This is a genomic window from Cryobacterium lyxosi (assembly GCF_004403345.1).
In the GTDB taxonomy this organism is placed as follows: Bacteria; Actinomycetota; Actinomycetes; order Actinomycetales; family Microbacteriaceae; genus Cryobacterium; species Cryobacterium lyxosi.
The window spans coordinates 57672-113862 of record NZ_SOGT01000016.1 but is presented as its reverse complement, the minus strand read 5'-3'; the positions used below and the strand labels follow the sequence as shown (position 1 = coordinate 113862).

Here is a 56191-nt window from a genome sequence, read left to right as displayed (position 1 = left end):
GGGCAGTGGGAGCCGAATAAGTACGGTGGCAACGAGAACCTCGAGGCGATCAGCCTGCTGCAGGAGATCACCGCCACGGCGTACAAGCGCAATCCGGGCACGATCATGATCGCCGAAGAATCCACGAACTGGGGCGGGGTGACCGCGCAGACCAGCGGCGGCGGGCTCGGCTTCGGTTTCAAGTGGAACATGGGCTGGATGCACGACTCGCTCGAATATATGCAGGTCGACCCGATGTACCGCTCGTACCACCACAATGACATCACGTTCTCGTTCATCTACGCCTTCAGCGAGAATTTTCTGCTGCCGATCAGCCACGACGAGGTCGTGCACGGCAAGGGCGCCCTGGTCTCGAAGATGCCCGGTGATTCCTGGCAGCAGCTCGCCAACGTGCGCGCCTACCTTGCTTTCATGTGGGCGCACCCAGGCAAGCAACTTTTGTTCATGGGAAGCGAGTTCGGTCAGCGCTCGGAGTGGAGCGAGGACCGCGGACTGGACTGGTGGATGCTCGACCAGCCGGCGCACCGCGGCCTGTTCAACCTCGTTGCCCAGCTCAACCGGGTTTACCGAGATAATGCCAGCCTGTGGAGCCGAGACAACGACCCGGGCGGCTTCGAGCTACTCGACGGCGGGGCCGCGGGCCAGAACGTCGTGTCGTTTCTGCGCTGGGACAACCACGGCGTTCCCGTCGCCTGCTTCTTCAACTTTGCCGGGCATCCGCATACCGACTACCGAGTCGGCCTGCCGTTCGCCGGGCAGTGGGAAGAGATTCTCAACACGGATGCCGGCGACTTCGGTGGGTCCGGCGTGGGAAACCAGGGCGCCGTCGAGGCTTACAACGAGCCGTGGGCCGGTCGCCCGGCATCGGCAACCCTGACCCTGCCGCCCCTCGCTGGCTTATGGTTGCGTCTCCGCCGTTAGGCGCATTCCGCTCGAGCGCGCCTGGTCTGTGCTACTGAGTCAGCCGGCCACTAGGCGCACTCGCGCGCACTCGGGAAATCAGTACAGGAGGGCGGTCAGACGCGAACGGGTGGGGGGAACCCGTGGGTCGTCTTGACCGACGACCTCGAACAGCTCGAGAAGGCGCTCGCGGATCGCGTTGCGGCCGGCTGCGGGCTGTGCCGGAAAGAGTCCCAGCAGGCGATCGAAGGCGTCCTCGATGTGACCTCCGGATAAGTCGAGGTCGGCCACCAACAATTGCGCGTCGAGATCGTCGGGGGCGGATGCCGCGCCATTGCGAATCTGATCGATGGTCTTACCCTGCAGCCGGGCGAGAAGACTCACCTGCGCCAGACCGGCAACGGCCATCGTGTCGTTCGGGTTCTGTGCCAGTGCGGTGCGGTACTCACTCTGGGCGGTGGCGTAGTCGCCAGCCTCGATGGCCGTGTACGCCTCCAGGTGGTGCGGCGGCAGAGGCTCCGGGGTGGCGGCAACCGGTTCGGCGTCCGCGTCTGCATCTGAGGCCTGGGCCTGGGCCGTGCCTGTCACACCCTGCTGCGCCGCGAGCTCCAGAACGCGACCGAGCACCTCGGTGATCTGCTCCTCACCGAGTGGACCGTTGAAAAGCTGTACCGGCTGACCGGTGATGACGGCGGCGACCGTAGGCACGGACTGGGCTTGGAATGCCTGTGCGAGCTGCGGATTCGAGTCGATATCCACGCGGGCCAGTACGAACTTGCCGGCGAAGCCCTGAACGATCTTCTCCAACACGACCATGAGCTGTGTCGAGGGTTCGCTTCGGGATGCCCACAGCCCGACGACCACGGGAACGCGGGAAGACAAGTCGAGCAGTTCGCCAAAATTGGCGTCGGTACCCTCGAGAACAAGGCTCGGAAGGGTGACGGTACCGGAGGGTGCCGCAGCGCCGCCGGCGATGGATGCGCCAGTGTCGGCCGCCGGGGTCGTTCCCGCCGGGGCACGGTTCACGAGCGAGGAGAGGTCGACCGCTCCGCGCAGGTTCGATCCGAAAGGGGGCATATTCGTCATGGAAGCTCCGCCGATGTGATGAGGCCCTGGGCAAAGCCCAGAAGCACGATTTTGTCGCTAGAACCAGCCGTGGGTACGTAGAACAGCAGTTGGTCGCGGTAGGTGTTTTGAAAGCCCTTGGCCGTAGTGGTGATGCCCGATAGTGCCTTCGTGGCGAGGGCATCGGCGGCCGGGCCCACCGTAGCCCCGGCATCGACCGGTTTGACCGTTTCAGTCTCCGTCATACTGACCGCCACGATGCTGCCAGAGTCGTTGGTCGCGAGGGCTACGGCCTCGTCGGTGCCCGCAGAAGCCGCGAAGTCGATCGAAGCGGTCGACGGCAGGGCAGCGACCTTGGCCGCGTTCAGGTCAGCGACCTGAACGCGAAAATTATCCCCCTCGATCTCGAACAGCCCGAATGAGGGGCTCGCCTCGCCCTGCAGCAGGATATCGGCATAGGCGGCGGCCAGTTCGTTCGGCGGCAACAACAACAACTTGTTGTCGGGGGCGATGGCGGGAGCGCCGACGATGGCGGGCGCCACCTTCGGAACATGCGCCGACTGCTCCAGCGCGAACAGATACTGCACGTGATAATTTGTGCGGGGCGATTCCTGCTTGAGGATGACCGCCATGGTCGGTATGCTCGGATTGTTTTCGTCCTGGATTACGGTCATGACAACACGAGGCCAGGAGTTCGTCTGCTGCGGCAGCGTGAACGTGAGCGGCGCACCCGCCAGGGCAACCAGCGGGGCTACTGCCGGATCGACGGCACGGATCTTGTAGTTGGCCAGTCGTTGTTCCAGGGCCGGGCCGGTGAATCGCGTCGCAATAGTCTCTGTATTCAGGGTCGTATCGGCGTCCGCGCTGAGCAGCGAAATCTCGCTCATGATCGTTTCCAACTGGGAGACAGTGACGGCGGGCGGCGGCAACTCGGCGGCAGCTTCGACAGAATCGGTGGGCTGAGGCGTCGGCGTTGGCGTCGCTGTGGCTGTGCTGGTCGTGCTGAAATCAGGCCACAGATCGGCCGAACAGCCACTCAGCGCCAGGCCGGAGACCACGATCATGGGAAGGATGGCCACCCGGCGGGCGATTCCCCGCCGCGAAGTCGTGATCTGACTGGCTTTGATCGCCTTCGGACGCGGTGCGCGCGGCAAACGCGGCATTCGGGGACCGCGGGGCACATTGCGACGCGGCCTGCGAGAGCGACGCAGATGCAGCAGGGCCAGTACGTACAACACCAGTCCGGCCAACAGAAGCACGGCACCACCAGCGAGCAGCGGGCCGGCCCACGGGGTCGAATTATCGGACGCCCACGACAAACGGATGCTGGACGGTGCCGGTGCGATCCCGTCCGACGCGACGAGCACGGAGATACCCTCCGGCAGGGTCAGCGTGGTTGTCACGGACTTCGTGCCGGTGTACTCCTCGAGCCACAAGTCCGACCCGGCTGGATTCACGATCGCGGCGGCGACATCCGCTGTGGCGGCGTCACCCGACGTGCCCTCGGCATTGTCGGCGGTGACGGCGTCGGTGACGGTGGAGGTGAGTTCGCCCGATTTCTCGCTGAGGCCGACAGTGGCGTACGCGTCGTCCGCAATCCACGCGGCGACGTCTTCCGAACGGCCGTACGCGAGGAAGATAGCGCCATCTCCGCGCACGTTGATGGTCTGGCTGCCCGTCGACGCTGACAGCGCGCTCGGATCTATCACGGTGTACTTCGTGTCGCCCGTGACGGAAGAGGCGAGGGAAGTGAAAGCGGGCTCAAGAAAGATTGTTCGCTGTGCGATGCCGAGAACGATCATCACGGCAGCAAGCACGAAGGCCACGATGGCAAGAACAAATCGCACGGATCACCCTTCAGCTTGTGTGCTGGTTGGTATTATTCAGTCACTTTGGCTGACTCCTGCGCCTGAAGGTGCTCAGACACAGACCTTCTACGATACTGCCTTCTTCTGAAAGGTGCCTAATAGCGCCGGCGCCCCACCGTCGACGGGCGGGTACTCGCGGCGGCGCCAGCACACTAAAATTGGGGGTGTTCCCCGTCATGCATGATCCATCTAGGGCCGGGGCCCCATGTGCAAGGAGTAAAAAGTGTCTGACGACGAAGCTGATTTCACCCAGGTATTTCGCGGCTACGACAAGGATGAGGTCGCCAAGGCCATCCAGTCTCTACGTCGCGAACTGATTCAGGCCAACACTCAAAACGCCGAGGCCGGCCGCGAAGTCAAACGGTTGGCGGCGCGCATTGACGATCTCAACGCTGAAATCGAAGAGGTGGGCAGCCCCACCTTTTCCGGCCTCGGAACCAAACTGGAGAATACCCTTCGCGTCGCCGAGGAGCAGTCCACCCGAGTCATCGCCCAGGCCGATATCGACGCCGAAAAGCTGCGCGCCGCGACGGCCGACGAGGTGCAGCTGCTCCGCCACAATGCTCTCGAGCAAGCCGAACGCACCCTGTCCGATGCCGCAGTGAAGGCACGTCGGGTTCTCGATGACGTGCGGGTTGAAGCTGATGACGTGCGCGCCCGCGCCCAGGACGACCAGGCACAGGTTGTCCAGGATGCCGTTCGCGATGCCTCCCTGATTCGGGGCGCTGTCGCCACCGAGGCCGCCGAAGCGCGTGCAACGGTCAAGCGTGAGGTATCGGCCATCCGCTCTGAAGCCGATCGGGAAGCAGCAGAAGTGCGCGTAGTGGCCCAGCGGGAAGCTACCGAGGCTCGTGAGATCGCGGCTGGCCTTACCCACGAAACCGAACTCACCCGCGCCGAAGTGGCCTTGGAACTCGACCAGCAGCGCGCTGACCTGCAACGCGAAACCGAACAGGCCCGCGTCGATCTGACCGCCGAGACGGAGCAAGCCCGGGTCGATCTGGCCAAGGATTCCGAGCAGGCGCGGCTGGACGGTGCACACGAGGCAGATCAGGCCCGCACCCTGCTCGCCGCCGAGGTCGAGCAAGGGCGAATCGATCTAGCCCGCGAGATCGAACAGGCACACGCGGTGACGGAGGTCGAACGCGAGCAGGCCCAGACCGATCTCGCTCGAGAGCTCGATCGCAAACGCGCCGGTTTGGCCCGTGAGATCGAGCAAGGCCGCGCAGCCCTCGTCGCCGAGGTTGAGCAGGCCGCCGCCGACCTGGCCCGGGAGAACCAGCAAGCCGGAATCGACGCCGAGGCCGAAGCCGAGCAGGCCCGCATCGATTTGGAGAACCAGCTCACCGCCACGCGCAAGAAGGGCGAGCACGAGGCGAGCCGCCTGGCCCGGGAGATCGATCAGGCACGAGCCGACTTCGATGTCGAGCTGAAAGCCCGCCGTGACGAGGCCGAGCAGGAGCACCTCGCCCGGCATCAGGAGGCCGTGGCGCAGACTCAGAAGTTTCAGGCGGATGCCGCCAGGCAGCTTACCGAGACGAGTGAGCGCACGGCCGAGCTGCGCACCCTCAACGAGCAACTCGATGCCGGCGCGCGCGAAGAAGCCAAGGCGAACAAGGAACTCGCCGAAGAGAACGCCGCGGGCATTCTCAGGGACGCGCACGCCGCTGCGACCACTCTCGTGACCGACGCCACAACACGCTCACGCACCCTCGTGGCGGACGCCGAAGACCGGCTGTCCCAGATTAGAATTGAGCGCGACGCCGTGGCCGGGTACTTTGAAAGTCTGCGCAGCGTTTTGACGCAGGCAGAACGGGTCGCAGCCGAGTAATTCCCATCCCTGGAGTCGACTACGTGAAAATACAAAATGCCTTCCGGTTCGGACTCGTCGGAACGTTGGGCGTTGGGCTGGGCTTACTGATCATCACCTCGGTGATCACCCTGCAGACGATCATTATCTACGTCGGGGCGGCGCTGTTCATCGCGCTCGGCCTCGACCCGGCCGTCTCCTGGCTGGAGAAGAAGAAGTTCCCCCGCTGGGCTGCGATTCTGACCGTGGTCGCAGCGGTGCTCGGTGTTCTGACCGGCGTCGTATTCGCAATCGTGCCGATCATCGTCGACCAGGTGTCCAAACTTTCCAGAATCTTTCCCGAATTGGTGCGGGGCGTGAACTCGTCGACCTTCCTGGCCGATCTCCAACAACAGTTCCCCGGGCTGGACGTGTCGAGAATCACCAAGACGATCACTGATTTTCTGGGCGGTAATCTATCGAATATCACCACGACGATCGTCCAGTCCGGTCTGGCGTTTGTGAGCGGATTGTTTGGTGCGCTGATCATCTTGATCCTCACGCTGTATTTCACGGCCTCATTGAACGCCATGAAGCGAGCCACCTACCAGCTGGTTCCCGCATCCAAGCGAGCACGCTTCACCGACCTGAGCGAGCAGATCACTACGGCCGTCGGTCGGTACATCGTGGGCCAGGCCGCGTTAGCCTCCGTGAACGGTGTGCTGAGCTTCATCTTTTTGTCGATCATCGGGGCGCCATTTCCGGCGCTCCTCGCCTTCATCGCCTTCCTGCTGTCCTTGATCCCGCTGGTCGGTACTATCTCCGGCTCCATCATCATCGTGCTGACCTGCCTGATTCCTGAAATCGGCAGTTCACCCCAGACGGCTCTGGCCGCGGCGATCTACTACCTCATCTATATGCAGGTCGAGGCATACATCCTCAGCCCGAACATCATGAGTCGGGCCGTCTCCGTGCCGGGTGCTGTCGTCGTGATCGCTGCCCTGGCCGGAGGAAGTCTGCTCGGTATCCTCGGTGCCCTGATCGCCATTCCGGTCGCGGCGTCCGTCATTATGATCGTCAAACAGGTCGTCATCCCCCGCCAGAACGAACTCTGAGGCTTTGGTCGACAGCGCGCTCACGACGCGTCGGGTAGCCCGGTGGTCCACTCAGTCGGCAGGGGCAGGGCGCCCGGGTTGACTGTAGCGACGATCTCGCTGAGAACACGGCGGGTCAGGGTCTCGCCAACCCACAAGTGTTTGCCGCCTTCAACGGCGACCAAACGCAGGCCGGGTACAGTGGCAAACCGCGAGCGGGCGGCATCCGGCCTGAGGTAGTCGTCGAATTCGGGGATCACAGCGACCAATTCACGTTCGTTCCCGGCCCACGCCGCCAACTCTTCGCTGGTCGTGCGGTGCAGCGGGGGTGACAGCAGGATGGCGCCACGAATCGGGTGCTCCAGGCCGTACTTCAGGGCGAGTTCAGTGCCGAATGACCAGCCGACCAGCCACGGGTTGGGCAGGTGGCGTTTAGCGACGAAAGCCATCGCCGCGGCTACATCGGCTCGTTCGGTCAGTCCGTGACCGAAATTTCCGTCACTTGTACCGCGCGGCGATGACGTACCGCGGGTGTTGAACCGCAGCACGGCCAGATCAGCCAGGGCGGGCAGCCGGTTCGCCGCCTTGCGGAGAATATGCGAGTCCATGAAACCGCCGGCGGTGGGCAGCGGATGCAGCGTGACGAGTGTGGCCACCGGTGCCCTGCCGACCGGGGTGGCCAGTTCGCCCACCAGGGTTAGACCGTCGCTCGTGTGCAGCTCGACGCGTTCGATGGTGGCCGGCAGTTCGATGCCGCCACGAATGTCAACCGGCACGGTCGCTGCTCCTTCTGGGCTCTCGGGGCCGTTGGTCACTTGATCTTCCAACAGTGAGTGTGCCAGTGCCGCCGGTTGGCGAGGTCGGCATCGTCACCGAGTACCCCGTCGCCGCGCCACGTGACGATATGAGCGGTACCGGGGGCGATGCTCTGGGTGCAACCGGGACACAGGTATGCTTTGGCCGCCTGTTTGGCGGGAACCGGCTGAACGTGCCAGAGGCCGTCACGCCGGACTTCGCTGCGACGCCATCCCGCGAGCAGATGATTCAGGCCAACGTCTGCGTCGTCGTCGCTCGACTGCTGGGCCTTGCGGCCTCGGGGTCGATTGCTGCGCGCCATGATCCCAGTCTAAAGTGCGGGCTTGGTGCCGAACACCAGCGGGCCCGGCGCACCAGTTTGCGCCTAGTACCAGCCCGAAGCCTGGGACTTACCCCAGGCACCACACGGAGTGCCGTAGCGGCCCGTGATATACCCGAGACCCCACTCAATTTGGGTACCAGCGTTCGTGGCCCAGTCGTTGCCGGCCGACGCCATCTTGGAGCCGGGGAGCGATTGTGGGATTCCGTAGGCGCCGCTCGACCCGTTCTGGGCGTTGACGCGCCAACCCGACTCTTTCTGCCAGAGCGAGACCAGACAGTTGTATTGGTCTTCGCCCCAGCCGCGACCGGCAACGGCGTCGTAGGCATAAGCCTTCGCCGAGCCCGGATCGGGTACGGCAGCCGGCGGAGCGGTGAAGCTCTGGGCCTTTTTTTCAACCGCCACCACGATGGGCACCGGTTTGGGCTTTTCGGTGACAGCATAGCCGTCACGCGTAATGGTATTGGTGTAGCTGCCGGCAACGAGAACAGCTTGGGCAGGCCCGTCATCGGTCGTACTGCCAGCTATTTGAAAGTATGGTGACGCCGTAGCGCCCGAGTAGGGATCAACCACGGTGACGAGCACGAACGCGCAGGCGGCGGTGAACCCGAACAGAAAGTGCGCCGGCTTGACCCGGGGCCGCGTTCGACGAACGATCGGCTTGGCCGCAGCCGGAACGGTGTCGATTACTTTCAGATGCCTACCCATTACTAGACGACCCTAGCCGACAATTTTGATAACAGCCAAGTAACGGTGACCAAATCAGCGCACCGCGAGCATGACGTCCACGACGCTGTCCAACACCACATCCACCTGCGCTTCCCGGTATCCTCCCCGTTCGGGGCGAAAAACGGCCGTTCGCACCTCCGCGACCGTCAGCTCACGACCGTCGCGAAAATATTTCACCAATTTGTTGGCCAGACGGTCGACGTCCACTCGTTTGTAGCCGACCGCCAAAACGCTCGTGCGCGTGAAGCGGGCGCCGGGGGGGCGGCTGAGCCGGCCGACGATCACCTCGACGGCGGCCTCGGCTTCAGCCATCCACGCCTGTTCTCCCCCGGCCCGGGTCGCCTCATCGCGTTCTCGAGCGGCGAAAGCGTCTTCAAGTCGTTCCAGTGCCGCATCGACCTGGTCGGGTGAGTATCCGCCTTTGTGCATTGCGAAGGCCGTGTGGCGGATCCCCTCGGCCGTCAACCTGATACCGGTGCCGGTCTCGTTTTCCTCGGGCTGTTTCACGATCAGCGTGTGCGTGGCCTCGGCTCCGTTGGCGGCGCCCGGATCGTCGTCCGTGGTCGCCGGCAGCGTGGTCGCCGGCAGCGTGGTCGCCGGCAGCGTGGTCGCCGACAGGCTCGTCGCCGGCATCGTGGTCCCAGTCTCGGTACCGGCGGCGATCTCGTCAACGGATTCCAGAGCACCGGTATCAGCATCGAGTTCGTCGTCGTGCAGGTCAGGCTGGTCGTATGCGCGCCGGGCCGCAGCCAGAAACGCATCGACCTGGGTGACGTTGTAGCCGAGAGACTTCTTGTCCACTCGCGAAAATATGGTGCTCATACCCTCATTGTCTCGTACCAGGTTCGCGGGAGAAAAATCGGTCGCGCTCACGCAAAGACCAGATAGAGGGCGTAGGCAGCAGCGGCCGATGGCAGAATCGAGTCAAGCCGGTCCAGAAAGCCGCCGTGGCCGGGGAGCCACGAACTCATGTCCTTGATGCCGAGGTCGCGTTTGATCAGCGATTCGGCCAGGTCACCAAAGGTCGCAGTCAGCAGGATGACCGCTCCGAAGACCAATCCGAACCACCACGGCTGGTCGAGCATGAAGATCGAGAGCAGCACACCAGCGATCATGCAGATCAATCCGGCGCCAACAAAGCCCTCCCACGTTTTCTTCGGACTGATCGAGGGCGCCATCGGATGCTTGCCGAAGTTCAGGCCGCTGACGTACGCACCGGTGTCGGCGGAAATGACCAAAATCAGGAAGGCGAGCGTCCACCACTGTCCGTGGTCCTGGGCGACAAGCAGCACTGCAAAACTCGCGAGAAAGACGACGTAGACCTGAATCAGGATGCCACCGCCCACGTCGCCGAGGACGGAACGGGCAGTGGCGCGGTGCGACGCCATCACGAGTAAGGCCAGGCGCCACAACCCGATTAATACGATGCCGCCGAGCATGACGAACCATTGGCCGGTTGCCCCACCGTAGAACGCAGCCGGAACGATGGCGACCGCAGAGATAATCACGGGGATGCGCGGCACGTTACGTCCGGCACGCCGCAGGGCCTGTGCCAGTTCGAACGCGCAGAAGCCGACAATGACGACCGCGAAGATCATGAAGAGCTGTTTGATGATGATGAGACTGACCAACATTAAGCCGCCGAGCACAAGTCCAATCAGGATGGCCAGAATGAGGTTGCGCCCGGTGCGCGCTGCGATACGTTCGTTGGTCGCATCGAGTTGCGCCCGCGTGGCCTGCACCTGACGTTCGAAATCGGCCTTGGTCGTCTGCACCTGACGTTCGAAATCAGCTCGCGTCGTTTTCACCTGCGCCCGGAACTCGGCGCGACTGACACCGTTACCGCGTCTGTGCGGCTGGCCGTTCTCCGGTTTCTCGGTCATCTGAACGCTTCCTAGATCTCGAGAAGTTCGGCTTCCTTGCGCTTGAAGGCGTCGTCAATGCCGTCCACGTGGCTCTTGGTCATCAGCTCGAGCTCTTTCTCGGCGCGGGCGACCTCGTCGTCGCCGACCTCACTCTTGAGCGCATCGAGCTCGTCTTTGGCCTTGCGGCGAATGTTCCGCACTGAAATGCGGGCATCCTCTGCCTTGGCCTTGACGATCTTCACGAATTCCTTGCGGCGTTCCGTAGTGAGTTCGGGCAGCGTAGCCCGAATGGTGGTTCCGTCGTTGCCGACGTTGGCGCCCAGATTCGGAGTGTCGCGGATGGCGATCTCAATGTCGCGCAGCGCCGCTTTGTCGTAGGGACCGATCAGCATCGTGCGCGCTTCCTGGTTTTGCAGCGACGCGAGTTGTTCCAGCGGTGTCAGAGTGCCGTAGTAACTCACCAGAATTTTCGCGAACATTTGCGGGTTGGCGCGCCCGGTACGCACGGTGCCGAAGTCGTCTTTGGCGGCCTCGAGGGCCCGGTTCATGCGCGCAGTGGCATCGGAAAGAACATCCGCGATCACGGTGACTCCTTTATTGGTGGTGGAATAATTCTAGTTGGAGACGCGAGTGCCCAGATCGGCGCCCAGAATGGCCGCGGTGACGTTGCCTTCTGGTGCCATGCCGAAGACCTGCATGGGCATGTGGTTGTCCATGCACAGGCTGAACGCGGTGGAGTCGACCACTTTGAGGCCGCGCTGGAGCGCTTCTTGATAGGTGATGTGGTGGATCTTCTGGGCGTCGGGATTCGTACGGGGGTCGTCGGAATAGACGCCGTCCACGCCGTTCTTGGCCAAGAGCACAACGTCGGCGTCAATTTCGAGGGCGCGCTGCGCGGCTACGGTATCGGTCGAGAAGTACGGCAGTCCGGCTCCGGCACCGAAGATGACGACGCGGCCCTTTTCCAGGTGCCGTTCGGCGCGCCGTGGAATGTACTGCTCGGCGACCTGAGTCATCGAGATGGCGGACTGCACGCGGGTTTCCGCCCCGGCCTGCTCGAGAAAGTCCTGAAGGGCGAGGGCGTTCATGACGGTACCGAGCATTCCCATGTAGTCGGCGCGTCCGCGGTCCATGCCGCGCTGGGACAGCTCGGCGCCACGAAAGAAGTTTCCGCCGCCGACGACGATGGCCACTTCGACCTGCTGGGCGGCCTCAGCGATCTCCCTGGCCAGCGAGCTGACCACATCGGGGTTTACCCCCACGGCGCCGCCGCCGAAGGCCTCACCGGACAGTTTGAGGAGCACCCGTCGCTTCTTCACGACCGTGGTGGGATGCAGCGGGCTGGTCTGGGTCATGGGTGTGCTGGCCGTGTCAGTCATGTCGTGCGGGGCCTTTCCGAGAGGGGGTGCAATCAAACTACCAAGTGCGGGCGCGTACCCCACACGGGGCACACAAAACGGAGGCCGGATTGCTTTCGCAATCCGACCTCCGTTATTTTTTGTTAGGCGCCGACCTTGAACCGGGCGAAGCCCGACACGGTCAGTTTTGCATCGTCAAGAACCTTGGCGACGGACAACTTGTTGTCCTTGGCATAGTCCTGTTCGAGCAGTGCGACCTGCTTGAGATATGCCTTGACGCGTCCCTCAACGATCTTGGGCAGCGCCGCTTCCGGCTTGCCTTCGTTCTTCGAGATCTCGGTGACGATCTTGCGCTCGGTCTCCACCAGGTCAGCAGGGACATCGCTCGCCGCGAGGTACTCGGGGTTGGCGAACGAAATGTGCTGGGCGACGCTACGAGCGGTCTCCACGTCTGCACCGGAGAAGCCGAGAACAACGCCGACCTGCGGGGGCAGGTCTTTGCTGGTCTTGTGCAGGTAGATCGAGAACGACTCGCCGGTGACGGCGGCGACGCGGCGAAGTTCGAACTTCTCGCCGATGATTGCCGCTTCGCCGTCAATGAGCTCGGCAACGGTCTGCGTGCCGGCCGTAGCGGCCAGTCCAGCCTCGACCGTGGTCGCGCCGGCGGCGGCGATCGCGTCAAGAACCTTATCGGCCAGAACGACGAACTTGTCGCCCTTGGCGACGAAGTCGGTTTCGCAGGCAAGTTCGATCATGTACGCGGTCGTGCCGATTTCCTTGGCAGCGACGAGTCCCTCAGAGGTGGAACGGTCAGCGCGCTTGGCGTTACCTTTAGCACCCTTGAGACGCAGGATCTCGATGGCCTTGTCCATGTCGCCGTCGGCTTCAACGAGGGCGTTCTTGGTGTCGACCATTCCGGTGCCGAGGTTCTCGCGAAGAGCCTTGACGTTTTCTAGTGTGAAGTTTGCCATACCGGGTTCCCTACTTGGTTTCGTCGGCGGCAGCAGCCAGTACGGCCGCAACGTCGCTGTCAGCGACAGCGTCAGCGATGGTGGGCTCTGCAACGACGGCCTCGTCGGCGACGACGGTTGCGTCGGCGACCTTCTCGGTCTCGGCAGAGGACTGCGCGGGGGTGGTCTCGGCGTCTGACGCCTGGAGCAGTTCAGCTTCCCACGCGGCGAGGGGCTCAACTTCGGCCTCCGGCTTGGCGTGGCGCTGGATGAGGCCCTCGGCTGCGGCGTCCGCGATGATGCGGGTCAGCAGGCCAACGGAGCGAATGGCGTCGTCGTTGCCCGGGATCGGGTACTGCACGTCATCGGGGTCGCAGTTGGTGTCGAGGATAGCGATGACAGGGATGCCGAGCTTGCGCGCCTCATCAATGGCGAGGTGCTCCTTGTTGGTGTCAACAACCCACAGTGCAGACGGGGTCTTCGTGAGGTTGCGGATTCCGCCGAGGCTCTTGTGCAGCTTGACGAGCTCGCGCTTCTTGATGAGCATTTCCTTCTTCGTGAAACCGCTCTTGGCGGTGTCTTCGAAGTCGAGCTCTTCGAGTTCTTTCATGCGAGCCAGGCGCTTGGAAACGGTCTGGAAGTTGGTGAGGAGGCCACCGAGCCAGCGCTGGTTGACATAGGGCTGACCTACGCGCTGCGCCTGCTCGGAGATGGATTCCTGAGCCTGCTTCTTGGTGCCGACGAAGAGGATGGTGCCGCCGTGGGCAACCGTCTCCTTGACGAAGTCATAGGCCTTATCAACGAACCCGAGCGACTGCTGCAGGTCGATGATGTAGATGCCGGAACGCTCGGTGAAGATGAAGCGCTTCATCTTCGGGTTCCAACGGCGGGTCTGGTGCCCGAAGTGCACGCCGCTGTCAAGCAGCTGGCGGATGGTTACGACGGCCATGTGCCGACTCCTGTTCTGGTGCGGGTTCAAAAAGCCGCACCAATCGGTTTGTGCGATGATCGGACGATCATCGCTCCTGGTGCCCGGCACACGTCCGCCCTGCTCGCGAATGTTCTCGTGAGACGGGACCGATTGGACATGGCGGCCAAATGGGCACGCGTAGTCAGCGCAGAAAGCGCTGCTGGGATTAGCGTATCACTGCCGGGCGTACTACTGCGACCGACTCCTGCACAGGAACGATAACGATGCATACCGACACGGATGTGCCCGATGCCCTGGCGGGTTCGACGCCGAGCGGCAGGATAGGGGCATGCAGAACCTACGCGCACTGGCTGCATCCGCTCTCATCTTCGTGCTCGTGCTCGTGGTCGCTGGATCGGGTGCCGCGTTGGAGCGGACGGTGGGTACAGCGCCGACGGAGGCAGCTGCCTGGGTGTGGCCGGTCGCGGCGCCGCACCGAGTGACCCGGGCGTTCGAAGCGCCGGAGTCTTTATATTCGGGCGGTCATCGCGGCATCGACCTGGCTGCGCAGACGAATGACGCGGTGTTTGCGCCGCACGACGGGGTGGTGTCGTTTGCGGGTCGTGTCGTTGACCGGCCTGTGCTGTCGATCACGCAGCCGGGTGATCTGATCTCGACGGTCGAGCCCGTGATCGCCACTGTCGCGGCGGGAGACCGGGTGCGCGCCGGACAGGTGATCGGCGCAGTGGCGAGCGGCGGTCATTGCCCTGTCGGCTGTGTGCATTTGGGCGTGCGACTGCACGGGCTTTACATATCGCCCCTACTCTTTCTCGGGACCGTGCCGCGCGCGATTTTGTTACCGGCATTACCGTGATGAGGCCGTGAACCCTGCACGAAACGCGATCTTTCTCGACCGGGTCAAGCGCGGGGGTGGGCGAGCCCGTAGCTGGTTTTCAGGCGTTCCGCCGACACATGGGTATAGATCTGGGTGGTACCGAGACTGACATGCCCGAGAAGTTCCTGCACGGCGCGCAGGTCGGCTCCCCCGTCGAGCAAATGGGTGGCCGCGGTGTGGCGCAGGGCGTGCGGTCCGGCCGGACCTGTGCCGGGGATCGCGGCGAGCAACGCGGCTACGAGGCGGTAGACGCCGCGCACGCCAAGGCGCCGACCCCGGCGGCCGAGGAACAGCGCCGTGGTGTCGTTCGACGCGTTGGTGACTGGCGCTGCGAGGGCGGGCGCTGCGAGGTTGGGCACTGCGAGGTTGGGCACTGCGAGGTTGGGCACTGCGAAGTTCGATCGAGCTGCCGGCGCTGGCCCGGTTTTCACGGCGTCTGGCGAGACAGCGGCGCCTAGGTTCCGCCCCTGACGCAGGTAGTCGACGAGGGCGCGCTTGGCCGGAACGCCGAACGGAACCACGCGTTCCTTCGCACCCTTACCGGTGACCCGCACGGTCAACCGTTCCAGGTCTACGTCGGCGAGATCAAGGCCGACGAGCTCGGAGACTCGCAGCGCCGCGGCGTAGAGCATCTCGACGATGGCGAGATCACGCAGCGCGAGTGCCTCTCCCCCGGCGGCGCGGGCCGCCAGCAGTTCGAGCAGTTCGCTCATCTGGGTCTGGGCGATCACGCGCGGCAACGTTCGCCCCGGTTTCGGCGAGCGCAAGCGGGCCGCCGGGTCCGTGACGAAATCGTCGCTGCGCGCGAGCCACGCAGTGAAGCTGCGCGCCGCCGCCGACCGGCGGGCCAGCGTGGCCCGGGCCAGGCCAGCCTGGGTTGCGACCCAGAGCCATTCCCGCAGGAGTTCGAGGCTCAACTCAGCCGATGCCGTCACCCCCCGGTCGCCAGCAAAGCCGGCCAGTTGGTTCAGGTCGGTGCGATAGGCACGCACCGTGTGTGCGGAATAGCCACGCTCGGCGCTGAGGTAACGCAGAAATTCGTCGATGTCGTCGCTCACATGCATGGGTTCAGTTGCTCTCGCTCATGGTGTCGCAGTTCTTGCTCATGGTGTCGCAGTTCTTGCTCATGGTGTCGCAGTTCTTGCTCATGTTTCGCGCCGCCGTTGTCATGACTGCCGCGAAAAGGCGAGCCTGCGGTCTTCGGGTGAGAGGGCAGCCAGTTCACCGACATAGTCGGCGAAAAACTGCGTGACAGCGGTGTAATCGCCGATCGGCAGCTGAGAATGCGTGATCTGGTCGGCATAGACGTGCACAAGGTTTAGTGTCTGACCACCGTTCACCCCGGTCATTTCACGGTCGGGGGCACTCAAATCCATCGTGTAACAGGTAGCCGCCGCGACCGACACGGGGATGCCGGCGAATACGCCCTGGGTGGAATAGTGCAGGTGCCCGGCGAGAATTGCCCGCACATCACTGCCGGCCAGAACGGCAGCCAGTCGCGGCTGGTCCTGCAGCTCGAGCACGCTCATCAGCGGCAGCGGTGTGGGAATCGGTGGGTGGTGCAGTGCCAGGATCGACCCGCGCCGCGCGGGCGTGCTCAGAACCTGGCGCAGCCACTCCAGCTGGGCATCGGCCACCTCACCGTGGTGATAGCCGGGAACACTCGTGTCGAGCGCAATGATTCGCAGGCCGTCGAGGTCGTGCAGCTGGTCGACGGGGTTCTGGTCGACAGGGTTCTGGTCGACGCTCTGTTGATCGTCGGGTGCCTCGCCGAGGAGTTCGGAACGAAACGATTTGCGCTGGTCGTGGTTGCCCATCACCCAGATTATGGCGGCATCCCACTGGGCGGCGGCGGCCTCCACGATGCCGCGAATGCGGCGGTAGGCATCCGCTTCGCCCCGATCGGCCACATCGCCGGTGAGAATGAGGGCATCGGGCCGGATCCCTGAGCGGTGCAGCTGCTCGAGGGCGCGGTGCACGGTCTGGTCGGTCTCGACCGCACCATAGAGCGCCGCGCCATCCGCTAGAAAATGGGTGTCACTCAAGTGCACCAAAATCTGCTCGGCGGGCGCGTACTGGCCCAGCTGCACGACTGCCATGGATCACCTCTCGTCGGGTCTTCAGACTACGGGCACCCACCGACACCGTGCCGTCGTTGGAATTGGCGATACCCACCTTGCTGCCGTCCGGCGTGATGGCGAGACTCGACGGGGTACGCCCGAGTGGTATGCGACTGAGTACTCGGTTGGTAACCGTACTGACCGTCGCAATGGTGTTGTTCTCGGTATTGCTCAGATAGACCTTCTTTCGGTCAGCACTGGGGGTGAGTTCACCGACCGGGGCACCGGTGAAGATCGGTTCGGCGAGGGAACGGGTCGCGATCGTGGCTACCGTGATGTCGAACAGTGTGGGTGAACCACCGATGTACAGGGACTTGCCGTCGGGAGTGGCTACCAGATCACCGCAAGCGCCAACAGTGAAAGAGTAGGCGACCGTGTTGGAGGCGATGTTCAGCGCATAGATCTTTTTATCGCTGCAGGTGCTGTGGATGCCGCGGATGCCGCGACACCGGATACCGGATACCGACACACCATTCGCCGCCCAGCGGTAAGACAGCACCACCGGCACCGGTTTTCAGGTACCCGACACTGCCGTCAGTCGCCGGCCCGCCTGTGGCACGCCGGTGGTCGTCGGAACCGGGGTTGCGGTGAATGTGCTCGCGGTGGGCTGAATCGCATTTCGTTCCGTCACTGCAGGCTGACTCACATTCGCAGCGCTCAGAGCCCTCGCCGCGAGCGCCGCTGGAGCTCCAGTCAAGTACGACCGCTCCGACGGTGAGAACGGTGAGTGCGGGGCCGAGGCTTCTGCGGTGGCCGGTTACTGGTGCGCTCATGACATCCACTTCTCTGGAAATTCAAACAATTGAGGGGGGAGGGCACTTGTCGATACTGCGGGTCACCGTAGCCCTGCCACTCACCAGCGACAAAGGCAGACCGGCGGGCTATCATGGCGCCATGTCTGCCCAGCCGGACGCCTACACCGAGGCTCTTCACCGTGCACTGCTGCACGCCCATGCTTGGCTTGCGTCACTACCCTCTCGCCCAATCGGCCCTCGTGTCGACGCCGATACCCTCGCCGCCCTCTCGGCCGGCCCGTTACCCCCGTCGTCGTGCGCTGCGGCCGACGTGATCGATGAACTCGCCGCCTTCGCCGAACCGGGACTAATGGCGATGCCCTCCGGCCGGTTCTTCGGGTGGGTCATTGGGGGAACTCTGCCCGCCGCCCTCGCCGCCGACTGGCTGGTGACCGCGTGGGACCAGAACGCCGGAATGCGCTTCGCCACTCCCGCGGCCGCCGTGCTCGAGGAGATTGCCGCCGGCTGGCTTCTCGATCTGCTGGGGCTGCCGCCGGGAGCGGATGTCGGATTCACCACCGGCGCGACGATGGCCAATTTTGTCGGCCTCGCCGCGGGACGGCAGTGGGTTCTGGACCGGGCCGGATGGGACCTGGACCGGGACGGCCTGGCCGGGTCGCCGCGCGTGCGGGTTTTCGTGGGGGCGGAGCGTCACGACGTCATCGATCTCGTATTGCGCTACCTCGGCCTCGGCGCACCCATCGTCGTCGACGTCGACCAGCAAGGACGATTGCGGCCAGCCTCTCTGGCCGAATCACTGTGCGCCGGTTCCGGCCCGGCCATCGTCTGCCTGCAGGCTGGCAATCTGCATTCCGGAGCATCGGACCCGATGGGTATGGCGATCGACGTGGCGCACCGGCATGGAGCCTGGGTGCATGTCGATGGAGCGTTCGGCCTCTGGGCGGCAGCCAGCCCGCGCTTCCGTGACCAGGTGACCGGCCTGGACAGCGCTGATTTCTGGGCGACGGACGCCCATAAGACACTCAATGTGCCCTACGACTGCGGTGTGTCGATCGTGTCCCGGCCCGAGGTCGTGCGCAAGGTATTCGGCGTGCACACGAGCTATCTGATGGCGGCCGACGGTACTCCCGGCAACCTGGGTCCCGGTGACCCATTCGAGAAGGTGCCCGAGCTGTCTCGCCGGGCCAGGGGGGTTCCGGTCTGGGCGGCGCTCCGATCGCTCGGCCGTGTCGGCACGATCGCGCTGGTGGACGGTCTCGCAGCGAATGCGCGGAACCTCGCCGACGGCCTGCGTTTATTGCCGGGGGTTGAAGTGCTCAACGAGGTGGTGTTCACCCAGGTGTGCGTGAGTTTCGGCAGCGATGAACGCACCCGGCGGGTGACACAGCAGCTCATCACCGACGGTTCAGCCTGGATGTCGGGGTCGCGCTGGCACGACCGGGATATTCTGCGCATCTCGGTGAGCAACTGGTCGACGGATGCCGCCGATGTCGCGCTCTCCCTCGCCGCGGTGGCGCGGGCCTGCGCTGTCGTTGATGCTGGCAATCTCGAAGTCGAAGATGTACGCCGTGCGGCCACACCCCGGCACCCTGACCGCGTGACCCACGATCGAGACTGACCCCACCCCGTGATTTACAGCCGGCGCACCCACCCGGCCTCCCGCTCCTGGGCTGCCCCATCGAGATCGAGGCCGCCGAGGGCGCCGCGCACGGCCGACGTCGAGAGCCCGGCACGGCGTGACAAATCAGCAACCGTGCGGGGCGAGCGACCGCTCAGGGCGTCGAACACGCGCACCTGATCGCTCGTGCGGGGTATCGGGCCCGGGCCAGCATCAGTGTCGGAAAAATCCAGGGGCACCTGGATCGACCGCTCACCAACCAGCTCGGCCATCTCGGTCGGGTTGGTTACGCACACCGCGGCGAATTCGCGAATGAGGCGATGGCAGCCAGCCGAGGTGGGGCTCGTGATCGGCCCGGGCACGGCGCCGAGCGGCCGACCCAGCGCCGACGCATGCCCGGCTGTGTTGAGCGAGCCCGACCGCCAGCCGGCTTCCAACACGATCGTTGCTGCACTCGCCGCGGCGATCAATCTGTTTCTTTGCAGGAAACTCTAATAGATGCATCTACGGAGGGCGTGTAAACGGGCAGACTGTTGACCGAATCACCGCTAAGCACGACTCGCTCGCGAACAGCGCCTATGCGGGCGCCCTAAATCGGTCTTCTCCGGAAGAGGTGGGCGACTATCTCGGGAGACGCCGCCAAGACCTTGATGTTGAGCCCGTGTTCGGTGAGGGCGCCCGGCGACCCCCCGGCGAGCGAGATCGCGTGCAATGGTGCGCCTGAGTCGATGACCTTGGCCATTCCGGCGGCCATCGCCTTATTGAAGTAGCCGCACTGTTCGTCGGCCTCCGCCGCGTACACGGCGACTGCGTTCTTGTCATACTCGTTCCCAGGTTCCCGCAGTAGGCGGACGGGGGCCCCAGGCTGGAATGCACCTCGCCGAACGGCCGCCTCGTGATAGTTGACGCCGCGGACCTTCACCGTCCAGATGCCCATACGGCGAAGACGCCTGTTTCCCACGTTGACGAGAAGACCTGTCGTGGCCTCGGTTAGCCACAGCTCGTCGCTGTGCCGTTGGAGATACAGATTGGGCATTCCTTGATCGTCAGGCACCAGCAGTTCATCCCACTTGTCGCTGTGGAGATAGATCGACGGGTCTATCGACGCTTTTTCAGGGGTCGCTCGCGCCGAGCGCTGCGGAGGCAGGTGGGCGAGGTTCTTTCTGACGTACCCAGCGCCCCCGCCGTTACTAGGCGCAGACCTTTTCGGAGGCGCGCTCGGCTGAGTAGGAGGTCGGGGCTTCGTGCCCTTGGGCGTACCCGTAAATAAGAAGTAGAGGAAGACTACCAAGAAGACGACCAACAGCACGAAAAATACTTCCATCAATTTACCCCCCGGTTGTGCAGGCTTTCAGCGTACGGGCCTCTCTTGGTCAGCAATAGACCGTGTTCGGGCGGAGTAGGCCATGCCTATGGGCATCCTGGCGCGCTCGCCGAGGTAATGCGCTGAAATGCCTCAGTCTCGCGCTAACAGTCTGGCGCTATGCCTTGTCGGCATTCTGCGAGGGGCACCCTAGGAGTCCCTCCCCACCCTTGTCAGCCCGCCGGGCCGAGGCCAGCGCGGGAGGAGCCTGTTAGGCAGCGGCGGGTGCGCGGTTTGCCGGACTGTTCAGCGTCTGCCCGACGGTGGATGGATGCCACTTGCCACCTGCCACCGTCGCTACGCCCTCGACGGTAAGAGTGTTGGCGATGGCTTGCAGGCTCAGCCCCTCAACGCGGAGGGCGAGGATGCGGGCGACAGTGGCCGCCGGAAGCGCCGAACGCCGCCCCTCGTCCTTGCCCCACACAACGCCCCGGTCTCGGCGTGCCTCGTGCTGGCGCTTGACGCGCTGCGAGATCATGCCGGATTCATATTGCGCGAACGCGGCGACCATCGTAAAGAACATCATGCCCGCGTGGGTGTCCGTATCGGCGTCGGTTGAGGTGACCACAAGCCGCCAACCTTGCTTTTTCGACTCGGCGGCGATTTCAAGCAGGTGCTGAGTGCTGCGGGCGAGCCGGTCGATGTCGACGGCGTATAGGGCGCTCGCGGCGCCCGATTTGAGTCGCGCCATAGCCGCGGCGAGCGCCGGGCGCGCAGTATTGCGGCCTGAGCCCGTCTCGCTAATGACCTCGACGGCGTAACCGGCCTTCTCGGCGGCGGCGCGCAGGATTGCGGGCTGCGAGTCCACGCTGTGACCCGTCTTGGCCTGTCGACCAGTGGAAACGCGCACGTAGAGGAGCGCGAGCGGCTGAGCGATGGGGGTTTTTGGCATGTCCCAACCGTAAGGCATCTATATTTGTCTGCAAACATGTATGGGACAGCGCTCGCAGGGCAAGATAGGAAATCGGAGTGGCCAGGTGTGGCGAAGCTGCTCAGGATTGCCCGAAATTAGTTACCGGTGACGAAGTGACGAAACTAAGGCATATTTACAGTTCTTTTTAAAGAGAGAGAAAAGCTATAAAGGTAATGGGGAATGGGGTAACTTCCGTCACTTCGTCACCTTTTCGATCCCAGCAGCCACTCCGGCGCACAGAAAAGGCCCCCGCCTCGCCTTTTCGGCGTGCGAGAGCCCCCTCGGTTGTTGCGACGGCGCTCGCCGAACGCACGGACGTCTTCGTGCTATCAGGAAGTGACCGCCGACGGTTTTAGCTGGTCGCCTCGTGGTGGCTGCCAAGAGACCAGCCAGAGACGTCGGCCAGGCTGCCGCGCCAATACCCTGAATTGAACTGGACGCCGGGGGCGTACACCCGAGCGTCTTTCAGATGAATGAAGCGCCGGGTCAGTCCAAGGAGTTCAGCGCTTCGACGACTTTCCGAGAACTCGTGAAGCCTTTCCGCTTCATTGCCCAAGACGTTTTCGAGACCCTGGGCCATAGGCTCAGCGTCGTTGTTCCTGAAGATATCGACGGTGCCTTTCCGCCAATTCTGCTCGCCGATGAGAGTGCCACTGACGAAAGAACCATTGAGACTCAGGGCGATACCGATGACGCCGCCCCCTTCATCATTAGAACCGACGACGAAGTCCATGAGACTGTCAAGCGCCGAATCTTTCGGGCGCACGTCCGACGCGGTCAAGCCATCCGGATCGTTACTTACCTGCCCCCAAGGCTTTTTCTCCGAAATCGCGTCGCTGTTATCGACGGTTATGGTCTCTTCACTCATGTCATCCCCTTGTTTGCTAGTGACCTCGAACGATACACGCGACGTCAGGCGTTTCGGTCAGTTGTGCCCCATATGCGGAGAGAGCGTAGCGAGCATCGAGCGGGGACAGGAACCCACAGGAGGCCCTGTGCGGCCATTGAGCAGCCTAAGGGCCGAAATGCGCACGTATGCGGCTGGAGCACCTAAGGCGCCCTAATCCTTATCAGGGGCCGTAGAGACCCCAATGGGGCCATCTCGGCGTCAATCGCCCGACTCGGCGTGCGGATTCAGCATGTCGGCGACTCTGTGCCAGACCTGGACACGCTCACGTCCGCGCCCCTTGAACAGTGAAATCTCAAGTAGCGCACGAGCCGTGGAGCGCTGCCGGTCGAGATCGAGCGCCTCGAAACGGGCTGTGACTGTGTCGAGCATGGGACCGAAAAACTCACCGAAAGACACCTCGCGGGCGTCGTCGCCGAGCACTTCGCGGGCGACCTCGGCGAGCGATGACGACGCTGAACGGTCGTTGCGCGCTCGTTCGAGCCTGGACTCAATATCTAGCCGTTCGTCACGTAGCTGCATTAGCTTCGCGCGAGCAACAGGCGCCGACAATAGTCCCTCATCGCGGTCGTCGCTTGCGGACCGCGCGATCTCGTCATTCCTGTGCAGGGCGGCTATCAAGGGGGCTACAGCGCCGGATCGGGCATCGGCGAATAGGTCGCGGCCGGTAGACAGGAACGCGAGCGCCACCTCGCGACGAATGCGTGCGTCGAGCAGGTGCCGCTTGATATAGACGTGCGCCGTGTTCTCCCGGCACATGTAGCCCCCGGAACGGTTTACCAGGGCCGCGCCACACCCCTGAACGCCACACGTCGCCATAGAGGAGCCGAGGTAGCGCGGCGTGGGGCCGGGCGTGGTTCGCCGCGCATCGTCGGCGAGGATCGCCCGGACCTCCTCGGCGAGCGCCGCCGCGACAATCGGCGTCAGCGTCGCCGAGGGCAGCGACTCGCCGAGGTGGCGAACCTGCCCGCCATAGCTTGGATTTTTGAGGATATAGCGGACGCGGCCCGGCCCCCATTGCTTGCCCGGCGCCGGGTCGACACCTTCGGCCTTCAGTGCCTGAGACATGGAACGGAGTGTGCCGCCGGACGCGACGTGCTCGAACATGCGCCGGACGTGCGTGGCCTCCGACTCGCGGGGCGTGAGCCCGTCTGACTCGTAGCCGTAGCGGCGCCGTCCGGGCGCAGGCTTCCCCATCTTCAGGCGTTGCTCGTTGGCCCGTTTCTGCCGGGCACCCTTGCGTTCGATCTCGGCGCGCGCCACCGACGCCTTGATGCGGGCGAACAAGCGCCCGTCATCCGTTGCGAGGTCCGCCTCGCCGTTCGCCGTAACGAGAATCAGGCCGCGTCCCTCGGCGGCTTCGATCCAGTCCTCTAGCTGGCGCGGCTGGCGCGTCAGGCGGTCGAGGTCCCAGCAGACCAATGCGTCGAACTCTCCCGCTTCGAACGCCGCGCTCATGCTCTCGTAAGCCGGGCGGCGGGTCGTGCGCTTAGAAGCACTCACGGCATTATCAACGTATGGTTCGCCGACCAGAGACCAGCCGCGCTCTGTGACGATGCGTAGGCAGTCCTCGCGCTGGCGCTCGACGGCGAGACCGGTGGCAAGGTCATCGCGACTAATGCGCAGATAGACGGCGGCGCGAGTGCGTGTAAACATATACCTATTGTAAGTTGCGTTGCAGAAAGCGCCATTTCGTGGGGGCCGCGCCGCAGGGCAGCTCGGAGAGAACGGCCCCGGCAGCCACGATGCGGGTGAGCAGGGAGTCGTGGCCACTCGGGTAGAACCGGTCGACTCCCCCGGCAAGAAAGGCCACGGTAATGCCGTCACTGGCCAGTGCCGCGCGGTGGGCCATTCCGTCGATGCCGTAGGCGGCCCCGGACACCACGGCGAAACCACGGTCGACGAGCCCGGCCGAGGCCTCCATGGCGATGTGCTCGCCATAGCCGGTGGCTGCCCGGGCCCCGACCAGAGCGATCGAGTTGGGCAGCGCGGCCAGCGCGCCGGGCACCCCGCGCCACCACAGCGCCAGTGGCGCATGCTGCTCCAGGTCATCGATCGCCGCGGGCCAGAGGGTGTCCGTGGCCAGCAGTAGCCGGGCGTCGATACGGGCCGCCTGCTGCAGCGAACGGATGACATCCCCCGAGTTGAGCCGCGGCCGCCAGCGTTGGAGCCCGGCGTCGAGGGCCTGTTCCAGCTCGGCGCTCGTGTCGGCATCCACTTCGGAGGTATCGGAGCTGGGACTGGTGGCGAAGACGACATCAGGCGCGCCCGGCTCATCGGCCAGCACGTCGCGCACGAGCGCACCGATGCGCACGGGGCTCCAGGCCTCGAGGATGGCTGTCAAGGCCACACTCGCGCCGAGGCTGGCCACGAGCAGGCCGGCCGTGCCATCACCAGGTTCGGCGATGCCCGACCAGGCAGCGCGGGCGAATACCTCGCCGGGCGTTGCTGCGGTGTCGACCGAAATGCCACCGCGCACGCCTGCGGTGAGCTCGCTTACCCGGATCTCGTCGAGGCCGAACAGCGTCATGATGTCATTCCTTTGCGTAGGTAGAGGGCGTGGCCAATTTGGTCGGGGCCGGGAATGGTGAGGCCGTCGTAGTCGGCCAGGGTCCAGGCGACGCGCAGAACCCGGTCGTAGCCGCGCATGGTGATTCCGCCGCGTTCGAGCGCCCGGTCGAGGCCCGCGGTGGTGCTCGCAGCCAGTCGAGTCGATGCGCCGCGCAGCCACGGGCCCGGAACCTGGGAGTTCAGGGTCCAGGGGGTGCTGCCGAGCCGTTCGGCCGCCGCCGCACGGGCGGCGACCACACGCTTTCGGGCGGTGACGCTCGTCATCCGCTGCGTACCGGTGGCGACGCGCAGCTGTGCGGCGGTGATGCGCTTGACATTGAGCTGAATGTCGATGCGGTCCAGCAGTGGCCCGGAGATGCGAGCAAGGTAACGGCGGCGTGTGTTGGGCGGGCACGTGCAACTGAGGTCTCCCGCGCCGTACTGCCCGCAGGGGCAGGGGTTTGCTGCCATCACCAGTTGAAACCGGGCCGGAAAATGCGCGACGGCGTTGGCGCGGTGAATGCTGATCCAGCCGGATTCGAGGGGCTGGCGCAGGGCGTCGAGCACCGGGGAAGCGAATTCGGGGGCCTCGTCGAGAAAGAGAACGCCGTGCGAGGCCTGCGACGCGGCACCTGGCCGAATCTGTCCATTGCCACCGCCGACCATGGCCGCAGCGGTCGCCGTGTGATGTGGCGCCTCCCACGGCGGTCGGGTGATCAGGGCTCCGCCCAATCCGAGGCCGCTGAGCGAGCGGAGGGAACTGACCTCGAGGGAGCTCGCTGGGTCGAGGTCGGGTAGCAGGCCGGGTAGCCGGGCCGCGAGCATGGTTTTTCCGGCTCCGGGCGGGCCGAGCAGAAACACGTGGTGCCCGCCCGCAGCGGCTATCTGCAGGGCCAGAATGGCGTCGTCGTTGCCGATCACGTCTGCCAGATCGGGTTCGGCGGCCAGGCTGGCCGGCACGGTCGCTGCCAGGATGGGCTCAACCGGTATGGGCGGCAATGTGGCGCCGTGGAAGATCGCCGCGTCACGCAATGATGCGACACCGATGACGTGAATATTGGGCACGAGTCGTGCTTCAGCCTCGTTGCCGATCGGCACCATCACCGTTGTGTGACCGAGGCGAGCCGCGGTCATCACACCCGGAAGAATGCCCAGCGTCGGCCGGAGCCTACCGTCGAGGGCGAGCTCGCCGAAGTGCACGACCTGACCGACCGATTTTGCGGAAACGGTGCTGTCGGCGGCGAGGCAAGCCAGGGCAATCGCGAGGTCGAAGCCGGCGCCATGCTTGGGCAACGCGGCAGGCGACAGATTGATGGTGAGGCGGTGAACGGTGAGCGGGCATCCGCTGTTGGTGGCCGCAGCACGCACCCGCTGGGTAGCCTGTGCGAGTGCCGCATCGGGCAGGCCGATCAAGATCATGCCGGGCAGTTGCGCCGAGATGTCGGCCTCGACCTCGATGAGCGCCCCGGTCAGTCCAAGCAGCGCTACGGCGTGGGTGCGGGCGATGCCCATCAGAACACGCCCTCGAGGTGTTCGATGACCGGTTCGCGGCCGACCGGGGCGATCACCGCGATGACGTCGAGCCGGATCTGGCGCGGCCAGCGCTCGGCCTGTACGCACCAAGCGGCGGCAAGGCGGCGCATCCGGGCCAGTTTTTTGACAGTGATGGCCTCAAACGGATGTCCGAAGCTCACGCTGCTGCGCGTCTTCACCTCGACGAACACAACGGCAGCGCCCTGTTGCACGACGAGGTCGATCTCCCCCTCTGAGCAGCGCCAATTGCGGGTCAGGATCGTGTAGCCGGCGCCCTGCAGAAAGCGTGCGGCCTGATCTTCGCCGAGTTTGCCGAGTTCGTCTTTGCGCGCCACGAGTGCCTCCGAGAACCAGAGTGGCCGGTCGGCCACGCCCCGGCCGGACCGTCGCCGCATTGGTGGACAAGGGCGCGCCCCCGGCGGCTGTGGAGGACGCTGTAAGGAACTCTGCGGAGGACGCTACTCGGCGTGCATGACGAACAGGCGACGCACGACCTCGCCGGCCACGAGGGCGTCGAGGCTCTCATTGAGGTCGCTGAGCGGTCGGGTGTCGGTGTGCAGCAGCTCGACGGGCAGCCGGCCGTCGCGCCACAGCTGCAGGTAGGCCGGAATATCGCGGCTTGGAACCGAGTCACCCATGTAGGAGCCGAGCAGCCGCCGGCCCATCCCAGCGAACTGCAGCGCTGGCGTGGTGAGGGTCTGTTCGGGGTGTGGCAGACCGACCGAGACGAGGGCGCCGCCCCGGGTGAGCAGGGCGAGGCTTGCCTCCATCACCCGGGCGCTGCCGACCGCTTCGATGGCGAGGTCGACGCCGTCGCCCGCGTGTTGGCGCACGAGCTCGGCCGCCTGGTCGGGCGACCCGGCGTGGTGGGCACCGCAGCGGAGGGCCAGCGCCCGTTTATCGGGCAGCGGATCGATCGCAATGACGGTGGTGCCAGCCATCTGGGCGGCGGCCATGACGGCCATCAGGCCAACCGCGCCGAGTCCGAACACGATCACCGACTGGCCGGGAGCGAGGGCGCCGGTGTTGAGCACGGCGCCGATACCGGTAAGGGCCGCGCAGCCGAACATGGCGGCGATGTCGAAGGGAACATCCGAGTCGATGGCGACGACGGATTCGCGGGCCACGACGGCGTACTGGGAGAAAGCGGAGACGCCGAGGTGGTGGTTGATCCGCTCCCCGTCGCCGCTCGCCAGCACGGCCGAGCCGTGCAGCAGGTCGCCGCTTCCGTTGGCCTCGGCGCCGCGGTGACAGAGTGCGGGACGTCCAGCCAGACAGGCTCGGCAGTTGCCGCAGCTCGGCACGAAGACGAGCACGACCCGGTCGCCGACGGCCAGATCATCGACGCCGTCACCGAGGGCGCTCACTGTGCCGGCAGCCTCGTGTCCGAGCGCCATCGGCAGGGGCCGAACGCGTGAGCCGTCAACGACCGAGAGGTCGGAGTGGCAAAGACTGGCCCGCTCGATGCGCACCAGCACCTCACCGGCGCGCGGAGCAGGCACCGGAATCTGCTCGAGCGTGAGCGGGCGGCTGTCGGCGTAGGGGCGCGTAGAACCGGATTCGCGAAGGATCGCGCTGAGCATCGTTGCTGGAATCATTCTTCCAACCTAACGCCCACCAAGGCATACGCTGGGCGTATGACTATGCGCGACCGGGTGACCGACTTCGGCATGCGAACGATGAACGGTGTGCACCGCATGGTGCTGGGCCTGTCGGGCGGACGCCTCGGCTGGACCATCGGCACCATGCAGACGGTCGAACTGCACACGACCGGCCGAAGTAGCGGGCAGCGTCGGTCGACGCTGCTGACGGCGCCCGTGCACGAGGACGGAAAGTACGTGCTCGTCGCGTCGAAGGGCGGTGACCACCGGCATCCGTTCTGGTACCTCAACCTCGTCGCCGAGCCCGCCGTGGACCTGACCATTCGGGGCGTGACGCGCCCGTTTCGGGCGCGCACCGCGTCATCCGCTGAGAAAGCCGAGCTGTGGCCGCGCATCGTGGCGGCCTACCCCGGTTACGGTGCCTACCAAGGAAAAACCGACCGTGATATCCCCGTGGTCATCTGCGAACCGCGCGTTTAATCGCGGACGGGGCCCGGGCCCGGAACGCGGGCCCAGTTTATAGACTGGGCCCGTGGACGGGGCCCCGTCCAGATCACACCGGTTCGGCGACCGGCTCGAGGGTTTCGGCGGCGAGGATGGCTGGGAAGGCGGGCGCGTGCACGCCGGACATCTCTTCGAGCACTCGGATGACCTGGCAGCTGTAGCCGTATTCGTTGTCGTACCAGACGTAGAGCACGGCCTTCTGGTCGGTGACGATGGTGGCCAGCCCGTCGACGATCCCGGCGCGACGCGAGCCGAGGAAGTCGCTCGAGACCACTTCGGGCGAGTCGATGTAGTCGATCTGGCGGTGCAGCGAGGAGTGCAGCGACATGGTGCGGAGGTACGAGTTGAGCTCGTCCTTATCCGTCGCGAGGGTGAGGTTGAGGTTGAGGATGGCCATCGACACGTCGGGGGTGGGTACGCGGATAGCGTTGCCGGTGAGTTTACCGGCGAGTTCGGGCAGGGCCTTGGCAACGGCCTTGGCCGCTCCGGTCTCGGTGATGACCATATTGAGCGCGGCGGAGCGGCCGCGGCGATCGCCGGAGTGGAAATTATCGATGAGGTTCTGATCGTTGGTGAACGAGTGCACCGTTTCGACGTGACCGTCGATGATGCCGTAGCGGTCGTTGATGGCTTTGAGCACCGGGGTGATCGCGTTCGTGGTGCAGGACGCTGCGGTGATAATTCGGTCGCTGGCCAGAATGTCTGTGTGGTTGATGCCGTGCACGATGTTCTTCAGCGCGCCCTTGCCCGGCGCGGTCAAGAGAACCCGGGCAATGCCGGGGCACGTGAGGTGCTGCGACAGGCCTTCTTCGTCGCGCCATTTGCCCGTGTTGTCGACAACGATGGCGTCGTGGATGCCGTAACGCGTGTAATCGACACTGGCCGGGTCAGCGGAGTAGATCACCTGGATGAGCGTGCCATTGGCGAGGATGGTGTCATTCTCCTCATCGATGGTGATCGTGCCCTCGAACGGGCCGTGCACCGAGTCGCGGCGCAGCAGACTGGCACGTTTCACCAGGTCGTTGGCGGAACCACGGCGCACGACGATCGCACGCAGGCGCAGTCCCTGGCCGCCGCCGCCATGTTCGATCAGGATGCGGGCCAGCAGCCGGCCGATGCGACCGAAGCCGTAGAGCACGACGTCGGTACTGGTGCGATCGTCGAGTCCGTGCTGGCCGACAACGTCGGCGAGTTCACCGCGCAGGTATTCCTCCAGGGTGACGCGCCCATTTTGGTGCCGAAAGCCGAGGGCGAGCCGGGCGAGGTCGATCGACGCTGCTCCGAGGTTGAGGCCGTCGATAGTCTGCAGAATCGGCAGGGTCTCTTCGAGCGGAAGCTCGACATCCGCTATATGGCGGGCGAACCGGTGTGCTTTGAGCAGGCCCACGACCGACTTGTTGACCAGGCCGCGACCGTAGACGCTCGTCACGACGGTGTGGTCCCGGTAGAGGCGCCCGATCAGGGGGATCATCGCCTCAGCGAGAGCCTCGCGATTACTCCACGTTGCACGGGCACGATCAGCGTCCTGGATCACAGGGTTGCCTTCCTAAACCATCGTTGGTTAGTTAGTCCGGCCACCCGAGGCCCCGGAGTCATTGCTTATTCGTCGAGTGCAAGTTCCTTGGGAAGTTCAAAGTCTTTCGACGCGAGTTCTTCCACGTTGACGTCTTTGAAAGTCAGCACACGCACCGATTTCACGAATCGGTCCGAGCGGTAGACGTCCCAGACCCAGACATCCTTCATGGTCAGTTCGAAGTAGAAATCGTGTTCCGTGTCCCGGCGAACCAAGTCGACCTCGTTGGCGAGATAGAAGCGGCGTTCGGTTTCGACGACGTACTGGAATTGGCCAACCACGTCGCGATATTCCCGGTACAGGGCCAACTCGACCTCGCGGTCGTAGTCCTCGATTTCGTCTTCTTCCATGGTGACCTCATCTTACGCTGAGATTTTGAGCCACGATTTGCGGTGTAAGGGGCTCGGCCCGAGCATCTCGATCGCGCTCATGTGCGCGGCGCTGCCATAACCTTTGTTCGAGGCCCAGCCGTACCCGGGCGCGTCGTCATGCGCGGCGATCATGAGGCGGTCGCGGTGCACCTTGGCGATAACGGATGCCGCCGCCACCGACCCGCAGTCCCGGTCGGCTTTGATCCGCGTCACGACGCTCAACGGGGTGGCCAGCGCCTTGTTCAGCCAGTCATCGCTGCCGTCGAGCAAGACGATACTGCCGGCCACATCGACACCCTGCGCATATAGCTCGGCCAACGCACGCTTACCGGCCAGCCCGAGGCAAGCGATGATTCCCAACTCATCGACCTCGGCCGCCGAGGCGAGCCCCACGGCCGAGTATGTCGCCCAGGCAACGGCGAGCGGTGCGAGCAGTTCCCGGCGCGGTTCACTGAGCATCTTCGAGTCGCGAAGTCCCGCGGGCATGGTCAAAACGGATGCGTTCACCGCGGCGAATCCGACAGCCACCGGTCCGGCGAGGGCGCCGCGACCCACTTCGTCACAGCCGATCACAAAGTGTGCGCCGGTGCGCAGCAGGTCGAACTCCACCTCGAGGGTGGGGTCGGACACTGCCACTACTCGGAGCCTTTGTCGGCTTGCTCCACGTCGCGGAACACGTCGGGGTAGTCGTCGAGCCACGCCCAGTGCGCCAACGGCCAGCTCACGACGAGCGCGCGACCGACGACGTTGTCGACCGGGACGTACCCCTTACCGACCGTGTCACCGTTGTAGCGGGAGTCTTTGGAGTTGTAACGGTTGTCGCCCATCATCCAGAGTGAGCCGCCCGGGATCGTGACATCGAAGTCATCCTTGGAGACCTTGGTTTCACCGGCCGGCAACAGCACATAGGCGGATTCGTCCAGCGGAACATCGTTGATGCTCATCTGGCCGAGGGCGTTGCAGCAGACGACGTGGTCGCCGGGTAGTCCGATCACCCGTTTGATCAGGTGGTCGTTGCTGTCGGGCGCGGACAGGCCCACGACAGACAGGAGCCAGTCAGCGCCGGCGACGATCGGATTTTGCACGATCTCCGCCTGCGGGAGCAGCCATCCGCCCGGGTCTTTGAACACGATGACGTCGCCGTGGGAGATCGGGATCAACTCGGGTTCGAGCTGATTCACGATGATGCGATCGTCGACCTGCAGCGTGTTCATCATCGACCCGGAGGGGATGTAGAACGACCGGATCAGAAATGTCTTGATCAAAAACGAGATGAGCAATGCCACCACGAAAATGATGAGGAGGTCGCGGATGAACAGCAAGACGCTGCGCTTTTTGCTGGGCGCCGTCGTGCTTCGAGATTTCTTCGACCCTGATACCCGACGATCGGACCTGGAGGCGAGCACTTCATCTGTCATTTAACCGCCTGAGCTCCCCATCAGTTTAGGTGATGGGGAGCTCAGAAGAATCCGCGTGGATCGTGGGGAAGCGCGAAAGTTAGCGCTTTTCCTTGATCTTGGCCTTCTTGCCACGCAGGTCGCGCAGGTAGTACAGCTTGGCGCGACGGACATCGCCGCGGGTCACGATCTCGATGTGGTCGATGACCGGGGAGTGTACCGGGAAGGTACGCTCGACACCGATCTGAAAGCTGACCTTGCGAACGCAGAACGTTTCGCGCACGCCTTCGCCGGAGCGGCCGATGACGACTCCCTGGAAGACCTGGATACGAGAGCGGGTTCCCTCAATGATGTTGACGTGAACCTTGACGGTGTCGCCGGCACGGAAGTCAGGAAGATCCTTCTTCAGCGATGGGGCGTCTACCGCGTCGAGAATATGCATGTTGTTTCGCTCTCTGTACCCGCCACAGGTCGACTACGCTAGGTGCTTCAATCGAAGCAATCAGTATGAGGATGTGCGCCGCAACGAGCAGGTTCCCCTGTGGCAGAGTCCTGCAGCGGCACGAGGACTTATTCTGCCATGAAGTGGCACCCGTTGCAAAGCGGGCCCCGACGAGTCAGGTTCGATCGCGCTTTTCTTCGATGACGATGACCTCTGGCTTGGCGCTTCGGCCAAAGGTCGGTGCTGTTTTAGTCTCGTGGGGGCGTGGCCTGTTCGGCAGCGGGTGCGGGGCCGTGGACGAGGACGAGGACGGGGCAGATTGCCCGTTCGCCTGCTGCTCCACCAGGTCGACCATCGCCAGGACCCGGCGTCGGGCTGCGTCGAACAGCTCCCAGACAACAAACCAGAATACGCCGAGGCCCCCGATGATGACGAGTACGCTCAGCCAGCCGGCGGCATCCGTTGAAAAAGGAATGGCGATGATGAGCGCGTGCCAGAGGGTCAGCACGCCGACGTCGGCGTAGGAGAGCGCCCGGGTTTCGCGCACGTCTTTACGCGCGTAGATGACGAGAGCGACGAGCAACAGCCCGAGGCCGATAAGAACAGCTCCGAAGAAGATGCCCAGCACCGCCCACGCGCCCGATCCAAAAATCGCAGACCCGACGAGAAGCCAGAGCGGCAGGGCTCCGGCGGCAATGAATTGCCAGTGGTAGAAGGCGCGGCGGATGATCACAGGATCAGCCTAGCGATGGGGGCTGACACTGGCCTTGGCGTTCGCTGGAGGCTGAAGTTACGAGAGTGTGCGCGGCAGAAGGTCGGGCCGTACCCGTTCGGTGCGTTCGATTTGCTGCTGGTGGCGCCAGGTACTGATGGCGCCATGGTTGCCGCTTCGTAACACCGGCGGAACGTCGAGGCCGCGCCAGCTGGCGGGCTTGGTGTAGCTGGGGTATTCGAGCAGGCCGTCTTCGTGGGATTCTTCGACGAGGCTTTCCGGGTTGCCGACAACGCCGGGAATGAGCCGGCCGATCGCTTCGATCATGGCCATGACGGCGACCTCTCCCCCGTTGAGCACATAGTCGCCGAGACTCACAAGCCGTACCCGGCCGCGCTGCGAGTAGTGATCGACGACACGCTGGTCGATGCCCTCGTAGCGACCGCATCCGAACACGAGGTGTTGCTCGAGCGAGAGCTCACGGGCCATCCGCTGGGTGAATTGATCCCCCGCCGGCGAGGGAAAGATGACGATGGGGCCGTCGTCGACTGGTGCAGGGTCAGTGCCGAGGATGGCATCGAGGGCGTCGCCCCAGGGCTCCGGCTTCATGACCATGCCGGCGCCGCCACCATACGGGGTGTCGTCGACGGAATGGTGCCGGTCGTGGGTGTGGTCGCGCAGGTTGTGCACGCCCAACTCGATCAAGCCGCTTTGGCGGGCCTTGCCGAGTAGCGACAGATCGAGCACATCGAAGAATTCGGGAAAAATGGTGACGATATCGATGCGCATGGTCAAATTCTAGAAGATCTGGGCCTGCTCTTTCGCCTCGCGGTACCGGTCGACGACCACGTCAACCAGAGCAGCGGGGGCCGTTTCGCCCGGCAGCAGCAGCGGAGCCGTCACCAGTTCGGCGCCCACGCTCTGGACGCGCGTCAAGTCGAAGAAGAATCCGGGCGCCATGAGATAGGTACTCACGGTCACGTGTTCGCTGCGCAGTCTGGCACCGGTGACGGCACAGGCCAGCCGGGGCGTGGCCGCAGAGAGAAAGCCGACGGTGACGCGAACACCGAGGCGCTCTTCCAGCAGGGCGCCGACCGTGCGGCAGTCGTGCACCGCGCGGGCGTCGCTCGAGCCGGCGGCGGCGAGCACGATCTCCTGCCCGGGGACCCGTGTGTCGAACCCGTCGGCACGCAGACGATGTTCGAGAACGTCGATGAGTCGGTCGTCCGGCCCGAGCGCCCGTGACACGGTCGTCACGCGGTCATGCGCGCTGGTCTCTCGTTGCAGGTCGACGTGCACGTGGTAACCGGCAGAGAGCAACAGGGGCACCACGACCGCGGCGGAATCCGGGGGCACCGCACCGAGGCTCGCCGCGACATCCGGCTGTTGCACGTCGACGAAACCGCCACTGACGGCAAGTTCGGGATGAGCGAGGGCAACGGCGTCGACGAGGGCAGCGATGGCGGCCTGGCCGTCAGCCGAGTTGGTGCCGTGCGAGATGGCGACGAGCGCGGCGGGTGCCGGCGTTGCGCGCTCGTCACCGCTCCGCTCGGTACCGCTCCGCTCGGTACCGCTCCGCTCGGCACCCCTCCCAGAGGCGCGGTGCCACTCGATGCTGTGCTGTGCTGCACGAGCCCGTTCGCCGAGTAAGGTCATGCCGCCTCGCGCAGTCCAGACTCGACCGCGACCTCGATATAGCCGCCGACAACGCGGGTTTCGTAGGTGTTCAGCACGAGTGTCGGGTTGGTGAAGCATTCCCCGGTACCGAGGTCGTAGACCTCTTTGTGCAGTGGCGAGGCGATGGTCGGGCGGTCGCCCTTGGAACCGACGATGCCGCGGGCCATGACGTTGGCCTCGGTGTGCGGGTCACGGTGATCGACGGCGTAGATCTCGGTGGGTGAGAGCAGGAACAGTGCGATCTGTTTCATGCGAATGAGCGCGGCTTCACCCCAGCTGGGTTCCAGATCGGCTACGGCACAGGCACGCTCCCAGACCAGGGCGGGGCGGGTCACTGCAGCGGTACGGCGGGTGTCGGCCAGTGTCATCGTCATCGTGCGCTCCCAGGGGTTTGGTTTTTGGGGTTGTCGCGTTTGTGCGTCGATCCCACGGTAGGCGAGCCATATTTCAACCGATCGCCCGCCATGTTTCCCCCGGGTGAAACCCGCCTCACACGAGGTGCGCTTCGCTGTGGGGCTTTCGACCAGTCCGGGACACACGAGCGACACGAGGGGGAAACTGCCCCGAACTACGCTCACAATTGCCCCGCTTTGAAAGGATGCTGATGCCAGCTTCTCGTGAAACCGCCTCCGCGTATTCTGTCCCAGACACCTCCGCATCCGCTAGGGACGCGACACACGCCGTCACAACAGTGAGCCCGGCGGATGCCGCCATTGTCGAATCGGAGACTATGCGCCGCGTCATCGTGATCGGTGGCGGTCCCGCCGCACACCGCCTCACCGATGCCCTGCACTCCCGCGATACTGAGCACGCCCTCTCGATCGTCGTGCTGGCCGAGGAGAACCACCGGCCATACGACCGGGTTGCGCTGAGCCAGCGACTCACCGGAATGACCGACCTCACCCTTGCGCCCACGGCACCGTGGGATAGTGAGCGCATCGCGCTGCGCATCAACGAACGGGCCACCAGCATCGATCGGGTTGCACACACCGTCACTACGTCGACCGGGGCCGTGCTCGACTACGACGACCTCGTGCTCGCCACCGGATCCAGTGCTCCTGTACCCGAGGTGCCGGGTCGCGAACACATTCGGGTCTACCGCACCCTCGACGATGTCGACGCCCTCGTCGCTGAACTCGCCGCCCTCACCGTCTCCCTCGGCCGCACCCCCAAGGTCGTCGTGGCCGGCGGCGGTCTGCTCGGCCTCGAAGCGGCCGGCGGACTGCACAAGCTCGGCGCGGAATCCGCCATCGTGCATTCCGGCGGCTGGCTCATGTCGGCTCAGCTCGACGAGGGTGGTGGACAGGCACTCGGTCGGCTCATCCTCGCTCAAGGCATCGAGCTTCACCTCGGCACTAGGGCCCGAACCATCCTCTGCGACGACGACAACGCGGTGACCGGCCTGCAGCTCGGCAACGGCCGCGACATTGCCGCCGACATGGTCGTCTACGCAATCGGCATCTCACCGCGTGACGAGCTGGCGCGCGCCGCCGGACTGACCGTTGGTGCGCGCGGCGGCATCACGATCGGAAACGACTGCCGAACGAGCGACCCCAGCATCTGGGCGATCGGCGAGGTTGCCAGCTGGAATGACCGCTGTGTCGGCCTCGTCGCACCGGCCAACGCTATGGCCGAGGTCGTCGCCGACCGTCTGCTCGGCGGCAGCGCCGAGTTCACGACCATCGACGACGCCACCAAGCTCAAACTCTCCGGTGTCGACGTAGCCAGCTTCGGTGACGCCCTCGCCAGCACGCCGGGCTCGCTCGAAATCGTCTACGCCGACCCGGCCCGCGGGCTGTACCAGAAGCTCGTCATGACCGACGACGCCAAAACCCTGCTCGGCGGCATCTTCGTCGGCGACGCCACGCCTTACTCGGCCCTGCGACCGATGGTCGGCCGCGAACTCAGCAGCGAGCCCGCCGCGTACCTCTCCGCAGCCGGTGCCGAGGTTCCCGGTGGCGACGAACTACCCGACGACGCCCTGGTCTGCTCGTGCAACATGGTCTCGGCCGGTGCTGTGCGAAGCGCCGTGCTCGGCGACGAGCACACCGATGCCTGCACCGAACTCGGCTCTCTCAAGGTCTGCACGCGGGCCGGAACCCAGTGCGGTTCGTGCGTGCCACTGGTCAAGAAGATCCTTGAGGCCGAGTTGACGGCATCAGGTCAAACGATCTCTCACGCCCTGTGCGAGCACTTCGAGCTGAGCCGGCAGGAACTGTTCGATTCGGTGCGGATGCTCGGGCTCGTATCGAGCGACGAGATCTTTTCCCGTTTCGGCACCGGCCGCGGCTGCGATGTCTGCAAGCCCGCTGTCGGCTCGATCCTGGCCAGCCAGAACACCTCCTACATTCTCGATGCCGGCCGCGGCACTCTCCAGGACACCAACGACCGGGCCATGGCCAACATGCAAAAGGACGGCACCTATTCGGTCGTTCCGCGCATTCCGGGCGGTGAGATCACGCCCACCAAACTCGCCGTCATCGCGCAGGTCGCGCTGGACTTCGACCTGTATACCAAGATCACCGGCGGGCAACGGATCGACCTGTTCGGAGCCCGGCTGGAGCAGCTGCCCGACATCTGGCGCATCCTGGTCGACGCCGGCTTCGAGTCCGGCCAGGCCTACGGCAAGTCGTTGCGCAACGTGAAGTCCTGTGTCGGGTCCACCTGGTGCCGGTTCGGGGTGCAGGATGCCGTGGGGCTCGCGATTCGGCTGGAATTGCGCTATCGCGGCCTGCGCGCCCCGCACAAATTCAAGTTCGGGGTGTCAGGCTGCGCGCGCGAGTGCGCCGAAGCACGCGCCAAAGACGTGGGCATCATCGCCAGCGATAACGGCTGGAACATGTACGTTGGCGGCAACGGTGGTTTTCAGCCCGCGCACGGGCAGCTGCTGGCAACCGACCTCGACGAGGAAACCCTGATCAAGTACATCGACCGCTACATGATGTACTACATTCGAACGGCCGATCGCATGCAGCGCACGGCGCGCTGGATGGAAGATCTGGGCGGCGGACTCGAGCATGTGCGCGACGTCGTCATCAACGACTCACTCGGACTGGCCGAGGAACTCGAGCAGGCCATGCTCGCCCACGTCGACAATTATGAAGACGAGTGGGCAGCCACGCTCGCCGACCCCGAGCGCCTACGCCGATTCCGATCCTTCGTGAACGCGCCCACCGAGCCAGACCCGAGCATCGCTCTCGTTACGGAGCGTGACCAAATCCGACCCGCTACCCCGGCCGAGCGAGCCTCGTCGAGTACTGTTCTACTAAGTGGAAGCCGCATTCCCGTTCGAAAAGAGTAAGAAGATGACAGCCCGGAATTTCGGTACGACTGGGTCGGTCAGCGCCGAGCAGGTCACGGCAGGGCAAGTCACCCTGGTCGGCGGCGGACCCGGCGCCGCGGGGTTGCTGACCGTCGCCGCAGTGACGGCTCTGGCCCAAGCGGATGTCGTGTTGTTCGACCGTCTCGCCCCCAACGACGAACTAGCCCTGCTCGCACCCCGCGCGACCCTCGTCGACGTCGGCAAACGCGCCGGCAGCCATCCGGTCTCACAGGCGGGGATCGAAGACCTGATGGTCGAGCATGCCCTCGCGGGCAAACGCGTGGTGCGGCTGAAGGGCGGCGACCCTTATGTGTTCGGGCGCGGAAGCGAAGAAGTGCTCGCCTGCCACCGCAACGGCATTGCCGTCACGGTTATTTCCGGTGTCACGAGTGCGATCGCCGTGCCGGCGGCGGCGGGAATCCCGCTGACGCACCGCGGGATCAGCCACGCATTCACCGTGATCAGCGGCCACGCACCGCTCACCGACAACGAACTCGAGGGCCTCACGCTGCTCGGAAGTACCATTGTCGTGCTGATGGGCGTTGGCACGTTGCCGACCCTGAGCCAGGGTCTGTTGCGCCACGGCATGCCAGCCAACCTGCCAGTGGCCATTATCGAGCGCGGCTTCAGCGCCACCCAGCGCACCACGGTGAGCACGCTGGCCGCCGTGCTATCGGATGCCGCAGCCGCCGGCGTGCGCAGCCCCGCCGTGCTCGTCATCGGTGAGGTTGTACGCCTCGCTTTCAGTGGCGACACGGCCGCGAACGACCTCGTGGCCCGGGCCGCCGAGTTCACGGTGACCGCCTGATGAACAGCGGGAGCGAACCGGTTTCGAACGGCGAGCGGGGAGCATCCGCTGCGCAGCTGCCCGGGCAGCACGAGCCGATGCCGGGCGCGACCGAGCCGATCGAGGTGGCGGCCCCTGTTTTGAGGCCGAACCAACTGGACGGGTTTCGCATCGGCGTGACCAGCGATCGCCGCTCGAGCGACCTGATCGACGCCTTCGAACGGCGCGGTGCCAAAGTGATGCACGCGCCGACACTGCGCATCGCCCACTCCCAGCAGGACGGCCCACTGCTCGATGACACCAGAACCCTGATCATCGCGCGACCCGATATTCTGCTCGCGACCACCGGCTACGGCGTGCGACGCTGGTTTGAAGTGGCAGAGGCCGACGGCATCGGGTCCGACCTCACCGATGCATTCGCCGACACCACGATTCTGGTACGCGGACCGAAAGCACGCGGCGGCATTCGCGCCACCGGGCTGAACGACTCGGGCATGAGCGAATCAGAGACGACCGCCTCGCTCGTCGACAAGGTATTGGCCGAGTATCCTCCGGGACTCGTTGTCGGTATTCAGGTTCATGGCGCAACCGACGAGGTGCAACTCGACCGGTTGCGCGCGGTGCACCAGCAAGTGCTCGTCGTTGCGCCCTACCGCTGGATCGCCGTCGATGACAGCGACGAACGGGTCTACAAGCTCGTCGAAGCGATTTGTTCCCGTCAGCTGGACTGCGTGACCTTCACGAGCGCCCCGGCCGTGCACGCCCTCTTCACCGCGGCGGAAGGCATGGAGGTCTACCCGGAACTCATCGCGGCGCTGCAGACGCAGGTGTGCGCCGCCGCTGTCGGACCGGTGACGAGTGCCCCGCTGATCGCGGCCGGGATCGCCCCGATCCAGCCGTCTCGGTTTCGGATGGGCGCGCTGATACGGCTGGTCTGCGAGCATCTGGAACAGAACATGATCGAACGGGTCGAGACGCAGAACGGACTCGTGCAGCTACGCGGTTCGATCGTGCAGGTCGGCGCGGAACGCACCCAGCTGCCGCCGACAGCCCTCGCTATCCTGCGGGCGCTCGTTCGGGCACGCGGTGCGGTTGTCTCCCGCGAAGACCTCACGCTCTCCCTGGCCGGCGACTCCGACGATCACGCTATGGAGGTTTCGCTCAGCCGACTCCGTCAGACGCTCGGCACTCCCGGGTTGGTCGCGACCGTGGTCAAGCGCGGCTATCGCCTCAACGTGTAGCCGCCCAGTACACACATGCCGGTGCGCACCCTCCGGTCGTTGTTCGACCAGTTGAGTGCGCACCGGCAACGGTACGGTTGAGCGTTACGGTTCGTCGCTTGTATGAGCGGATGCCGCAGCATCCGGTTCAGAGTCGCCTTCTGAATCCGTTTCCGGGACAGCGCCAGCGGCGGCACCATCGGCCGCGTCCTCTGGCAACTCTTCGAGAAGGCCGGGCGGCGGCGTGATCGTGACCAGGCCGTTTTTCACGTCGACGGTCGGCACGATGGCCTTGACGAACGGGATCATGACGTCGCCGGTGGGCGTCTTCACGATCAACAGGTCTTGGGCCGGCATGTGCTCGAGGCGACCGATGGTGCCGATGCGTACCCCATCGCGCATGACGGCGAGACCGACCAGCTGGTGGTCGTACCAGGCGTCTTCTTCATCTGATTGTTCCGCGACGTCCGCGTCGATCCAGAGGATCGCCTTCGCGAGCGTTTCTGCCGCGCTGCGGTCGACAACATCCTTGAAAAAACCGACAGCGTGCTGGTTGTACCAGCGCAGCTCGACGAGTTCGATCGTCTTGCCGTGCCAAGCCGAACCGGTCGGAACCTGCAGCGTGAACACGGCACCCGGGACGAAACGTCGTCCCGGGTCATCCGTGAACAGTTCGAGCTTGATTGCTCCCTTGAGGCCGTGAGCCTTGGTCAGGCGCCCCACCCGTAATTGCTGGGTGCGGTCCTTCTCACTATCGTCCACTGTCGCGTCGTTCACTGAACTAGAAATCAGTGTCGACGACGTCGACGCGAACGCGTCGACCATCGGCCAGAGCTGCAACGAGGGTGCGCAGTGCTTTCGCGGTGCGACCAGCACGGCCAATGACCCGGCCGAGATCCTCGGGGTTCACCCGAACCTCGAGCACATCGCCTCTTGCAGAGTTCTTTTCTGCAACGTGCACATCGTCCGGGTGATCAACGATCCCCTTGACGAGGTGTTCGAGCGCGGGAGCAAGCAACAGTTACGCCTCTTCGGTTGCTTCGACAGCAACCTCTTCTACCTTGGCGACCGGCTTGTCGGCCTTGGGCTTGAGAACCGGCTTCTTCTTCTCGTCAGCGACGAAAGCAGCCTTCGGTTCCTTCACCTTGACGGTGCTCTTGGCGTTCTTGTCGCCCTTGAAGATTCCCCAGTCGCCGGTGAGCTTGAGGAGTGCAGCAACCTGCTCGGTCGGCTGAGCGCCGACGCTGAGCCAGTACTGCGCACGCTCAGACTTGACCTCGATGACCGAGGGCTCCTCCGTGGGGTGGTAGATGCCGATTTCTTCGATGACACGACCGTCGCGCTTGGTGCGCGCGTCGGCAACGACGATGCGGTAGTACGGTGCACGGATCTTGCCCATGCGCTTCAGACGGATTTTGACAGCCACAATTCTCCAGTGTTGATTCGGTGTTTGGCGAACCTTGGGCCGTGAGCGTGGGGGCACACTCGGCATAAGCTCTATAGGATCACGTTGCACCGAGATAGAGGGTCGGGCACAACGGATCGCGACTAATCATTCTGTCAGAGATTGCTCACATTGTGATAATCGAACCTCAACGGCTTTCACCAGCCCACCCAAGGAGCACCCGTGCCACTTGAATTCGCCCGCTCCGCCCGCTCCACCGTGGGCATCGAGTGGGAGGTCGCCCTCGTCGACCGCAACACCGGCGATCTGGTGCCGATCGCCGATGAGGTACTCGACGCCCTCTGCGGCCCGGACGGCTCGGCGCACCCGACGATCACCGGCGAGCTCCTGCTCAATACGGTCGAGCTGGTTTCCGGCGTACACGACACCGTCCGCCACGCCGTAGCGGATGTCGCCGGCCAGCTCCGCGAAGTGCGTCGCGCTCTCGACGGCCGCGAGGTTGACGTGATCTGTAGCGGATCGCATCCGTTTGCGCAGTGGTTCGATCAGACCATCACCGACAAGGCGCGCTACCACAAGCTCATCGACCGCACCCAGTGGTGGGGGCGCAACATGATGATCTGGGGCATCCACGTGCACGTGGGCATCGACGACAAGGCCAAGGTCATTCCGATCATGAACGGCCTGCTGACGTATGTTCCGCACCTGCAGGCGCTGAGCGCGTCGAGCCCGTTTTGGGCTGGCGTCGACACGGGCTATGCCAGCAACCGTTCGCTCATGTTCCAGCAACTACCGACGGCCGGCCTGCCCTGGGACCTGCCCGACTGGGAGGCTTGGGAACGCTATGTCGACGACATGGCGGTGACCGGTACTATCGACGACGTGACCGAGGTGCGCTGGGACATTCGCCCGTCACCGCGCTGGGGCACGATCGAGATTCGCGTCTGCGACGGCGTCTCCACCACCGAGGAGCTCGGCGCAATCGCCGCGTTCATCCAGTGCCTGGTCGAATGGATGTCCACTCGCCTCGACGCGGGAGAAGACGTACCGCGCATGCAACCGTGGTTCGTGCGCGAGAACAAGTGGCGTGCGGCCCGCTATGGACTCGACGCTGAGATCATCCTCGATGCGGCCGGCACCGAGCGTCTTGTAACGGATGACGTACGTCACCTCATCGAGATTCTCTCCCCCGTGGCCGAGCGGCTCGACTGCCTGCCGGAGCTGCAGGGTCTCCACCGCATTATCGACGACGGCGGCAGCTATCAACGACAGCTCGCTGTGGCTGCCGCCAACGAGGGCAGCCTGCCCGCTGTCGTTGCGGCGCTCAGCCACGAACTCGCGCAGGGGCTCGGGAGCTAGTGCATTTTCAACGGGCAGGCGCCGTTCACCGTTTATCGCGGGGGCTGGCCTGACGACTCAGTTGCCGTGTGCCTCGATCGAAACCGGCTGCCATTCGTTCCACGTCGCCAATCGGGACTCGTAGTCCTTGGTCGCGATACCCAAGGGTGCCTTGCCGAAGAAGATGCGCAGTGGCGGCTTCTGGGCATCGACGACCTGGAGGATCGCGCCGCGGGTGGCCTTCGGGTCACCGGGATCGTTCGCAGAGGGACGACTCGCCGCCGCCTGTCGCACATCGGCGTACTCCGCCATCTCATCGCTACGCGAGGCGGATGGGCCCGACCAGTCGGTTGAGAAACCGCCAGGTTCCACCAGAGTCACGTTGATACCGAAACCCGCGACCTCCTGGGAGAGTGACTGCGAGAAGCCTTCGAGTGCCCACTTCGACGCATGGTAGATACCAACGGTGGGAAACGCGCTGATACCGCCGATGCTTGACACCTGGATGATGTGACCCGAACCCTGCTTGCGCATGACCGGAACCGCTGCCTGTGTGATCCAGAGCGCGCCGAACAGGTTTGTCTCGATTTGTGCTCGGGCCTCGTCTTCGGTCAACTCCTCGACCATGCCGAAATGGCCGTAGCCAGCGTTGTTGATGACGATATCGAGCTGGCCGAAGTGCTCGGCTGCCTTCTGCACGGCCGCGAAATCCGCATCCCGGTCCGTGACGTCGAGCCGGATCGGCAAAAAAGTATCCGGGTACTTCTCAACGAGAGCATCCAGAGTTTCCACTTTTCGTGCGGTGCCTGCGACGCTGTCGCCACGCTCGAGCGCAGCTTCCGTCCACTCGCGGCCGAAGCCCTTGGACGCGCCCGTAATGAACCAAGTCTTGCTCATGGGTATGTTCCTTTCAATGGATGACCTAGACGGTAACGTTCGACGAGGGCAAACACTTCCCACCCGCACGGGCGTCCGGTGTCACTCTCGCGCCCTGACCGTTCTACCGGTGGCGAACCTACTACGCGACCGGTCGCCATCATCCTCAGCGTTGATTCGGCTTCGGAGCCGGGTGTACTCGGGCGTTGATCATCCTGGATGCGGCCGGCGCCGAATGTCTCGTGACGGATGACGTGCGTCGCCTGATCGAGATCCTCGGTCCAGCGTCATGGTGTCGTCGCGCTCTACGCCCTCGCCGTTGCCGTTGCCGTTGCCGTTGCCGTTGCCACCGTCGTATTCGTTGAAATCGTCTGGGCCGTCAGCAGGTTGCCAGCATGGACTTGATCGCCGCCTTTTCAGCGGAGTCCATGGACAGCCCCCACCCGTACTTTACGTGCACAACATGCTTGGCGTAGGTGCAGTGGTACGAGGCCAGCGGCGGCTGCCACTCCGCCGCGTCCCTATCGGACTTAGACGCGTTGACGTTGTCGGTGACGGCGATGAGCTGACCGTCGCTCAGGCTGTTGGCGAACTGCTGACGCTTGCTCGTTGTCCAGGTCGACGCTCCGGACCCCCAAGCCTCAGACAATGCCACGACGTGGTCGATGTCGACATCCGATGACGCATAGTTCCAGGCACCGTCATAGACGGAGTACCAGCTTCCCGAGGTCGCTGAACAGGTCGAGCTGGTCACGACGTCGACGCCATCGCGCTGGAGCACTATCTCTCGTGTATCGCAGCTACCGGACTGCGTGGACCAGTGCGGGAATAAATCTCGGGAGTACCCGGCCGAACCCGTCTCGGCCTTAGTGTCGATCGTGGCCAGCTCGCTGTTGATGGTGCTGAGCGCCGGCGGGTCCGGCGGGGAGGCGAACGCCGGGGTGGCCGTCAGATGAGTCGCCGCAACGACAAGTGCACCGATCAGGAGCAGGGCGGGGGGCAAACGTGTCATCGAGACTCCTCGGATCGACCGTGAATCAGAAGACATCGATTCATCGGATTGCCTTAATACTCTCGGTCAGCGGGTCTGCACCGCAGGCCATTCAGGTGAACGCTAAGCAGCCATTGCGCGACGGCCGGTTCGGAGCACCGGCCGCGTCATATCGGCAAGCAACACTCCCCCTGTGCGTGACGTGGCCTCCAAGCATGATCTCGAGCAGCGTGGCGCCCCGCGTGACGGTGTCAATGACGGTCCTCCCCGCCGAGCGCTGCAGCGAGTTCAGCAGCCCTCAGGAAAACACGCGGTGGGCGTACAAGCGTCCGTTGACGATGGCGGCATCCACGTGCTGGATCGAACAGGGCGTGCGTGCTCAGGCGTTCTTGGAGTCGCGCCAGGCCAGCCAGTCGGTGGCGGGCGCCAGGTCGTAGACGGGGCCGGAGATTCCCACCGTGAACAAGCGCGTGCCGAGGTCGAAAAGTGCGTCCGCGTCAGCGATGGTGCGCCCGCGTAGCTCGGTGGAGATTTCGATCTCGGCGATATCTCGGCCGACTTCGTCGCACCAGGCGCTGAGCACGCCGAGCTTGTGTTCGAGGACCTCGGGGTTGGAGAACGAATGCCAGATGTCGGCGTGCTGGGCGACGATGCGGAGGGTCTTCTTCTCGCCGCCGCCGCCGATGAGCACGGGGATGTCGCGGGTCGGCGGCGGGTTGATTTTGGCCCAGCGGGCCTCGATGCGATTGAGACTGTCGTCGAGTGCGTTCAACCGGGTACCGGGCGTGCCGAATTCATAGCCGTACTCCTGATAGTCGCGCTCGAACCAACCGGCGCCGGTGCCGAAGATGAAGCGTCCGCCGCTGATGTGGTCGATCGTGCGCGCCATGTCGGCCTGCAGATCAGCGTTGCGGTAGCTGTTGCAGTTCACCAGGGCGCCGAATTCAAGGGTCGTCGTCTGCTCGGCCCAGGCGGCAAGGATGGTCCAGGACTCGAAGTGCAGGCCGCCTGGCTCACCGCTGAGCGGAAAGAAGTGGTCCCAGTTGAAAGCGATATCGAAGCCGCGCGTCTCGACATCCGTGAGCGTGTCCCGAATCTTTGAGTACTCGGCGTGCTGAGGGGCGATCTGCACGCCGATGCGCACCTGGTGGTTCGTCGTTGAAGTCACGTGTCCAGCCTAGGGCCGCGCCCGGGCCGGGCCGTGACCCGGGGCTGGACGCATCCAGATCGCGCAGCATGCGCTTCGGGCCCACCGTGTGCACCTGGGCCCGGTTTACAAACTGGGCCCGGGGACGGGGCCCGGGCCCGGGCCCCGTCCACAGGTCGCCGCCGGACACCCACGCCGCGGCTCATGCGGCGGTCCGGCGCTCGAACTGGGTTCGGGCCCACCCTATGAACCTGGGCCCAGTTTATAAACTGGGCCCGGGGACGGGGCCCGGGCCCCGTCCAGAGAGAGGCGCGTGCACGGGTCGCGCGGACTACCGGCCGAGCATTTTCTGCAGCGCGGCCATTTCTTCTTCGGTGGGGCCGCCGGCCTTGCCCTTGCCGGGCTGGGCGCCGGAGCCGAGGCCGAGGCCGAAACCTGAGCCGGCGGCATCCGCTGAAGCAGTGTCACCGACGGGCTTGATTCCCGAGGCAATCGCTGCATTGTCGGCGGCACGCTTGGCGGGGTTGCCCGACTTTGACCCCTTCTTCTTCTGCGCCACCTTGGGCTTGCCGCCGTAGCCGGCGCCGGGGATCGGTCCCATGCCGGGAATGTTGGGCATTCCGCCCTTGGCGACGGTCTTCATCATCTTGGCGGCCTGCTCGAAGCGCTGCACGAGCTGGTTGACCTCGGTGACACTCGAGCCCGAGCCCTTGGCGATGCGCAGGCGGCGGGAGCCGTTGAGCAGTTTCGGAGTGGTGCGTTCGAGCTTGGTCATCGACTGGATGATGGCCTCGGTGCGCACGATCTCGCGCTCGTCGAAGTTCTCGAGCTGGGCCTTCATGGCGCCGGCGCCGGGCAACATGCTCATCATCTTCTTGATCGAGCCCATGTTGCGCAGTTGCTGCATCTGGCCGAGGAAGTCGTCGAGGGTGAAGGTGTCGGTCGCGAACTTCTCGGCGACCTTGCGGGCCTCATCTTCGTCGAACGCTCCCTGCGCCTGCTCGATCAGGGTGAGGATGTCACCGAGGTCGAGGATGCGGCCGGCCATACGGTCGGGGTGGAACGGCTCGAAGTCGTCGAGTCCTTCACCGGTGGAAGCGAACATGATCGGGCGACCGGTGAGGCTCGCGACCGAGAGGGCCGCGCCACCGCGGGCGTCGCCGTCGAGTTTGGTGAGCACGACGCCGGTGAAGTCGACGCCATCCTGGAACGCCTTCGCCGTTGCGACGGCGTCCTGGCCGATCATGGCATCGATGACGAAGAGCACCTCGTCGGGATCGATCGCCTTTCGGATGTTGGCAGCTTGCTTCATGAGCTCGGCATCGACGCCGAGCCGGCCAGCGGTGTCGACGATGACGACGTCGTGCACCTTCTGCAGGGCGTACTTCACGCCGTCGCGGGCAACCTTGACCGGGTCGCCGACGCCGTTACCGGGCTCAGGCGCGTACACGGCGACGCCGGCTTGCCGGGCGACGACCTCGAGCTGAGTGACCGCGTTGGGGCGCTGCAGGTCGGCGGCCACCAGCAGAGGGGTGTGGCCGTCTTTGGCGAGCCACTTGGCGAGCTTGCCGGCGAGGGTGGTCTTACCGGCACCCTGCAGGCCGGCGAGCATGATGATGGTCGGCGGTTTCTTGGCGAATTCCAACCGACGCTGCTGGCCGCCGAGAATCGTGATGAGTTCGTCGTTGACGATCTGCACGACCTGCTGGGCCGGGTTCAGCGCCTTGCTGACCTCGTCGCCTAATGCGCGCTCTCGAACCTTACCGGTGAAGTCCTTGACGACCTCGAGGGCGACGTCGGCGTCGAGCAGCGCGCGGCGAATCTCCCGAACGGTGCCGTCGACATCCGCTGCGCTGAGTTTGCCCTTGGTGCGGAGGTTTTTGAACGTCTCGGCAAGACGATCTGAGAGGTTTCCAAAAGTTGCCATAGTGGCGTCAGTTTATCGCAGGCGTTGCGCTCGGTGCGATCAGCCGTTCGACCGCACGGATGACGTTGGCACGCCGGACTGCTATGGCCACCGAGTCGAAACCGCCGCCGTGCGTCAGCATCCCGCCGGGCTCGTGCACCCAGGCCGAGGCGATACCGAAGACGAGCGTCATGAGCTGCGCCGGCTCCCACGATGCATCGACCCGTCCGGCGGCCTGGGCCAAACGGATGCGGCGCACCTGTTCGTCTCGGTAGCCGAGCATGACTTCCAGGGCTGGCAGCCAGGTACCGTCGGTTTCGAGGCGCGCCCAATCGATCATGCGCAGATGGTCGCCGTGGAGCATCGCGTGGTCGAACAGCGCTCCCGCGAAGGCCGGTACATCATTGTCAGTCAGCACAGCGTCACTCGAAAACTCCCGCAGATTTAACTCCAGAACCTCGAGGAAGAGTTGTTTCTTGTCGGAGTAGTACGCGTAGAGGCGTTCCTTGCTGGCCGACGCAGTCTTGGCGATGCGGTCGATGCGCGCTCCGGCGAGGCCGTGAGCGGCGAATTCCGCGCGCGCAGCCTCGAGAATCCGGGTCTGTGGGTCTGCTCCGCCTCGTGCCATACCGTTGACTATAACCAATAATTAATAAAACGAACTAGTTCGTTCGGTATAGTGACCCCTATGCCGACCCCACGATTTCGCACCGATCCACCCAGTACCGCCCCGGCCTCGCTGGCCGCCGCGTCATCTGTTTCCGCTGATCCGCCAGCGGCCAACTCCCGCCGGTGGTGGCTACTCGCCATTGTGGCGCTCGCCCAGCTCACCGTCGTGCTGGACGGCACCATTGTGAACATCGCGCTTCCCCAGGCGCAGATCGCGCTCGGCATGAGTGACGGCGACCGTACCTGGGTCGTCACTCTCTACTCGCTGGTGTTCGGCGCGCTGCTGCTCCTCGGCGGGCGCATCGCCGACTTCTGGGGCCGCAAACGTTCCTTCATCGTGGGCATGGCCGGGTTCGCCATCGCTTCGGCCATCGGCGGTGCTGCGCAGAACACCGGGGAGCTACTGGCTGCTCGTGGCCTGCAGGGGCTGTTCGCAGCCTTACTCGCTCCCGCCTCGCTCGCCCTACTCACCGTGAATTTTCCCGGCGGCAAGGACCGCATCAAGGCCTTTGCCCTCTACGGCGCAATCGCCGGCGGTGGCGCGGCCGTTGGCCTGATTCTCGGCGGCGTGCTCACCGAGTACGCGAGCTGGCGCTGGTGCCTGTTCGTGAACGTGCCGATCGCGATCGTAGCTATTGCGGCCGCCCTTCCGGTGATCCGGGAAAGTAAGGCACACGGCAACACCCGGTATGACGTGCCGGGGGCCATTCTCGTGGCGTTCGGTCTCGGATCCCTCGTCTTCGGCTTCGCCCAGGCCGAGAATGGCTGGGGCAGCTGGCCCGTGCTCGTCTGCCTCCCGCTCGGGCTGGTGCTGCTGGCACTGTTCGTGTTTGTGGAGAGCCGGTCCAATCATCCGCTTCTGCCGTTGCGCATCATCGTCGACAAGGTGCGCGGCGGAGCCTTCCTCACCGCTTTGCTTTCCGGCGCTGCGCTTCTTGGCGGACTGCTTTTTCTCACGCTCTATTTTCAGATCGTGCTGGGATACACCCCGATCCAGTCCGGTCTCGCTTCCCTACCGATGACGGCGACGATCATGATCGGTGCGGGGGTGCTGTCGAAGTTTCTCGCCAGCACCGGCGTACGCATTCCGATGACTGTCGGCCCGATCGTCGGCGCAGCCGGCCTGCTCTGGCTGACCGGCATCACGGTGGGCGGAAACTATGCGCTGGAGGTGCTGCCCGGGCTCATTCTGCTTGGAACCGGCCTCGCCCTGATCTTCGTGCCTCTTCAAAACGTGGCCCTGTCAGGAATTGCCGAACACGACGCCGGCGCGGCAAGCGCGGCCGTGACGGCCATGCAGCAGATCGGCGGCTCGCTCGGAACCGCGCTGTTCACCGCGCTCTACACGGCCGCAGTGAGTTCCTATCTGGTCGGCAAGGTACCCTCACCGGCCGCACAGTTCGGCGCGCTCGTGAGCGGCTACCAGTCCGCATTTCTGTGGGCGGCCATCATCATCTTCGCGGCGGCGCCCATTGCATTCTTCCTCGTACGCCCGCGCAGGGACGATCTGCTCGCACCGGAGCCCGCTGTGCACCTGGGGTAGCAGGATAGGCGGCCCGCGCACGCTCGCGGCCCACCTTATGAACGCGGGCCCAGTTTATAAACTGGGCCCGCGGACGGGGCCCGGGCCCCGTTCAATCAGCTGTCCAGGGCAACCAGGACGGTGTCGCCGTGCACGTCGATCGTCACGACGAGCAGTCCGTCGGAATCGTCGGGACTGATGGCATATTCGAGCACCGCGAAGTGCGCCTCGCTGCCGGCGTGATGCGGGTGAAAACTGATGCGCTGCAGGCGCAGCGAGCGCAGAAAGTCAATCTGCTGGTCGCCGGAATCCCAGATGATGGCGTTTTCGATCGCCTCCTGGTCCATCTCGTCGAGCTGCTCACCGATGTACTGGCTCGTCACTGATACCTCGGCCGACAGGTCAGCCACGAGGGATTCGCGCACCTGGGAGTCGAGGTCCTCCATCGAGCTGATCATCGCAGCAGCAATGTCGAGCGCCTCGGTGACCACCGAATCTTCATCGGGCGAACTGAGATCGATTTCGATGCTCTGGTCGCCGAGCTCGACGGAGTCCGACCAGTACACCTCTCCTTCGTCTTCGTCGCCGAGAATTCCGAAGAAATCGTGTTCAATGCTCATGCTGGTCTCACTGTCTCTTGAATGTAATAGTCGATCAGCCGACGAGTTTCTGGGCGAACACGTGCGGGGTGAAACCGGTGAGATCGTTGATGCCTTCACCCTGTCCAACCAGTTTGATGGGAATACCGGTCTTCTCCTGTACCGCCAGCACGAAGCCACCACGGGCTGAGCCGTCAAGCTTGGTCAGCACGAGCCCGGTCACCCCGGCGTGCTCGATGAACGCTTCGGCCTGGGCGAGTCCGTTCTGGCCGGTCGTCGCGTCGAGTACGAGCAGCACCTCGGCGATCGGCCCCTGCTTCTCCACCACCCGCCGAATCTTGGTGAGCTCGTCCATCAGGCCCCCCTTGGTCTGCAGGCGCCCGGCGGTGTCAATGAGCACGATTTCAATGCCCTCGTTCTTCGCCTTCTCCACGGTCTGAAAAGCGACGGATGCCGGATCCTGGCCGGTCATCTGCGGTTTCACGATCTGCGCCTCGGCGCGCTCGGCCCAGGTGGCCAGCTGTTCGACAGCGCCGGCCCGGAATGTGTCAGCAGCCCCGATCACGACGCTGCGACCGTAGGTATTGAGAAACTTTGCGAACTTGCCGATCGTCGTGGTCTTGCCGACGCCGTTGACGCCGACGACGAGCACGACGGCCGGCCGATCGGAGAGCGTGAGGGTGGAGTCGAGAACCGAGAGGCGCTCTTCGATGCCTTCACGCAGCATCCGCTGAAGGTCGGTCGGGTCGGTCGTGTTGTATTTGGCGACCTTGGCACGCAGGTCGGCGATGACGGCTTCGGTGACATTCGGGCCGAAATCGGCTTTCAGCAGGGCGTCCTCGAGGTCATCCCAGGTGTCCGCGTCGATGGTCTTCTTCGCGAACATTCCGCGCAGTGCGCCAGAGAGGGACCAGGGGGTTCGTTCAGCCATGTGCCTAGCCTACGGGGACGCCGCCGCCTTCCGCGCGGTGAGGGACGCGGTCAGGCCGCAGCATGCCAGCTGCCGATTGAACACGCAAGCGGTTCCGCGCAACCTGTGTGACGCCGCGTGACAGTGTGTGACAGCGCATGACCCGCTCACCGCGCCCCCGTTCGTGCGGCGCAGTAGCGTGAGAGTCGTTGGTCCGGTTCGTAAACCCCGGGGCAGCGCCGCAAACCGAGGGAGCCCACGTGCCGAACGAATCCGAGACGGTGCACAGCGAAACGGCCGTGGCCGCGAACGCACCGGCCGCGACCAAGTTGCCCGCAGCCCGTCCGCCGCGGCCTTCAACCCGCCCGAACGGCCAGTGGAAGATAGACGGCACCGAACCGCTCAACGGCAACGAGGTCTGGAAGCAGATCGACAACGGCCTCGCTGTACGTGGCCGTATCGAAGAAATCTATTCCAAGCAGGGGTTCGATTCCATTGACGGCACCGACCTGCACGGCCGTTTTCGCTGGTGGGGCCTCTACACGCAGCGTAAGCCCGGCATCGACGGCGGCAGGACCGCCACCCTCGAGCCGGAAGAACTCGAAGACCGCTACTTCATGCTGCGGGTGCGCATCGACGGCGGCCAGCTCACCACCGAACAGACCCGCGTGATCGGTGAGGTCTCCCGCGACTTCGGCCGCGACACCGCCGACATCACCGACCGCCAGAATATTCAGCTGCACTGGATCCAGATCGAGGACATGCCCGAAATCTGGCGCCGTCTCGAAGCCGTTGGCCTGGAAACCACCCAGGCCTGCGGCGACGTACCCCGCGTCTTCCTCGGCTCCCCCGTGGCCGGAATCGCTGCCGATGAACTCATCGACCCCACCGAAGCCATCGCCGAAATCGCCCGTAAGTACCTCGGCACCGACGAATTCGCCAACCTGCCCCGCAAATTCAAGACGGCCATCACCGGCCACCCGAGCCAGGATGTCGTGCACGAGATCAATGACATCGGTCTCGTAGCCGTCGACCACCCCGAGCTCGGCATCGGCTATGACCTGTGGGTAGGCGGCGCCCTCAGCACCACCCCGCGCCTCGCCGAACGGCTGGGTGCCTTCGTGGCCGAAGACCGAGTATCCGAGGTGTGGCGCGGCGTCACCTCGATCTTTCGGGACTACGGCTACCGTCGCCTCCGCGGCAAAGCACGCCTGAAATTTCTACTTGCCGAATGGGGCACCGAGAAATTCCGTCGCATTCTCGAAGACGAATACCTCGGCTACCCCCTGCCAGACGGGCCCGCTGCGCCGCGCCCGAAGACGCAGGGTGACCACATCGGTGTGCACAAACAGAAGGACGGCCGCTTCTACATCGGCGTGGCGCCCTTCGTCGGCCGAGTTTCCGGCCAAACCCTCATCCGCCTCGCCGACCTGCTCGAATCCTACGGCTCGAGCAGGCTGCGCACGACGCCACACCAGAAGATCGTGGTGCTCGACGTAGCTGAAGAACACGTGGAGCCGCTCATCGCGGCCCTCGACGAGATCGGGCTATCGGCCCGCCCCAGCCTGTTCCGCCGCTCCACCGTCGCCTGCACCGGCATCGAATTCTGCAAGCTCGCCATTGTCGAAACCAAGCAGACGGCAACGGATGCCATCCTCGAGCTCGAACAACGCCTCGCCACCATCGAGGCCCCGCACCCCATCACCCTGCACGTCAACGGCTGCCCCAACTCCTGCGCCCGCATTCAGGCGGCGGATATCGGGCTGAAAGGCCAGCTGCTGCCGGATGGCAACGGCGGTTCCACCCCTGGTTTCCAGGTGCACCTGGGCGGCGGTCTCGCCTCGGTCGATCGCGAAGAAGCCGGCCTCGGCCGCACCGTGCGTGGCCTCAAGGTCACCGCCGAGAACCTCACCGACTACGTCGAACGCCTCGTGCTGCGCTTTCTAGCCGCCCGCAGCGCCGACGAAACTTTTGCGCAGTGGGCACACCGCGCCGATGAAGAGGACCTCAAATGAGCGCTGTCAATCTGAACGCCAAGATACGCCAGACCCGCGCTGCCACGTCCCCCGCCCGCGACCTGCCGCCGCGTCGATCGGACGTCGAGCTTCAGGCCCTCGCCGAAGCCGGCTCCATTGAGCTCGCAGCGGCCGCGGCCGCCAACAACCGTGAGGCCACCGCCGCCGAGGTCGTGGCCTGGGTCGCCCGCAATTTCGGCGTTGGCTCTGTTGCCGTCGCCTGCTCCATGGCCGACGCGGTGCTGCCCGAGATCGTGTCGCAGCAGCTGCCCGGCGTCGACGTGCTCTTTCTCGACACCGGGTATCACTTCGCCGAGACCTATGCAACCCGCGACGCGGTAGCTGCCGCCCTGCCGGTGACGATTGTCGACGTGCTGCCGCTGAAGACGGTGCCGGAGCAGGATGCCCTGCACGGCGCCGAACTCTTTGCCCGCGACGCCAACGCCTGCTGCGCGATGCGCAAGGTCGAACCGCTACAGCGGTCGCTCAGCGGCTACGAGCTGTGGTTCACCGGCGTGCGCCGGGACGAAGCACCCACCCGCGCCAACACGCCGCTGGTGACCTGGGACGAACGCAACGGCTTGGTGAAGGTGAACCCGGTTGCCGCCTGGAGCTATGACGAGCTCATGGACTACGCCACCGAACACCAAGTTCCCGTGAACATATTGCTCTCCCAGGGCTATCCCTCCATTGGTTGCGCCCCGTGCACCCAGCCCGTCGCGGCTGGTGCTGACCCCCGTTCCGGCCGCTGGGCCACCCTCGAGAAGACAGAATGCGGGCTCCACCTATGACGATCGCAACTTCACACCGCCTCTCCGAACTTGACGTGCTCGAGAGCGAAGCGATCCACATTATTCGCGAGGTCGTCGCCGAGTTCGAACGCCCCGTACTGCTGTTCAGCGGCGGCAAGGACTCCGTCGTCGTACTGCACCTCGCCGCGAAGGCGTTCTGGCCTGGCAAGATTCCGTTCTCGCTGCTGCATGTGGACACCGGCCACAACTTTCCCGAAGTGCTCGAGTTTCGCGACAAAACCGTCGCCGCGCACGGCGTACGTCTGACCGTCGCCAAGGTCGAGGATTACATCGCCGACGGCCGCCTGGCGGAACGCGCCGATGGCACCCGCAACCCGCTGCAGACCCTCCCACTGCTCGACGCCATTGCAGCCGGTCGGCACGATGCGGTCTTCGGAGGCGCTCGTCGCGACGAAGATAAAGCGCGCGCGAAGGAGCGCATCCTCTCGCTACGCGATGAGTTCGGGCAGTGGGACCCGCGCAACCAACGCCCCGAACTGTGGAACCTCTACAACGGCCGCCACACCGTCGGCCAGCACGTTCGCGCCTTTCCGATCAGCAACTGGACCGAACTCAACGTCTGGCGCTACATCGAACGCGAGAACATCGAACTGCCCCCGCTCTACTACGCCCACGAGCGTGAGGTGTATCGCCGCGACGACATGTGGCGTGCCGTCGGACCGGTGAGCCCGGCACGAGCCGACGAGACCGTCGAAGTTCGCACCGTGCGCTACCGCACGGTGGGCGATATGAGCTGCACCGGCGCGGTCGACTCGGCAGCGGTATCCGTCTCCGACGTCGTGCGCGAGGTGGGAGTGAGCACCATCACCGAACGCGGCGCGACCCGCGCCGACGACCGCATCTCCGAGGCCGCCATGGAAGACCGCAAAAAGGAAGGATATTTCTAATGAAGAATTCGCTCCGTTTGGGCGCCCTCATGCTGGGAACGTCCCTTCTGCTCAGTGGATGCGCCGCCACGGCCAGCACCGAGCCCGCAACCGACCAGGGTCCCGCCGCCGAACTTCGCCTGGGCTACTTCGACAACGTCACCCACGCCGCGGCGCTCGTCGGGCTGCAGAACGGCTACTTCGCGGATACCCTCGGCGACACGAAACTGAGCACCCAGATTTTCAGTGCTGGCCCGGCGGCCGTTGAGGCACTCAGCGCCGGCGCCATCGACGCCGCGTACATCGGCCCGAGCCCAGCCGTGAACACGTTCATTCAAAGCGCCGGCCAGTCGGCCGTTATCGTGGCCGGAGCCACGAGCGGCGGCGCCGCGCTCGTGGTGCGAGACGGCATCGACAGCCCGGCCGACCTGGCCGGCACGATCCTCGCCACTCCGCAGTTGGGCAACACCCAGGATGTCGCCCTGCGATCCTGGCTCGGCGACGAGGGTTACGAAACCAGCACCACCGGAGGCGGCGACGTCACGGTGTCCCCCACCGATAACGCGCAGACTTTCACCCTGTTCCAGAGCGGCAAGATCGACGGCGCCTGGCTGCCTGAACCCTGGGTCTCCCGGCTTGTACTCGAAGGCGGCGGCCACGTGCTGGTCAATGAAGCCGACCTCTGGGACAACGGCGATTTTCCCACCACCGTACTGCTCGTGCGCAAAGCCTTTCTCGAGGAGCACCCGGACACGGTGAGGGCCCTGCTCGACGGGCACGCCACCGCCGTGGACTGGCTCACCCAGAACCCGGCCGACGCCCCGGCCGTCATCAACGCTCAGCTCACGGCCGACACCGGCAAGGCTCTCGCCGACGATGTTCTGGCTCGCGCCCTGACCGAAGTGAAATTCACTGTCGACCCGCTCGCCACGACCTTTCCGGCGTTACTGGGCGAGGCGGTCAAGGTCGGCACCGCCAAGGACGGCGACCTGAACGGCCTGTTCAACGTGACACTGCTCAACGCCGTACTAGCCGAACGCTCTGAAGGACCGGTCTCGGCCGGCGGATTGGGAACGGAATAACATATGACCCTCACCATTGACCCCCAGGCCAGCACCGAAAACGACTTCGTCGCCGCTCCCGAAGGCACCCTCTTTCGCTTCGCAACGGCCGGTTCCGTCGACGACGGCAAGTCCACCCTGGTGGGCCGAC

General features: G+C 64.6%; 58 protein-coding genes (2 of these 58 only partly in view). 16 read left to right on the top strand and 42 right to left on the bottom strand.

The genetic code is table 11. The features are described from left to right. Positions 1–921, top strand: the end of a protein-coding gene (gene glgB / locus E3T27_RS15430; protein WP_104197723.1) for a 1,4-alpha-glucan branching protein GlgB. The gene continues 1404 nt to the left of window position 1, outside the view; the window shows 921 of its 2325 coding nt (coding positions 1405–2325); its start codon lies off the left edge, out of view; the stop codon is at positions 919–921. A 78-nt stretch (positions 922–999) separates the two neighbouring features. On the opposite strand, the gene E3T27_RS15425 is transcribed toward glgB, so the two are convergent. Then, positions 1000–1986, bottom strand: coding sequence for a tetratricopeptide repeat protein (locus E3T27_RS15425; protein ID WP_134573825.1), 987 nt, complete (start codon positions 1984–1986; stop codon positions 1000–1002). Beyond that, complete coding sequence (locus E3T27_RS15420; protein WP_134573824.1) at positions 1983–3812, bottom strand: DUF8094 domain-containing protein; 1830 nt, start codon at positions 3810–3812, stop codon at positions 1983–1985. The genes E3T27_RS15425 and E3T27_RS15420 overlap by 4 nt, the downstream gene beginning before the upstream one ends. Before the next feature lie 244 nt (positions 3813–4056). On the opposite strand from E3T27_RS15420, the gene E3T27_RS15415 reads away from it, so the two are divergent. Together E3T27_RS15415 and E3T27_RS15410 are read left to right on the top strand one after the other, a co-directional pair. Then, positions 4057–5664 carry a coiled-coil domain-containing protein gene (locus tag E3T27_RS15415; RefSeq protein ID WP_104197720.1) on the top strand — a complete coding sequence of 536 codons (1608 nt, stop codon included), beginning with the start codon at positions 4057–4059 and terminating at the stop codon, positions 5662–5664. Positions 5665–5687: 23 nt separating this feature from the next. Beyond that, positions 5688–6737, top strand: coding sequence for an AI-2E family transporter (locus E3T27_RS15410; protein WP_104197719.1), 1050 nt, complete (start codon positions 5688–5690; stop codon positions 6735–6737). Positions 6738–6757: 20 nt separating this feature from the next. Here E3T27_RS15410 and E3T27_RS15405 read toward each other — a convergent pair whose 3' ends face one another. The 9 genes from E3T27_RS15405 to rpsB all read right to left on the bottom strand — a co-directional run bounded on the left by E3T27_RS15405 (position 6758) and on the right by rpsB (position 13702). Next, positions 6758–7531 (bottom strand): alpha/beta hydrolase, encoded by a 774-nt coding sequence (locus tag E3T27_RS15405; protein ID WP_369831166.1) that lies wholly within the window; start codon positions 7529–7531, stop codon positions 6758–6760. Then, positions 7528–7833, bottom strand: coding sequence for a hypothetical protein (locus E3T27_RS15400; protein ID WP_174722233.1), 306 nt, complete (start codon positions 7831–7833; stop codon positions 7528–7530). Before E3T27_RS15400 ends, E3T27_RS15405 begins: the two co-directional genes overlap by 4 nt. Positions 7834–7896: 63 nt before the next feature. Then, complete coding sequence (locus E3T27_RS17090; RefSeq protein WP_241992283.1) at positions 7897–8559, bottom strand: aggregation-promoting factor C-terminal-like domain-containing protein; 663 nt, start codon at positions 8557–8559, stop codon at positions 7897–7899. A gap of 54 nt (positions 8560–8613) precedes the next feature. Then, positions 8614–9402 carry a DivIVA domain-containing protein gene (locus E3T27_RS15390; RefSeq protein ID WP_241992282.1) on the bottom strand — a complete coding sequence of 263 codons (789 nt, stop codon included), beginning with the start codon at positions 9400–9402 and terminating at the stop codon, positions 8614–8616. 47 nt (positions 9403–9449) lie between these two features. Further along, the gene (locus E3T27_RS15385) at positions 9450–10463 is read right to left on the bottom strand and encodes a phosphatidate cytidylyltransferase (protein WP_134573822.1); all 1014 of its coding nucleotides are present in this window, start codon (positions 10461–10463) and stop codon (positions 9450–9452) included. Positions 10464–10474: 11 nt separating this feature from the next. Continuing rightward, positions 10475–11029, bottom strand: coding sequence for a ribosome recycling factor (frr, locus tag E3T27_RS15380; RefSeq protein WP_104126888.1), 555 nt, complete (start codon positions 11027–11029; stop codon positions 10475–10477). 30 nt (positions 11030–11059) lie between these two features. Continuing rightward, positions 11060–11800: a UMP kinase gene (pyrH, locus tag E3T27_RS15375; RefSeq protein WP_134548565.1), complete on the bottom strand. Its 741-nt coding sequence runs from the start codon at positions 11798–11800 to the stop codon at positions 11060–11062. 146 nt (positions 11801–11946) lie between these two features. Beyond that, on the bottom strand, positions 11947–12774 hold the full coding sequence (gene tsf / locus E3T27_RS15370; protein ID WP_134442789.1) for a translation elongation factor Ts: 828 nt from the start codon (positions 12772–12774) through the stop codon (positions 11947–11949). Positions 12775–12784: 10 nt separating this feature from the next. Further along, a complete protein-coding gene (gene rpsB, locus E3T27_RS15365; RefSeq protein WP_104197716.1) occupies positions 12785–13702 on the bottom strand; it encodes a 30S ribosomal protein S2 in 918 nt (305 codons plus the stop codon). 310 nt (positions 13703–14012) lie between these two features. Here rpsB and E3T27_RS15360 point away from each other — a divergent pair, with 310 nt between their 5' ends. Then, on the top strand, positions 14013–14537 hold the full coding sequence (locus E3T27_RS15360; RefSeq protein ID WP_134573820.1) for a M23 family metallopeptidase: 525 nt from the start codon (positions 14013–14015) through the stop codon (positions 14535–14537). Between the two features lie 44 nt (positions 14538–14581). On the opposite strand, the gene E3T27_RS15355 is transcribed toward E3T27_RS15360, so the two are convergent. From E3T27_RS15355 to E3T27_RS15345, 3 genes are all read right to left on the bottom strand, one after another. Further along, positions 14582–15622 (bottom strand): tyrosine recombinase XerC, encoded by a 1041-nt coding sequence (locus E3T27_RS15355; protein WP_134573818.1) that lies wholly within the window; start codon positions 15620–15622, stop codon positions 14582–14584. A 102-nt stretch (positions 15623–15724) separates the two neighbouring features. Beyond that, entirely contained in the window at positions 15725–16657 is a 933-nt protein-coding gene (locus tag E3T27_RS15350; RefSeq protein WP_134573816.1) for a phosphodiesterase, read from the bottom strand. Continuing rightward, complete coding sequence (locus E3T27_RS15345; protein WP_134573814.1) at positions 16596–17180, bottom strand: YncE family protein; 585 nt, start codon at positions 17178–17180, stop codon at positions 16596–16598. The genes E3T27_RS15350 and E3T27_RS15345 overlap by 62 nt, the downstream gene beginning before the upstream one ends. A gap of 392 nt (positions 17181–17572) precedes the next feature. Between E3T27_RS15345 and E3T27_RS15340 the strand changes: the two genes are divergently transcribed. Next, positions 17573–19051: a pyridoxal phosphate-dependent decarboxylase family protein gene (locus E3T27_RS15340; protein WP_134573812.1), complete on the top strand. Its 1479-nt coding sequence runs from the start codon at positions 17573–17575 to the stop codon at positions 19049–19051. A gap of 14 nt (positions 19052–19065) precedes the next feature. Here the strand turns inward: E3T27_RS15340 and E3T27_RS15335 are convergent, their stop codons facing one another. The 9 genes from E3T27_RS15335 to E3T27_RS15295 all read right to left on the bottom strand — a co-directional run bounded on the left by E3T27_RS15335 (position 19066) and on the right by E3T27_RS15295 (position 27915). Continuing rightward, positions 19066–19536: a DNA-processing protein DprA gene (locus E3T27_RS15335; protein ID WP_134573810.1), complete on the bottom strand. Its 471-nt coding sequence runs from the start codon at positions 19534–19536 to the stop codon at positions 19066–19068. Between the two features lie 104 nt (positions 19537–19640). Next, positions 19641–20360: an HIRAN domain-containing protein gene (locus E3T27_RS15330; protein WP_166786238.1), complete on the bottom strand. Its 720-nt coding sequence runs from the start codon at positions 20358–20360 to the stop codon at positions 19641–19643. A gap of 265 nt (positions 20361–20625) precedes the next feature. Continuing rightward, a complete protein-coding gene (locus tag E3T27_RS15325) occupies positions 20626–21306 on the bottom strand; it encodes a recombinase family protein (protein ID WP_166786237.1) in 681 nt (226 codons plus the stop codon). A gap of 373 nt (positions 21307–21679) precedes the next feature. Next, positions 21680–22195, bottom strand: a complete 516-nt coding sequence (locus tag E3T27_RS15320; RefSeq protein WP_134573804.1) for a hypothetical protein — start codon at positions 22193–22195, stop codon at positions 21680–21682. Positions 22196–22435: 240 nt separating this feature from the next. Next, the gene (locus E3T27_RS16670) at positions 22436–23890 is read right to left on the bottom strand and encodes a recombinase family protein (RefSeq protein WP_166786236.1); all 1455 of its coding nucleotides are present in this window, start codon (positions 23888–23890) and stop codon (positions 22436–22438) included. 4 nt (positions 23891–23894) lie between these two features. Continuing rightward, a complete protein-coding gene (locus E3T27_RS15310) occupies positions 23895–24764 on the bottom strand; it encodes a DNA-processing protein DprA (protein ID WP_134573802.1) in 870 nt (289 codons plus the stop codon). Continuing rightward, a complete protein-coding gene (locus E3T27_RS15305; RefSeq protein WP_104197702.1) occupies positions 24761–26296 on the bottom strand; it encodes a YifB family Mg chelatase-like AAA ATPase in 1536 nt (511 codons plus the stop codon). Before E3T27_RS15305 ends, E3T27_RS15310 begins: the two co-directional genes overlap by 4 nt. Then, the gene (locus E3T27_RS15300) at positions 26296–26712 is read right to left on the bottom strand and encodes a YraN family protein (RefSeq protein ID WP_420898076.1); all 417 of its coding nucleotides are present in this window, start codon (positions 26710–26712) and stop codon (positions 26296–26298) included. Before E3T27_RS15300 ends, E3T27_RS15305 begins: the two co-directional genes overlap by 1 nt. A gap of 63 nt (positions 26713–26775) precedes the next feature. Further along, a complete protein-coding gene (locus E3T27_RS15295; RefSeq protein ID WP_420898075.1) occupies positions 26776–27915 on the bottom strand; it encodes an alcohol dehydrogenase catalytic domain-containing protein in 1140 nt (379 codons plus the stop codon). Between the two features lie 39 nt (positions 27916–27954). On the opposite strand from E3T27_RS15295, the gene E3T27_RS15290 reads away from it, so the two are divergent. Further along, positions 27955–28398 (top strand): nitroreductase family deazaflavin-dependent oxidoreductase, encoded by a 444-nt coding sequence (locus tag E3T27_RS15290; protein ID WP_134573800.1) that lies wholly within the window; start codon positions 27955–27957, stop codon positions 28396–28398. A gap of 73 nt (positions 28399–28471) precedes the next feature. Here the strand turns inward: E3T27_RS15290 and E3T27_RS15285 are convergent, their stop codons facing one another. From E3T27_RS15285 to nirD, 9 genes are all read right to left on the bottom strand, one after another. Further along, positions 28472–29956: a glyceraldehyde-3-phosphate dehydrogenase gene (locus E3T27_RS15285; RefSeq protein WP_104197700.1), complete on the bottom strand. Its 1485-nt coding sequence runs from the start codon at positions 29954–29956 to the stop codon at positions 28472–28474. Positions 29957–30021: 65 nt separating this feature from the next. Continuing rightward, entirely contained in the window at positions 30022–30345 is a 324-nt protein-coding gene (locus tag E3T27_RS15280) for a DUF2469 domain-containing protein (protein WP_104197699.1), read from the bottom strand. Between the two features lie 12 nt (positions 30346–30357). Continuing rightward, the gene (locus E3T27_RS15275; protein WP_104197698.1) at positions 30358–31002 is read right to left on the bottom strand and encodes a ribonuclease HII; all 645 of its coding nucleotides are present in this window, start codon (positions 31000–31002) and stop codon (positions 30358–30360) included. Beyond that, positions 31002–31784 (bottom strand): signal peptidase I, encoded by a 783-nt coding sequence (gene lepB, locus E3T27_RS15270; protein WP_104197697.1) that lies wholly within the window; start codon positions 31782–31784, stop codon positions 31002–31004. The genes E3T27_RS15275 and lepB overlap by 1 nt, the downstream gene beginning before the upstream one ends. 79 nt (positions 31785–31863) lie before the next feature. Then, positions 31864–32205, bottom strand: coding sequence for a 50S ribosomal protein L19 (gene rplS, locus E3T27_RS15265; RefSeq protein ID WP_092108884.1), 342 nt, complete (start codon positions 32203–32205; stop codon positions 31864–31866). A 175-nt stretch (positions 32206–32380) separates the two neighbouring features. After that, the gene (locus E3T27_RS15260; RefSeq protein ID WP_134573798.1) at positions 32381–32938 is read right to left on the bottom strand and encodes an MFS transporter; all 558 of its coding nucleotides are present in this window, start codon (positions 32936–32938) and stop codon (positions 32381–32383) included. Positions 32939–32995: 57 nt separating this feature from the next. After that, on the bottom strand, positions 32996–33706 hold the full coding sequence (trmD, locus tag E3T27_RS15255; RefSeq protein WP_104197695.1) for a tRNA (guanosine(37)-N1)-methyltransferase TrmD: 711 nt from the start codon (positions 33704–33706) through the stop codon (positions 32996–32998). A 9-nt stretch (positions 33707–33715) separates the two neighbouring features. Further along, entirely contained in the window at positions 33716–34573 is an 858-nt protein-coding gene (locus E3T27_RS15250; protein WP_134573796.1) for a sirohydrochlorin chelatase, read from the bottom strand. Next, the gene (gene nirD / locus E3T27_RS15245; RefSeq protein WP_233200893.1) at positions 34570–34968 is read right to left on the bottom strand and encodes a nitrite reductase small subunit NirD; all 399 of its coding nucleotides are present in this window, start codon (positions 34966–34968) and stop codon (positions 34570–34572) included. Before nirD ends, E3T27_RS15250 begins: the two co-directional genes overlap by 4 nt. A gap of 356 nt (positions 34969–35324) precedes the next feature. Here nirD and nirB point away from each other — a divergent pair, with 356 nt between their 5' ends. The 3 genes from nirB to E3T27_RS15230 all read left to right on the top strand — a co-directional run bounded on the left by nirB (position 35325) and on the right by E3T27_RS15230 (position 39944). After that, positions 35325–37895, top strand: coding sequence for a nitrite reductase large subunit NirB (nirB, locus tag E3T27_RS15240; RefSeq protein ID WP_174722237.1), 2571 nt, complete (start codon positions 35325–35327; stop codon positions 37893–37895). 4 nt (positions 37896–37899) lie between these two features. Further along, positions 37900–38724, top strand: a complete 825-nt coding sequence (gene cobA, locus E3T27_RS15235; RefSeq protein WP_104197693.1) for a uroporphyrinogen-III C-methyltransferase — start codon at positions 37900–37902, stop codon at positions 38722–38724. 77 nt (positions 38725–38801) lie between these two features. Continuing rightward, positions 38802–39944 carry a uroporphyrinogen-III synthase gene (locus tag E3T27_RS15230; RefSeq protein ID WP_134573841.1) on the top strand — a complete coding sequence of 381 codons (1143 nt, stop codon included), beginning with the start codon at positions 38802–38804 and terminating at the stop codon, positions 39942–39944. 84 nt (positions 39945–40028) lie between these two features. Here the strand turns inward: E3T27_RS15230 and rimM are convergent, their stop codons facing one another. The 3 genes from rimM to rpsP are packed head-to-tail and all read right to left on the bottom strand — an operon-like array spanning position 40029 to position 41349. Continuing rightward, positions 40029–40685 carry a ribosome maturation factor RimM gene (rimM, locus tag E3T27_RS15225; protein WP_233200889.1) on the bottom strand — a complete coding sequence of 219 codons (657 nt, stop codon included), beginning with the start codon at positions 40683–40685 and terminating at the stop codon, positions 40029–40031. 19 nt (positions 40686–40704) lie between these two features. After that, positions 40705–40941 carry an RNA-binding protein gene (locus E3T27_RS15220; protein WP_104084343.1) on the bottom strand — a complete coding sequence of 79 codons (237 nt, stop codon included), beginning with the start codon at positions 40939–40941 and terminating at the stop codon, positions 40705–40707. A 3-nt stretch (positions 40942–40944) separates the two neighbouring features. After that, entirely contained in the window at positions 40945–41349 is a 405-nt protein-coding gene (gene rpsP / locus E3T27_RS15215) for a 30S ribosomal protein S16 (protein WP_104197691.1), read from the bottom strand. A gap of 201 nt (positions 41350–41550) precedes the next feature. Between rpsP and E3T27_RS15210 the strand changes: the two genes are divergently transcribed. Then, on the top strand, positions 41551–42687 hold the full coding sequence (locus tag E3T27_RS15210) for a glutamate--cysteine ligase (RefSeq protein ID WP_104197690.1): 1137 nt from the start codon (positions 41551–41553) through the stop codon (positions 42685–42687). 57 nt (positions 42688–42744) lie between these two features. On the opposite strand, the gene E3T27_RS15205 is transcribed toward E3T27_RS15210, so the two are convergent. The 5 genes from E3T27_RS15205 to E3T27_RS15185 form a co-directional block, all read right to left on the bottom strand. Further along, complete coding sequence (locus E3T27_RS15205) at positions 42745–43563, bottom strand: SDR family oxidoreductase (RefSeq protein ID WP_134573792.1); 819 nt, start codon at positions 43561–43563, stop codon at positions 42745–42747. Between the two features lie 358 nt (positions 43564–43921). Further along, on the bottom strand, positions 43922–44554 hold the full coding sequence (locus E3T27_RS15200) for an HNH endonuclease family protein (protein ID WP_134573790.1): 633 nt from the start codon (positions 44552–44554) through the stop codon (positions 43922–43924). Positions 44555–44912: 358 nt separating this feature from the next. Beyond that, entirely contained in the window at positions 44913–45701 is a 789-nt protein-coding gene (locus tag E3T27_RS15195) for an LLM class F420-dependent oxidoreductase (protein ID WP_104197687.1), read from the bottom strand. 310 nt (positions 45702–46011) lie between these two features. Next, on the bottom strand, positions 46012–47607 hold the full coding sequence (gene ffh, locus E3T27_RS15190; RefSeq protein WP_134573788.1) for a signal recognition particle protein: 1596 nt from the start codon (positions 47605–47607) through the stop codon (positions 46012–46014). Between the two features lie 7 nt (positions 47608–47614). Then, complete coding sequence (locus E3T27_RS15185) at positions 47615–48214, bottom strand: TetR/AcrR family transcriptional regulator (protein WP_134573786.1); 600 nt, start codon at positions 48212–48214, stop codon at positions 47615–47617. 60 nt (positions 48215–48274) lie between these two features. Between E3T27_RS15185 and E3T27_RS15180 the strand changes: the two genes are divergently transcribed. Then, complete coding sequence (locus E3T27_RS15180) at positions 48275–49798, top strand: MFS transporter (RefSeq protein WP_134573784.1); 1524 nt, start codon at positions 48275–48277, stop codon at positions 49796–49798. 95 nt (positions 49799–49893) lie between these two features. Here the strand turns inward: E3T27_RS15180 and E3T27_RS15175 are convergent, their stop codons facing one another. Both E3T27_RS15175 and ftsY read right to left on the bottom strand, forming a co-directional pair. After that, complete coding sequence (locus E3T27_RS15175) at positions 49894–50397, bottom strand: DUF2004 domain-containing protein (RefSeq protein WP_104197681.1); 504 nt, start codon at positions 50395–50397, stop codon at positions 49894–49896. A gap of 34 nt (positions 50398–50431) precedes the next feature. Then, the gene (gene ftsY / locus E3T27_RS15170) at positions 50432–51307 is read right to left on the bottom strand and encodes a signal recognition particle-docking protein FtsY (protein WP_104197680.1); all 876 of its coding nucleotides are present in this window, start codon (positions 51305–51307) and stop codon (positions 50432–50434) included. A 239-nt stretch (positions 51308–51546) separates the two neighbouring features. On the opposite strand from ftsY, the gene E3T27_RS15165 reads away from it, so the two are divergent. The 5 genes in view from E3T27_RS15165 to E3T27_RS15145 are tightly spaced (at most 3 nt apart) and all read left to right on the top strand, a layout consistent with a single transcriptional unit that may run on beyond the window. Next, the gene (locus E3T27_RS15165) at positions 51547–53301 is read left to right on the top strand and encodes a nitrite/sulfite reductase (protein ID WP_369831164.1); all 1755 of its coding nucleotides are present in this window, start codon (positions 51547–51549) and stop codon (positions 53299–53301) included. Beyond that, positions 53298–54092, top strand: a complete 795-nt coding sequence (locus E3T27_RS15160) for a phosphoadenylyl-sulfate reductase (RefSeq protein ID WP_134573782.1) — start codon at positions 53298–53300, stop codon at positions 54090–54092. Before E3T27_RS15165 ends, E3T27_RS15160 begins: the two co-directional genes overlap by 4 nt. Continuing rightward, positions 54089–55000: a sulfate adenylyltransferase subunit CysD gene (gene cysD / locus E3T27_RS15155; protein WP_174722231.1), complete on the top strand. Its 912-nt coding sequence runs from the start codon at positions 54089–54091 to the stop codon at positions 54998–55000. The genes E3T27_RS15160 and cysD overlap by 4 nt, the downstream gene beginning before the upstream one ends. After that, positions 55000–56061 (top strand): ABC transporter substrate-binding protein, encoded by a 1062-nt coding sequence (locus E3T27_RS15150; protein ID WP_134573778.1) that lies wholly within the window; start codon positions 55000–55002, stop codon positions 56059–56061. Before cysD ends, E3T27_RS15150 begins: the two co-directional genes overlap by 1 nt. Before the next feature lie 3 nt (positions 56062–56064). Then, positions 56065–56191 carry the start of a sulfate adenylyltransferase subunit 1 gene (locus E3T27_RS15145; protein WP_104197676.1) on the top strand. Its footprint extends 1286 nt past the window's final position, so the window shows 127 of its 1413 coding nt (coding positions 1–127); it begins with the start codon at positions 56065–56067; the stop codon falls past the right edge of the window.

What these genes read in the sequence shown, in the direction of transcription:
- E3T27_RS15305 (WP_104197702.1), bottom strand. Translation starts at nt 26,296, where the DNA reads ATGGGCATCGCCCGCACCCACGCCGTAGCGCTGCTTGGACTGACCGGG.
- E3T27_RS15320 (WP_134573804.1), bottom strand. Translation starts at nt 22,195, where the DNA reads ATGAGTGAAGAGACCATAACCGTCGATAACAGCGACGCGATTTCGGAG.
- E3T27_RS15385 (WP_134573822.1), bottom strand. Translation starts at nt 10,463, where the DNA reads ATGACCGAGAAACCGGAGAACGGCCAGCCGCACAGACGCGGTAACGGT.
- E3T27_RS15205 (WP_134573792.1), bottom strand. Translation starts at nt 43,563, where the DNA reads ATGAGCAAGACTTGGTTCATTACGGGCGCGTCCAAGGGCTTCGGCCGC.
- E3T27_RS15425 (WP_134573825.1), bottom strand. Translation starts at nt 1,986, where the DNA reads ATGACGAATATGCCCCCTTTCGGATCGAACCTGCGCGGAGCGGTCGAC.
- E3T27_RS15290 (WP_134573800.1), top strand. Translation starts at nt 27,955, where the DNA reads ATGACTATGCGCGACCGGGTGACCGACTTCGGCATGCGAACGATGAAC.
- rpsB (WP_104197716.1), bottom strand. Translation starts at nt 13,702, where the DNA reads ATGGCCGTCGTAACCATCCGCCAGCTGCTTGACAGCGGCGTGCACTTC.
- rplS (WP_092108884.1), bottom strand. Translation starts at nt 32,205, where the DNA reads ATGCATATTCTCGACGCGGTAGACGCCCCATCGCTGAAGAAGGATCTT.
- pyrH (WP_134548565.1), bottom strand. Translation starts at nt 11,800, where the DNA reads ATGACCCAGACCAGCCCGCTGCATCCCACCACGGTCGTGAAGAAGCGA.
- nirD (WP_233200893.1), bottom strand. Translation starts at nt 34,968, where the DNA reads ATGACGATGACACTGGCCGACACCCGCCGTACCGCTGCAGTGACCCGC.
- E3T27_RS15185 (WP_134573786.1), bottom strand. Translation starts at nt 48,214, where the DNA reads ATGGCACGAGGCGGAGCAGACCCACAGACCCGGATTCTCGAGGCTGCG.
- E3T27_RS15355 (WP_134573818.1), bottom strand. Translation starts at nt 15,622, where the DNA reads ATGCATGTGAGCGACGACATCGACGAATTTCTGCGTTACCTCAGCGCC.
- E3T27_RS17090 (WP_241992283.1), bottom strand. Translation starts at nt 8,559, where the DNA reads ATGGGTAGGCATCTGAAAGTAATCGACACCGTTCCGGCTGCGGCCAAG.
- tsf (WP_134442789.1), bottom strand. Translation starts at nt 12,774, where the DNA reads ATGGCAAACTTCACACTAGAAAACGTCAAGGCTCTTCGCGAGAACCTC.
- E3T27_RS15250 (WP_134573796.1), bottom strand. Translation starts at nt 34,573, where the DNA reads ATGACCTTACTCGGCGAACGGGCTCGTGCAGCACAGCACAGCATCGAG.
- E3T27_RS15295 (WP_420898075.1), bottom strand. Translation starts at nt 27,915, where the DNA reads ATGATTCCAGCAACGATGCTCAGCGCGATCCTTCGCGAATCCGGTTCT.
- E3T27_RS15340 (WP_134573812.1), top strand. Translation starts at nt 17,573, where the DNA reads ATGTCTGCCCAGCCGGACGCCTACACCGAGGCTCTTCACCGTGCACTG.
- cobA (WP_104197693.1), top strand. Translation starts at nt 37,900, where the DNA reads ATGACAGCCCGGAATTTCGGTACGACTGGGTCGGTCAGCGCCGAGCAG.
- E3T27_RS15160 (WP_134573782.1), top strand. Translation starts at nt 53,298, where the DNA reads ATGAGCGCTGTCAATCTGAACGCCAAGATACGCCAGACCCGCGCTGCC.
- ffh (WP_134573788.1), bottom strand. Translation starts at nt 47,607, where the DNA reads ATGGCAACTTTTGGAAACCTCTCAGATCGTCTTGCCGAGACGTTCAAA.
- lepB (WP_104197697.1), bottom strand. Translation starts at nt 31,784, where the DNA reads ATGACAGATGAAGTGCTCGCCTCCAGGTCCGATCGTCGGGTATCAGGG.
- E3T27_RS15360 (WP_134573820.1), top strand. Translation starts at nt 14,013, where the DNA reads ATGCAGAACCTACGCGCACTGGCTGCATCCGCTCTCATCTTCGTGCTC.
- E3T27_RS15180 (WP_134573784.1), top strand. Translation starts at nt 48,275, where the DNA reads ATGCCGACCCCACGATTTCGCACCGATCCACCCAGTACCGCCCCGGCC.
- cysD (WP_174722231.1), top strand. Translation starts at nt 54,089, where the DNA reads ATGACGATCGCAACTTCACACCGCCTCTCCGAACTTGACGTGCTCGAG.
- E3T27_RS15400 (WP_174722233.1), bottom strand. Translation starts at nt 7,833, where the DNA reads ATGGCGCGCAGCAATCGACCCCGAGGCCGCAAGGCCCAGCAGTCGAGC.
- E3T27_RS15280 (WP_104197699.1), bottom strand. Translation starts at nt 30,345, where the DNA reads ATGGAAGAAGACGAAATCGAGGACTACGACCGCGAGGTCGAGTTGGCC.
- E3T27_RS15325 (WP_166786237.1), bottom strand. Translation starts at nt 21,306, where the DNA reads ATGCCAAAAACCCCCATCGCTCAGCCGCTCGCGCTCCTCTACGTGCGC.
- E3T27_RS15310 (WP_134573802.1), bottom strand. Translation starts at nt 24,764, where the DNA reads ATGACGCTGTTCGGCCTCGACGAGATCCGGGTAAGCGAGCTCACCGCA.
- ftsY (WP_104197680.1), bottom strand. Translation starts at nt 51,307, where the DNA reads ATGGCTGAACGAACCCCCTGGTCCCTCTCTGGCGCACTGCGCGGAATG.
- E3T27_RS15230 (WP_134573841.1), top strand. Translation starts at nt 38,802, where the DNA reads ATGCCGGGCGCGACCGAGCCGATCGAGGTGGCGGCCCCTGTTTTGAGG.
- trmD (WP_104197695.1), bottom strand. Translation starts at nt 33,706, where the DNA reads ATGCGCATCGATATCGTCACCATTTTTCCCGAATTCTTCGATGTGCTC.
- E3T27_RS16670 (WP_166786236.1), bottom strand. Translation starts at nt 23,890, where the DNA reads ATGTTTACACGCACTCGCGCCGCCGTCTATCTGCGCATTAGTCGCGAT.
- E3T27_RS15150 (WP_134573778.1), top strand. Translation starts at nt 55,000, where the DNA reads ATGAAGAATTCGCTCCGTTTGGGCGCCCTCATGCTGGGAACGTCCCTT.
- E3T27_RS15200 (WP_134573790.1), bottom strand. Translation starts at nt 44,554, where the DNA reads ATGACACGTTTGCCCCCCGCCCTGCTCCTGATCGGTGCACTTGTCGTT.
- E3T27_RS15300 (WP_420898076.1), bottom strand. Translation starts at nt 26,712, where the DNA reads ATGCGGCGACGGTCCGGCCGGGGCGTGGCCGACCGGCCACTCTGGTTC.
- nirB (WP_174722237.1), top strand. Translation starts at nt 35,325, where the DNA reads ATGCGCCGCGTCATCGTGATCGGTGGCGGTCCCGCCGCACACCGCCTC.
- E3T27_RS15390 (WP_241992282.1), bottom strand. Translation starts at nt 9,402, where the DNA reads ATGAGCACCATATTTTCGCGAGTGGACAAGAAGTCTCTCGGCTACAAC.
- E3T27_RS15350 (WP_134573816.1), bottom strand. Translation starts at nt 16,657, where the DNA reads ATGGCAGTCGTGCAGCTGGGCCAGTACGCGCCCGCCGAGCAGATTTTG.
- E3T27_RS15175 (WP_104197681.1), bottom strand. Translation starts at nt 50,397, where the DNA reads ATGAGCATTGAACACGATTTCTTCGGAATTCTCGGCGACGAAGACGAA.